The 43,207-nt window shown below is 71.3% G+C and carries 43 protein-coding genes and 6 pseudogenes; 22 read left to right on the top strand and 27 right to left on the bottom strand.

Annotation, left to right across the window (positions count from 1 at the left end; all coding sequences use genetic code 11):
• Positions 1–216: 216 nt before the first annotated feature.
• On the bottom strand, positions 217–525 hold the full coding sequence (locus RMT89_RS32815) for a hypothetical protein (RefSeq protein ID WP_315887385.1): 309 nt from the start codon (positions 523–525) through the stop codon (positions 217–219).
• Positions 526–532: 7 nt separating this feature from the next.
• Positions 533–1,150 (bottom strand): ATP-dependent Clp protease proteolytic subunit, encoded by a 618-nt coding sequence (locus tag RMT89_RS32820; RefSeq protein ID WP_315887386.1) that lies wholly within the window; start codon positions 1,148–1,150, stop codon positions 533–535.
• Between the two features lie 75 nt (positions 1,151–1,225).
• Here RMT89_RS32820 and RMT89_RS32825 point away from each other — a divergent pair, with 75 nt between their 5' ends.
• Positions 1,226–1,513, top strand: a complete 288-nt coding sequence (locus RMT89_RS32825) for a type II toxin-antitoxin system Phd/YefM family antitoxin (RefSeq protein ID WP_315887387.1) — start codon at positions 1,226–1,228, stop codon at positions 1,511–1,513.
• A gap of 164 nt (positions 1,514–1,677) precedes the next feature.
• Here RMT89_RS32825 and RMT89_RS32830 read toward each other — a convergent pair.
• A pseudogene (locus RMT89_RS32830) lies at positions 1,678–2,404 on the bottom strand (ABC transporter permease); the annotation flags it as partial.
• Between the two features lie 160 nt (positions 2,405–2,564).
• On the opposite strand from RMT89_RS32830, the gene RMT89_RS32835 reads away from it, so the two are divergent.
• From RMT89_RS32835 to RMT89_RS32860, 6 genes are all read left to right on the top strand, one after another.
• Positions 2,565–2,867 carry an urease subunit gamma gene (locus RMT89_RS32835; RefSeq protein ID WP_315887388.1) on the top strand — a complete coding sequence of 101 codons (303 nt, stop codon included), beginning with the start codon at positions 2,565–2,567 and terminating at the stop codon, positions 2,865–2,867.
• 11 nt (positions 2,868–2,878) lie between these two features.
• Complete coding sequence (locus RMT89_RS32840) at positions 2,879–3,190, top strand: urease subunit beta (protein WP_315887389.1); 312 nt, start codon at positions 2,879–2,881, stop codon at positions 3,188–3,190.
• Positions 3,183–4,904: an urease subunit alpha gene (locus RMT89_RS32845; RefSeq protein WP_315887390.1), complete on the top strand. Its 1,722-nt coding sequence runs from the start codon at positions 3,183–3,185 to the stop codon at positions 4,902–4,904. Before RMT89_RS32840 ends, RMT89_RS32845 begins: the two co-directional genes overlap by 8 nt.
• A complete protein-coding gene (locus RMT89_RS32850) occupies positions 4,904–5,578 on the top strand; it encodes an urease accessory UreF family protein (protein WP_315887391.1) in 675 nt (224 codons plus the stop codon). The genes RMT89_RS32845 and RMT89_RS32850 overlap by 1 nt, the downstream gene beginning before the upstream one ends.
• A gap of 124 nt (positions 5,579–5,702) precedes the next feature.
• Positions 5,703–6,383 carry an urease accessory protein UreG gene (gene ureG, locus RMT89_RS32855; RefSeq protein ID WP_315887392.1) on the top strand — a complete coding sequence of 227 codons (681 nt, stop codon included), beginning with the start codon at positions 5,703–5,705 and terminating at the stop codon, positions 6,381–6,383.
• Positions 6,347–7,138 (top strand): urease accessory protein UreD, encoded by a 792-nt coding sequence (locus tag RMT89_RS32860; protein WP_315887393.1) that lies wholly within the window; start codon positions 6,347–6,349, stop codon positions 7,136–7,138. The genes ureG and RMT89_RS32860 overlap by 37 nt, the downstream gene beginning before the upstream one ends.
• Positions 7,139–7,189: 51 nt before the next feature.
• Here the strand turns inward: RMT89_RS32860 and RMT89_RS32865 are convergent, their stop codons facing one another.
• The 6 genes from RMT89_RS32865 to RMT89_RS32890 all read right to left on the bottom strand — a co-directional run bounded on the left by RMT89_RS32865 (position 7,190) and on the right by RMT89_RS32890 (position 14,607).
• On the bottom strand, positions 7,190–7,912 hold the full coding sequence (locus RMT89_RS32865) for a lysophospholipid acyltransferase family protein (protein ID WP_315887394.1): 723 nt from the start codon (positions 7,910–7,912) through the stop codon (positions 7,190–7,192).
• A 167-nt stretch (positions 7,913–8,079) separates the two neighbouring features.
• Positions 8,080–9,309, bottom strand: coding sequence for a SpoIIE family protein phosphatase (locus tag RMT89_RS32870; protein ID WP_315887395.1), 1,230 nt, complete (start codon positions 9,307–9,309; stop codon positions 8,080–8,082).
• A 69-nt stretch (positions 9,310–9,378) separates the two neighbouring features.
• Positions 9,379–11,835: a SpoIIE family protein phosphatase gene (locus RMT89_RS32875; RefSeq protein ID WP_315887396.1), complete on the bottom strand. Its 2,457-nt coding sequence runs from the start codon at positions 11,833–11,835 to the stop codon at positions 9,379–9,381.
• Positions 11,836–11,945: 110 nt separating this feature from the next.
• Positions 11,946–13,163 (bottom strand): ornithine--oxo-acid transaminase, encoded by a 1,218-nt coding sequence (gene rocD, locus RMT89_RS32880; RefSeq protein ID WP_315887397.1) that lies wholly within the window; start codon positions 13,161–13,163, stop codon positions 11,946–11,948.
• Complete coding sequence (gene ddaH / locus RMT89_RS32885) at positions 13,160–13,981, bottom strand: dimethylargininase (protein WP_315887398.1); 822 nt, start codon at positions 13,979–13,981, stop codon at positions 13,160–13,162. Before ddaH ends, rocD begins: the two co-directional genes overlap by 4 nt.
• Before the next feature lie 122 nt (positions 13,982–14,103).
• On the bottom strand, positions 14,104–14,607 hold the full coding sequence (locus RMT89_RS32890; RefSeq protein ID WP_315887399.1) for an Lrp/AsnC family transcriptional regulator: 504 nt from the start codon (positions 14,605–14,607) through the stop codon (positions 14,104–14,106).
• 78 nt (positions 14,608–14,685) lie between these two features.
• Between RMT89_RS32890 and RMT89_RS32895 the strand changes: the two genes are divergently transcribed.
• Genes RMT89_RS32895 through RMT89_RS32910 form a run of 4 tightly spaced genes read left to right on the top strand, consistent with a single transcriptional unit; the run spans position 14,686 to position 18,725 of the window.
• Entirely contained in the window at positions 14,686–15,435 is a 750-nt protein-coding gene (locus RMT89_RS32895; protein ID WP_315887400.1) for a LytTR family DNA-binding domain-containing protein, read from the top strand.
• Between the two features lie 2 nt (positions 15,436–15,437).
• A complete protein-coding gene (locus tag RMT89_RS32900) occupies positions 15,438–15,806 on the top strand; it encodes a hypothetical protein (RefSeq protein WP_315887401.1) in 369 nt (122 codons plus the stop codon).
• A 7-nt stretch (positions 15,807–15,813) separates the two neighbouring features.
• Complete coding sequence (locus RMT89_RS32905) at positions 15,814–17,523, top strand: cation acetate symporter (protein WP_315887402.1); 1,710 nt, start codon at positions 15,814–15,816, stop codon at positions 17,521–17,523.
• Positions 17,520–18,725, top strand: coding sequence for a histidine kinase (locus RMT89_RS32910; protein ID WP_315887403.1), 1,206 nt, complete (start codon positions 17,520–17,522; stop codon positions 18,723–18,725). The genes RMT89_RS32905 and RMT89_RS32910 overlap by 4 nt, the downstream gene beginning before the upstream one ends.
• Positions 18,726–18,728: 3 nt before the next feature.
• Here the strand turns inward: RMT89_RS32910 and RMT89_RS32915 are convergent, their stop codons facing one another.
• The 6 genes and pseudogenes from RMT89_RS32915 to RMT89_RS32940 form a co-directional block, all read right to left on the bottom strand.
• A complete protein-coding gene (locus RMT89_RS32915; RefSeq protein ID WP_315887404.1) occupies positions 18,729–18,899 on the bottom strand; it encodes a hypothetical protein in 171 nt (56 codons plus the stop codon).
• A 13-nt stretch (positions 18,900–18,912) separates the two neighbouring features.
• A pseudogene (locus RMT89_RS32920) lies at positions 18,913–19,368 on the bottom strand (septum formation family protein); the annotation flags it as partial.
• Between the two features lie 114 nt (positions 19,369–19,482).
• Positions 19,483–20,433 carry a cytochrome c oxidase assembly protein gene (locus RMT89_RS32925; RefSeq protein WP_315887405.1) on the bottom strand — a complete coding sequence of 317 codons (951 nt, stop codon included), beginning with the start codon at positions 20,431–20,433 and terminating at the stop codon, positions 19,483–19,485.
• A gap of 116 nt (positions 20,434–20,549) precedes the next feature.
• Positions 20,550–21,575 carry a 6-phosphofructokinase gene (locus RMT89_RS32930; RefSeq protein ID WP_315887406.1) on the bottom strand — a complete coding sequence of 342 codons (1,026 nt, stop codon included), beginning with the start codon at positions 21,573–21,575 and terminating at the stop codon, positions 20,550–20,552.
• Positions 21,576–21,789: 214 nt separating this feature from the next.
• The gene (locus RMT89_RS32935) at positions 21,790–22,518 is read right to left on the bottom strand and encodes a glutamine amidotransferase (protein WP_315887407.1); all 729 of its coding nucleotides are present in this window, start codon (positions 22,516–22,518) and stop codon (positions 21,790–21,792) included.
• 23 nt (positions 22,519–22,541) lie between these two features.
• Positions 22,542–23,780: a MurT ligase domain-containing protein gene (locus tag RMT89_RS32940; RefSeq protein ID WP_315887408.1), complete on the bottom strand. Its 1,239-nt coding sequence runs from the start codon at positions 23,778–23,780 to the stop codon at positions 22,542–22,544.
• A gap of 83 nt (positions 23,781–23,863) precedes the next feature.
• Here RMT89_RS32940 and def point away from each other — a divergent pair, with 83 nt between their 5' ends.
• Positions 23,864–24,403 carry a peptide deformylase gene (gene def, locus RMT89_RS32945; protein WP_315887409.1) on the top strand — a complete coding sequence of 180 codons (540 nt, stop codon included), beginning with the start codon at positions 23,864–23,866 and terminating at the stop codon, positions 24,401–24,403.
• A gap of 1 nt (position 24,404) precedes the next feature.
• Here the strand turns inward: def and RMT89_RS32950 are convergent, their stop codons facing one another.
• On the bottom strand, positions 24,405–25,049 hold the full coding sequence (locus RMT89_RS32950; RefSeq protein WP_315887410.1) for a TetR family transcriptional regulator: 645 nt from the start codon (positions 25,047–25,049) through the stop codon (positions 24,405–24,407).
• Between the two features lie 172 nt (positions 25,050–25,221).
• Here RMT89_RS32950 and RMT89_RS32955 point away from each other — a divergent pair, with 172 nt between their 5' ends.
• Positions 25,222–26,448 (top strand): acyl-CoA dehydrogenase family protein, encoded by a 1,227-nt coding sequence (locus tag RMT89_RS32955; RefSeq protein ID WP_315887411.1) that lies wholly within the window; start codon positions 25,222–25,224, stop codon positions 26,446–26,448.
• Between the two features lie 126 nt (positions 26,449–26,574).
• On the opposite strand, the gene RMT89_RS32960 is transcribed toward RMT89_RS32955, so the two are convergent.
• From RMT89_RS32960 to RMT89_RS32995, 8 genes are all read right to left on the bottom strand, one after another.
• Entirely contained in the window at positions 26,575–27,096 is a 522-nt protein-coding gene (locus RMT89_RS32960) for a cupin domain-containing protein (RefSeq protein ID WP_315887412.1), read from the bottom strand.
• A 7-nt stretch (positions 27,097–27,103) separates the two neighbouring features.
• On the bottom strand, positions 27,104–28,318 hold the full coding sequence (locus tag RMT89_RS32965) for a cytochrome P450 (protein ID WP_315887413.1): 1,215 nt from the start codon (positions 28,316–28,318) through the stop codon (positions 27,104–27,106).
• Positions 28,315–29,403 carry a type III polyketide synthase gene (locus RMT89_RS32970; RefSeq protein WP_315887426.1) on the bottom strand — a complete coding sequence of 363 codons (1,089 nt, stop codon included), beginning with the start codon at positions 29,401–29,403 and terminating at the stop codon, positions 28,315–28,317. Before RMT89_RS32970 ends, RMT89_RS32965 begins: the two co-directional genes overlap by 4 nt.
• Positions 29,404–29,553: 150 nt before the next feature.
• Positions 29,554–29,787 carry a DUF6213 family protein gene (locus tag RMT89_RS32975; RefSeq protein ID WP_250074178.1) on the bottom strand — a complete coding sequence of 78 codons (234 nt, stop codon included), beginning with the start codon at positions 29,785–29,787 and terminating at the stop codon, positions 29,554–29,556.
• Between the two features lie 25 nt (positions 29,788–29,812).
• Entirely contained in the window at positions 29,813–31,207 is a 1,395-nt protein-coding gene (locus RMT89_RS32980) for an NADP-dependent succinic semialdehyde dehydrogenase (RefSeq protein ID WP_315887414.1), read from the bottom strand.
• 69 nt (positions 31,208–31,276) lie between these two features.
• Positions 31,277–31,738: an NUDIX domain-containing protein gene (locus RMT89_RS32985; protein WP_315887415.1), complete on the bottom strand. Its 462-nt coding sequence runs from the start codon at positions 31,736–31,738 to the stop codon at positions 31,277–31,279.
• Positions 31,735–33,273 (bottom strand): ATP-dependent DNA ligase, encoded by a 1,539-nt coding sequence (locus tag RMT89_RS32990; protein WP_315887416.1) that lies wholly within the window; start codon positions 33,271–33,273, stop codon positions 31,735–31,737. Before RMT89_RS32990 ends, RMT89_RS32985 begins: the two co-directional genes overlap by 4 nt.
• A gap of 127 nt (positions 33,274–33,400) precedes the next feature.
• The gene (locus RMT89_RS32995; protein ID WP_315887417.1) at positions 33,401–34,318 is read right to left on the bottom strand and encodes an NAD(P)/FAD-dependent oxidoreductase; all 918 of its coding nucleotides are present in this window, start codon (positions 34,316–34,318) and stop codon (positions 33,401–33,403) included.
• Positions 34,319–34,382: 64 nt separating this feature from the next.
• Here RMT89_RS32995 and RMT89_RS33000 point away from each other — a divergent pair, with 64 nt between their 5' ends.
• From RMT89_RS33000 to RMT89_RS33025, 6 genes are all read left to right on the top strand, one after another.
• Positions 34,383–34,958: an XRE family transcriptional regulator gene (locus RMT89_RS33000; protein WP_315887418.1), complete on the top strand. Its 576-nt coding sequence runs from the start codon at positions 34,383–34,385 to the stop codon at positions 34,956–34,958.
• Between the two features lie 98 nt (positions 34,959–35,056).
• Positions 35,057–36,022, top strand: coding sequence for an NADPH:quinone oxidoreductase family protein (locus tag RMT89_RS33005; RefSeq protein WP_315887419.1), 966 nt, complete (start codon positions 35,057–35,059; stop codon positions 36,020–36,022).
• Entirely contained in the window at positions 36,019–37,200 is a 1,182-nt protein-coding gene (locus RMT89_RS33010) for an acyl-CoA dehydrogenase family protein (protein WP_315887420.1), read from the top strand. Before RMT89_RS33005 ends, RMT89_RS33010 begins: the two co-directional genes overlap by 4 nt.
• On the top strand, positions 37,197–38,270 hold the full coding sequence (locus tag RMT89_RS33015) for an acyl-CoA dehydrogenase family protein (RefSeq protein WP_315887421.1): 1,074 nt from the start codon (positions 37,197–37,199) through the stop codon (positions 38,268–38,270). Before RMT89_RS33010 ends, RMT89_RS33015 begins: the two co-directional genes overlap by 4 nt.
• Before the next feature lie 180 nt (positions 38,271–38,450).
• Positions 38,451–39,314: a phosphatidylinositol-specific phospholipase C/glycerophosphodiester phosphodiesterase family protein gene (locus tag RMT89_RS33020; protein ID WP_315887422.1), complete on the top strand. Its 864-nt coding sequence runs from the start codon at positions 38,451–38,453 to the stop codon at positions 39,312–39,314.
• A gap of 110 nt (positions 39,315–39,424) precedes the next feature.
• Entirely contained in the window at positions 39,425–39,619 is a 195-nt protein-coding gene (locus RMT89_RS33025; RefSeq protein ID WP_315887423.1) for a hypothetical protein, read from the top strand.
• Between the two features lie 18 nt (positions 39,620–39,637).
• Here RMT89_RS33025 and RMT89_RS33030 read toward each other — a convergent pair whose 3' ends face one another.
• From RMT89_RS33030 to RMT89_RS33040, 3 genes and pseudogenes are all read right to left on the bottom strand, one after another.
• Positions 39,638–40,873 (bottom strand): phosphodiester glycosidase family protein, encoded by a 1,236-nt coding sequence (locus RMT89_RS33030; RefSeq protein ID WP_315887424.1) that lies wholly within the window; start codon positions 40,871–40,873, stop codon positions 39,638–39,640.
• A gap of 75 nt (positions 40,874–40,948) precedes the next feature.
• Entirely contained in the window at positions 40,949–41,308 is a 360-nt protein-coding gene (locus RMT89_RS33035; RefSeq protein WP_315887425.1) for a DUF779 domain-containing protein, read from the bottom strand.
• Between the two features lie 42 nt (positions 41,309–41,350).
• A pseudogene (locus tag RMT89_RS33040) lies at positions 41,351–41,857 on the bottom strand (NUDIX hydrolase); the annotation flags it as partial.
• On the opposite strand from RMT89_RS33040, the pseudogene RMT89_RS33045 reads away from it, so the two are divergent.
• The 3 pseudogenes from RMT89_RS33045 to RMT89_RS33055 form a co-directional block, all read left to right on the top strand.
• A pseudogene (locus RMT89_RS33045) lies at positions 41,856–42,065 on the top strand (MarR family transcriptional regulator); the annotation flags it as partial. The pseudogenes RMT89_RS33040 and RMT89_RS33045 sit on opposite strands and share 2 nt — an antisense overlap.
• 4 nt (positions 42,066–42,069) lie before the next feature.
• Positions 42,070–42,705: pseudogene (locus RMT89_RS33050) on the top strand (MFS transporter); the annotation flags it as partial.
• A gap of 132 nt (positions 42,706–42,837) precedes the next feature.
• A pseudogene (locus RMT89_RS33055) lies at positions 42,838–43,104 on the top strand (VOC family protein); the annotation flags it as partial.
• Positions 43,105–43,207: the final 103 nt, after the last annotated feature.

Below are 43,207 nucleotides of genomic sequence, written 5' to 3' on the forward strand. Positions count from 1 at the left end.
ATCATCGCAGGTCACAAGGCTCTTCTTCATTCCCGGAGAAGTTGTCCACAGACGTCAGCCGGTGGATCCGGGCTGAGGCTACGCGCGTCGCGCAACCCTGACGGGCCGGCAAAAGGGGATACGGCTACGCCGAAAGGGGGTACCTCGTTTGGTCCGTTTCGACGCCGGTCCGGACGTCACGTGGTCGGCGCGAGAGGTCCGGACCGGGCCCCTGCGTCAACTGTCCGAGCGCGGGGGCACCGTGACACGGGCCGTGCGGCGTTCGCCGTCCAGCACACGCAGCGCACGCGCCAGCGTGGGGGCGTGCACCTCGGTCTCGCCCCGCTGGTGCATGAGCGTCAGCGCGTCCCGCAGTTCGGCCGCCTTGGTGACCAACGCCTGGGCGGCGCGCAGCCCGCGGTAGGTGTCGCCGTGGTGGGCGGGGTTGATCCGCCCGAGCAGATCGACCACGTCGAGGTAACGGTCGATCAACTCGCCCTCGGCACGCGTCAGGGCCGGCAGGGGCGGCAGCTCCGGTGGCAGCATCCGTGGCTCACCTGGCGCCCTTGCGGCTCGGGACGAGGGCGTCCACCAGGCCGTACTCCAGTGCCCCCGGGGCGTCGAGCACCTTGTCCCGCTCGATGTCCGCGCGGACCTGCTCCGGGGAGCGCCCGGTGTGCCGTACGAGCATCTCCTCCAGGCGGGCCCGAACGCGCGTCAACTCGTCGGCCTGGATGGCCAGATCGCCGGCCTGGCCCTCGACAGGCTCGGGCAGCGCCGGCTGGCTGAGCACCACCCGCGCGCCCGGCAGGGCGAACCGCTTGCCCGGCGTGCCCGCGGCCACCAGCACCGCGGCGGTCGGACCGGCCTGGCCCAGCAGGATCGTCTCCACGTCGCAGCTGACGTACCGCAGGGTGTCGTAGATCGCGGACATGGCGCTGAACGGACCGCCGGGGGAGTTGACGTACAGGGAGATGTCCCGGTCCGGGTCCTTGTGCTCCAGGTACATGAACTGCGCCATCACGTCATTGGCCGCGGTGTCGTCCACCTGTGTGCCGAGAAAGACGATCCGCTCCTCCAGGAGCTTGGAGTAGGGATCCAGCGTCCTCGTCCCGGAGCTGGTGCGTTCGGTGAACTCGGGCAGGACATGGCGGGCGAACGGTCGGGTCATGGCGAACCCCCTCCTCGGCGGCACGGCTGTCTCTGTAAAAAATGTACAGGACGTACATGACGTTATGATGAGGGTATGGCCTACGAGATTCCGGTGACGCAAGCCAGGGCTGAGCTCGCCGACCTGATCAACCGGGTGGTCTACGGCGGTGAGCGCGTCGTCGTGACACGGCACGGCAAGCCCCTCGTCGCGCTGGTGTCCGCCGCCGACCTCGAACGGCTCGAACAGCTCGCGGACCCCGCCGATCTCCCGGAGGAGCAGGTGATCAGCGCGGTCTCCAACGTCCGCGAGGTCGCCTCCGCCCCCGGCGAACACCGGCGCTTCGGTATCGCCGCCGAGCACAGGGGGCCGGGCGCCTCCTAGGGCACCGGGGCGAGCTCCCGCTCGGGTGCCGGCTCGCCCTGTGTCCGCTGCTTCAGCAGGGCGCCGAGCAGGACGGCGCCCAGGCCCAGCGCCGCCCACCAGGTCAGCGTCAGGACGGGGCCGGCCGCCCCGGCGCCGTCGAAGAAGGCCGTCGACCGCAGTGCGCCGAGCAGGACGGCGCCCAGGCCCAGCGCCGCCCACCAGGTCAGCGTCAGGACGGGGCCGGTCGCTCCGGCGCCCTCGAAGAAGGCCGTCGACCGCAGCGCGCCGGCGCCCGCGCCCGGCGGCAGCCACTGCCCGATGACGCCGACCGGCTCGGGCAGCATCTCCGGCGCCGAGCCCGCCCCGGAGAAGGGGTTGCCGAACAGCATCACCAGGCCCGCGGTGATCCCGATCCCGGCGGGGCCGATCAGGGCGGCCAGGCCGGCGACGGCGGCGCTCACCGCAAGCGTCGACAGGCCGAGCACCGCCGCGTCCGCCCACCAGTTGCCGTCGATGACCTCCAGCCAGCTGTTCGCCACGGCGGTGGCGGCGACGCCCACCAGCACGGCGGAACCGGCCAGAGCGGCCACGCCCCGAGCGCCGCGCAGCCCGAGCAGGGTCACCACGGCACCGGCCGCGATGCCGGCCAGGGCGAGCGGCAGCACGCTCGCGGTCAGGGCCGCGCCCCGCGGGTCGTTCTCGGGCGCGGGCACCACGTCGACGGTCGCGTCGGCCTGCCGCCCCATCTGTTCCTGGAGCAACTGGGCCACGACCGGGCTCGCCGCGGAGGCGGTGAGCAACTTGGTTCCCTCAGGGGTGACGACGAGCGCGCCGTACGGACCGGTCCTCGACGGCGTCGCGGGCGGCGGCCTCGTCGGCGTAGCGGTGGATCTCGAACGCGCCCTGATGAGCATGGCGGAGCCGCGGCCGGGCGCCTGACTGGATCACAGCTCGGTTAACTTGCTTGAAACTCGGTCCAACTAGCCTCCCTCCACGCCACCAGGGACTTTGCCCGTGGCTGCGGCAACCGGGCCCTGCACGGTCCGGAGCGAGGACTGTGAGGTGGGCTGTGCAACTGACCCCGCACGAGCAAGAGAGGCTGCTGATCCATGTGGCGGCCGACGTCGCCGAGAAGCGCCGGGCCCGCGGGCTCAAGCTCAACCACCCCGAGACCATCGCCCTCATCACCTCGCACATCCTCGAAGGTGCGCGGGACGGCCGTACGGTCGCCGAGCTCATGGCCTCCGGGCGCAAGCTGCTCACCCGGGACGACGTGATGGACGGCATACCGGAGATGATCCACGACGTCCAGGTCGAGGCGACCTTCCCGGACGGCACCAAGCTCGTCACCGTCCACGAGCCGATCGTCTGAGGGGCGTTGCGATGATTCCCGGAGAGATCCTGTTCGCGGACGAGCCCGTCGCGTACAACGAAGGCCGCGAGGTCACGCGGCTGACCGTCCTCAATGCCGCCGACCGGCCCGTCCAGGTCGGCTCCCACTACCACTTCGCCGAGGCCAACCCCGGTCTGGACTTCGACCGCGGCGCCGCCCGCGGCAAGCGGCTCAACATCGCCGCCGGTACCGCCGTGCGCTTCGAGCCCGGGATCCCCGTCGACGTCGAACTCGTCCCGCTCGCCGGCGCCCGTATCGTGCCCGGCCTGCGCGGGGAGACCGGAGGTGCCCTCGATGCCTGAGATCTCGCGTGCCGCGTACGCCGATCTGTTCGGCCCGACGACCGGTGACCGGATCCGGCTCGCCGACACAGATCTGCTGGTCGAGATCGAGGAGGACCGCTCCGGCGGCCCCGGACTCGCCGGTGACGAGGCCGTGTTCGGCGGCGGCAAGGTCATCCGTGAGTCCATGGGACAGTCGCGCGCCACGCGCGCAGAAGGCACCCCGGACACGGTCATCACCGGCGCGGTCGTGATCGACCACTGGGGGATCGTCAAGGCCGACGTCGGTATCCGCGACGGGCGGATCACCGGCATCGGCAAGGCGGGCAACCCCGACACGATGGACGGGGTCCACCCCGACCTCGTCATCGGCCCCGAGACCGAGATCATCGCGGGCAACGGGCGGATCCTCACGGCCGGTGCCATCGACGCGCACGTCCACTTCATCTGCCCGCAGATCGCCGACGAGGCGCTGGCGGCGGGGATCACCACGCTGATCGGCGGCGGCACCGGACCGGCGGAGGGCTCCAAGGCGACCACCGTGACGCCGGGGCCGTGGCATCTGGCGCGGATGCTGGAGGCGATGGAGGCCTATCCCCTCAACATCGGCTTCCTCGGCAAGGGCAACACCGTCTCGCACGAGGCGATGCTGTCGCAGATCCGTGGGGGAGCGATGGGGCTGAAGCTGCACGAGGACTGGGGGTCCACGCCCGCCGTCATCGACGCCTCGCTGACCGTCGCCGGCCGTACCGGCATCCAGGTCGCCATCCACACCGACACCTTGAACGAGGCCGGGTTCGTCGGTGACACCCTGGCGGCCATCGGTGGCCGGGGCATTCACGCGTACCACACCGAAGGTGCGGGCGGCGGGCACGCACCGGACATCATGACCGTGGTCTCCGAGCCGCATGTGCTGCCCAGCTCCACCAACCCGACACGGCCGTTCACCGTCAACACCGCCGAGGAACACCTCGACATGCTGATGGTGTGCCACCACCTCAACCCGGCCGTGCCCGAGGACCTCGCCTTCGCCGAGTCCCGGATCCGGCCCTCGACGATCGGCGCCGAGGACATCCTGCACGACCTCGGCGCCATCTCGATCATCTCCTCCGACGCGCAGGCCATGGGACGGGTCGGCGAGGTCGTCATGCGGACCTGGCAGACCGCGCATGTGATGAAGGGACGGCGGGGGGCGCTGCCTGGGGACGGGCGCGCGGACAATCGTCGGGTACGGCGGTACATCGCCAAGTACACGATCAACCCCGCGCTCGCCCAGGGGATCGCGGGGCAGGTCGGGTCCGTGGAGACCGGGAAGCTCGCCGATCTGGCGCTGTGGGAGCCGGCGTTCTTCGGCGTCAAGCCGCAACTCGTCCTCAAGGGCGGGCAGATCGCGTACGCGCAGATGGGCGACGCCAATGCGTCGATTCCCACGCCGCAGCCGATTCTTCCCCGGCCGATGTTCGGGGCGATCGGGCGGGGCCCCGCCTCGAACTCCCTGAACTTCGTCGCTCCGTTGGCGATCGAGGACGGGTTGCCCGAGCGGCTTCAGCTCGGTAAGCGGTTTGTGGGGATCGAGTCGACTCGGGGTGTCACCAAGGCCGATATGCGGGAGAACTCCGCCCGGCCGGAGGTGCGTGTGGATCCCGACAGTTTTGCCGTGCACATCGACGGGGAGCTGGTCGAGGCCACTCCTGCCGCCGAACTGCCCATGGCCCAGCGGTACTTCCTCTTCTGATGTCCAGGGCAGCGCTTCTTGTACTGGCCGACGGGCGGTTTCCCGCCGGAGGGCACGCGCACTCCGGCGGGGCGGAGGCGGCCGTCAAGGCGGGGCGGGTGACCGGGGCCGCGAGTCTGGAGGACTTCTGCCGGGGGCGATTGCATACGGCGGGTCGGGTAGCCGCGGCACTCGCTGCGGCTGCCGTGCTCGGGGTGGATCCTCGGGCGTTGGACGAGGCCGCGGAAGCGCGTACGCCTTCGCCTGCCCTGCGCGGTGCCGCGCGGAAGCTGGGGCGGCAGTTGATGCGGGCCGCTCGGGCTGCCTGGCCGTCGGGTGAGCTCGATGCTCTGGCTCGGGAGTTCCCCAAGGGGGCCCACCAGCCCGTGGTGTTGGGGATTGTGGCTCGGGAGGCTGGGCTCGGGCCCGTGGATGCGGCGTACTGCGCGGTGTACGAGAGTGTCAGTGGGCCCGCGTCTGCGACCGTGCGGTTGCTGAGTCTTGATCCGTTCGAGGCTACGGCGGTGTTGGCTCGGCTGGCTCCTGAGATGGACCTTGTGGTGGATGGGGCGGTGGAGGCGGCGCGGCGGGCTGCCGACGAGGGGGTTGATGCGCTGCCTGCGGGGTCTTCGCCCTTGCTGGAGATCGGGGCGGAGGTGCATGCGTCCTGGGCCGTGCGGTTGTTCGCGTCCTGAGCTCTTCGCCCCCGCCGCCCCTTCCCGTTCCCGACCCCTGGGGGCTCCGCCCCCAGACCCCCGTCCGGCCCTTGAGGGGCCTCGTCCTCGAACGCCGGACGGGCTGAACAAACGGAGCCGTTTCATGCATCTTGACCACTCTCACTCCCACGACACCCCCGCCCCCAGCGCCGACGCCCGTCGCCCCGACGGCTCCCGTCGTGCTCTTCGGATCGGGCTCGGTGGGCCCGTGGGGTCCGGGAAGACCGCTACGGTTGCCGCGCTGTGTCGGGCCCTGCGGGACGAGTTGTCGTTGGCCGTCGTCACCAATGACATCTATACGCGGGAGGATGCCGAGTTCCTGTTGCGTGAGGCCGTGCTGCCTCCCGAGCGGATCACCGCCGTCGAGACAGGTGCCTGTCCGCATACCGCGATTCGGGACGACATCTCCGCCAACCTCGAAGCCGTCGAGGATCTCGAAGACGAGGTCGGGCCGTTGCAGCTCATCCTTGTGGAGTCCGGTGGGGACAATCTCACCGCCACCTTCTCCAAGGGGCTCGTCGACGCGCAGATCTTTGTGATCGATGTCGCCGGGGGTGATGACATTCCGCGCAAGGGCGGGCCCGGGGTCACTACCGCCGATCTGCTCGTCGTCAACAAGACCGACCTCGCCCCTCACGTCGGCTCCGATCTCGCCCGCATGGCGGCCGACGCCAAGGCGCAGCGGGCCGAACTGCCGGTCGTCTTCCAGTCGTTGCGTTCCGAGGACGGGGTGCGGGACGTCGCCGCATGGGTGCGTGCGCAGCTCGCCGCGTGGTCGGCGTGATCGCGACCGGAGTCGTCGCCACGGCACGGATCGGTGCTCGCGGCGACGGCAGGGGCGGCACGGCGTTGCCGGTGCTGGAAGGGGATGGGCCCCTCGCCCTGCGGCGCACCCGGGGGAGCGGGAGCGAGGCGCGGGTCATGCTCGTCGGCGCGATGAGCGGGCCGCTCGGCGGTGACCGGTTCGCCGTCGAGGCCGATGTGGCGGAGGGCGCCCGGCTGAACGTCGGGTCCGCCGCCGCGACCATCGCCCTCCCGGGCCAGGCCAAGGGCGACGCCCGCTACGACGTACGGCTCACCGTCGCCGACGGCGGCGAACTGCGCTGGCTGCCCGAGCAGTTGATCTCCGCCGGTGGCAGCGATCTGTATGTCACCACACAGGTCGACCTCGGTGCGACCGCCCGGCTCGTGCTGCGCGAGGAGCAGGTGCTCGGACGGGTGGGGGAGGAGCCGGGGCGGCTCACCAGTCGGCTCACCATCCGGATCGCCGGGCGGACCGTCCTCGACCAGGAACTGGCCTGCGGGCCCGGGGCACCGGGCGGCTGGGACGGGCCCGCCGGACTGGCGGGACATCGCGCGGTCGGGCAACTCGTCATCGTACGCCCTGAGTTCGCGGACGAACCCGTGACCTCCCGGCGCCTCGCCGAGAACGCCGTGCTGGTTCCGCTGGCCGGACCCGCCGCTCTCGTGACCGCCGTCGCGCCGGACGCGCGCGTGCTGCGCCAAGTGCTGGACCAGGCGCTGGGGGCTGTCGCCTGAGTTCCGGTGCCAACCGCCGTTGATCCAGGGGTCTTGCCCGCGGCGGGAGGCTCAGCCGAGCGGCATCTTCGGGAACCTGCGCGCCTTGTGCTCGCCCTCGGCCTGCTTCGCCTTGGCGACGGCCGCGTACTCGTCGACGTACTCCTGCTCGGAGAGGGACAGGATGGCATACATGATCTCGTCGGTGATGGCGCGCAGGATCGCCTTCTCGTTCTCCATTCCGGCGTAGCGGGAGAAGTCCAGGGGCTTGCCGAAGCGGATGACCACGGGGTGGATGTTGGGGATGACCTTGCCGGGCGGCTGGGCCTCGAAGGTGCCGATCATCGCGCAGGGAATCACCGGCACCCCGGCCTTGAGCGCCATCACCGCGACCCCGACCTTGCCCTTGTACAGACGGCCGTCGTGGGAGCGGGTGCCCTCCGGGTAGATGCCCAGCAACTCGTCCTTGCCCAGTACTCCGAGGCCTTCGCGGATCGCGGCCTGGCCGGCTTCCTTGCCGGAGCGGTCGACCGGGATCTGGCCGGCGCTGCGGAAGAAGAACGCCGTCAGACGGCCCCTGAGGCCGGGCCCGGTGAAGTACTCGGCCTTGGCGAGGAAGGTGATGCGCCGCTTGAGGATCGCGGGCATCAGGAAGTGGTCCGAGAAGGAGAGGTGGTTGCCCGCGACGATGGCCGCTCCGGACGAAGGAACGTTTTCCAGGCCTTCTGTGCGGGGGCGGAAGACAAGTCTCAAAAGAGGGCCCAGCAACACGTACTTGAGCAGGTAGTAGAACAAGGAGTCGCTCCTCTACTCCGGCGGATCGGCTCAACTGCCATGTTCCGGCAGGTCAACCGGCGTGTTGTGGGGGTGCCAGTGTAGGGGGAGGCGGTCGTGGCCGTAACCGTGCCCGGGGTGAGTGGCGCAGACCTTTCCGGCGACCTTGACAGGGCCCTCACTTCACCTCACAGCCGTACCACCACCAGTGCCGTGTCGTCGGTGGCGCCGCCCGGTGGCAGCAGGTCCAACAGGACCGCGTCCGCCAGGGCCTCGGGATCGTCGTGGCAGTGGGCGACGAGGGAGTCGGCGAGCCGGGTGAGACCGGCGTCGATGTCCTCCCGTCGGCGTTCGACGAGTCCGTCGGTGTACAGCACGAGCGTGGCGCCGTCGGCGAAACCGGTCTCCGCCTGCGGCCTTGGGACCGGGTCGGGGCGGGCGTCGAGCGGCGGGTCGGTGGCCCGGTCGAGGAACTCCACGCGGCCGTCGGCGTGCAGCAGCACGGGCGGCGGATGGCCCGCGCTGCTGTAGGCGATGGTGTGGCGGTCGAAGTCGACGAACGTGGTGACCGCGGTGGCCGATTCCGCGCCGTCCACGACATGGGCGTACCGGCCGAGGACGTCGAGCGCCTGGGCGGGCCCGGCGGCGACACGGGAGGCGGCGCTGAGCGCACTGCGCAGCTGGCCCATGACACCGGCGGCGGCGAGGCCGTGGCCGACCACGTCGCCGACGGACACCCCGATGCGGTTGCCGCCCACCAGGTCGACCAGGTCGTACCAGTCCCCGCACACGTTGAGCGCGCCCACCGCGGGCCTGTAGCGCACGGCGGCGGCCTGGTGGCGGACCTGGCGGCGGGCGGGGAGCATCGCCTCCTGGAGGGCCAGCGCCACCTCCCGTTCCCGGGCGTGGGCCTGGCGGAGCCGGTCGTTGAGCTCCTGGAGCTCCCGCGCGCGGGTGTACAGCTCGGCCTCCAGTACCCGGGTGCGGCTGCCGGTCGGGCCGCCATGGGTCCGGATCAGCTCGGTGACCTCCTCGACCCGGTGCACCAGCAGCACGACCTGTCCGTCGGGGCCGAGGACCGGGGCGTTGACCGGGCTCCAGTAGCGCTCCTCCCACTGCCCCGGCCGGTCGGGGTACTCGACGTCGTAGCGCTGCAGGGCCATGGTGTCGCGCTCGCCGGTGGCCAGGACCCGGCGCATCGAGGCCTCGACGTTGCGCATGCCCTCTGCCGTCGGGTTGTCGGGATTCTCCGGGAAGACGTCGAAGATGTGGTGGCCGACCACCTGCTCGCGCTTGCGCCCGGCCCCGCGCAGGAAGTCCTCGTTGACGTCCGCGTAGACCAGCTCGGGCGTCAGCAGCGCCACCATGCCGGGCAGGCCCTTGAAGACCGCCGCGTAGTCGATCTCCGTGTCGTTCATGGCTCCCGCCTCACCACCGGGATCACACCAGTTTCGCATGTCATAGGGCAGGCGCGCCGAGCGCGCCGATCACTCCCCCGGCTCCGTGAGCGACTGCTCCGCCCAGATGATCTTGCCCTCGGGGGCGAACCGGGTGCCCCACCGCTGGGCGAACTGGGACACCAGCAGCAGCCCGCGGCCGCCCTCGTCGGTGACGCGGGGATGGCGCAGATGCGGTGCGGAGGCACCGCCGTCGAAGACCTCGCAGATCAGTGAGCGCTCCCTGATCAGCCGCAGCCGGATGGGGCCGGTGGCGTGCCGGATGGCGTTGGTGACCAGTTCGCTGACGACCAGCTCGGTGGTGAAGGCCAGCGGCTCAAGGCCCCACTCGGTCAGCTGGCGGGTGGCGCCCTTGCGGGCGTCGGCGACCACGGCGGGGTCGCTCGGCAGGTCCCAGTCCGCGACCTGGTCGTCGCCGAGCAGCCGGGTGCGGGCCATCAGCAGCACCACGTCGTCGTGCGGCCGCACCGGGACCAGCGCGTCGACCACGGCCCGGGAGTGCAGCGCGAGCGAGGCCGCCGGGCGTTCCAGGGCCGGCCGCAGCCGGTCCGGGTCCGCGTCGATGGCCCCGGAGTCCCCGCGGGCCAGCAGACCGTCCGTGTACAGGGCGAGGGTGCTGCCCTCGGCCAGCACCATCTCGACCGACTCGAAGGGCGGACCGCCGACACCGAGCGCCGGGCCCTGCGGCAGATCGACGAAGGTGACCTCGCCCCCGGGCAGCACCACGGCCGGGGAGGGGTGGCCCGCGGCGGCCAGGGTGCACTGCCCGTCGACCGGGTCGTACACCGCGTACACACACCCGGACCCCACCGCCCGCATGCTGTCGGCGCCCTCGGTGCTCGCGACGTACGGCGCCACCCCGTCGTCCCGGGCCGACCGCCCGACCAGGTCGTCGAGATGGGCCAGCACCTCCTCCGGCCGCAGATCCAGCGCGGCGAGCGTCCGTACGGCCGTACGCAGCCGTCCCATGGCCGCCGCCGCGCCGATGCCGTGTCCGGGCACCTCGCCCACCACCAGGGCGACCCGCGCCCCGGACAACGGCACCACGTCGTACCAGTCGCCGCCGAGGCCGGTCAGCTCGTCGGCGGGCCGGTAGCAGGCGGCGACCTCCACGGCGTCCTGGTCGCTCAGCCGGTGCGGGAGCAGACTGCGCTGCAGGACCAGGGCCGCGTCGCGTTCACGGGTGTAGCGGCGGGCGTTGTCCACGCAGACCGCGGCCCGCGACACCAGGTCCTCGGCGAGCCGCAGATCGTCCTCGTCGAAGGGCTCCTTGCGGCCCCGCCGCACGAACGCGGTGATGCCCAGGGTGACGCCGCGCGCGCGGACCGGCACGATCATCACGCTGTGCAGCCCCAGCTCCCGCAAGGTGGCCTCCCGCCCGAGCAGGTCCGTCGCCCACCCCCGGGCGAGCGGGTCGAGCTGTTCCGCGCGCCACGAGCTGCCGGTGGTCAGACAGCGGATCGGCGGTGATCCGGCCAGGTAGGTGGCGACCGATCCGATGCCGACGGCCTCGTCCTCGCTCACCGAGCGGTGGCCCGCCCGGCGCAGCTCCACGGGCTCGTGGTCGCTCAGCGGTCCGGACGCGGGCTCCCCGCCGCTCAGCACCGACTCCAGCAGGTCCACCCAGACCAGGTCGGCGAAGCCCGGGACGGCCACGTCGGCCAGCTCCTGGGCGGTGTGCACCACGTCCAGGGTGCGGCCGATGTGGCGGCCGGCCCGGTCCAGCAGGGCGAGCCGCCGGCGGGCCCGGTGCCGCTCGCTGACGTCGACGACCGTGTAGTACACGCCCATCGCCCGGCCCCGGTCGTCGTCGAGCCGGGTGAACGACATCATGTGCGCCGTCTCCCGGTGCGGGGCGGAGCGCACATGGCCCAGATGCTCGTACCCGACCACCGGCTCGCCGGTCTCCAGCACCCGCCGCATCTGGTTCTCGACGCCCGCTGCGTCCAGACCGGGCTGTATGTCCGCGAGCCGCCGCCCCAGCCGCTGATACGCCGGTCCGCCGCCGAACTGCTCCAGCGCCGCGTTGGACCAGACGAACCTGAGGTCGGTGTCCACGATCGCTATGCCGACGGGCGAGCGGGCCACCATCTGCTCCAGCACCGTCCGGCTCATGTCCCACCCGGGTGCCTGCTCCATCTCCGACAGCAGCGCCAGCCAGCGCGCCGGACCGTCCGGCTCGGGCGCCGCGACGACCCGCACCATGACCCGCACCTCACGGCCGTCCGCGCGCCGGGCGGTCAGCAGACCCGCCCAGCCGCCGTCCCGGCGACAGCGTTCGGCCAGTTCGGGCACGCGCGCCGCGTCCTCGGCCGACAGCAGGACGGAGACCGGCCGGCCCACCACGTCCGCCGCCCCGTACGCCAGCAGCCGCTGGGCGCCGCTGGTCCAGCAGGTCACCAGTCCCTGGGCGTCGAGCAGCACGGGCGCGGCATCGGCCACATCGAACCGATGCCGCTCCGCGGCGTGCTCCTCTTCTGTGCCCACGGCCGACCTCTCCGTCGCTGGGGTCGCTGAGAGCGGTCTACGTCAGTGGTCTACCACCTCTGATCCCAGTGTTCACCCTCGCAGCGCGGACGACGGATGGCCACCGCGGGTCAGGCCAGCACCTTCTCCAGTGAGGCCAGCGCCCCCGTCAGTTCCTCGGCGGTGATCGTCAGCGGCGGCGCCAGCCGGATGGTGGAACCGTGGGTGTCCTTGACCAGCACACCCTCCCGCATCAGCCGCTCACCGATCTCGCGTCCGGTGCCCACGGCCGGGTCGATGTCCACGCCCGCCCACAGGCCGCGCGCCCGGAAGCCGACGACGCCCTTGCCGACCAGCTCCGTCAGTCCGTCCCGCAGGCCGACACCCAGCTCGGCCGCCCGGCGCTGGAACTCGCCCGTCTCCAGCAGCTCCACCACCGCCGTGCCGACCGCCGCGGCCAGCGGATTGCCGCCGAAGGTCGAACCGTGCTCGCCGGGCCGCAGCACCCCGAGCACATCCCGCCGGGCCACCACCGCGGACACCGGGACGATGCCGCCGCCCAGCGCCTTGCCGAGGAGCAGCATGTCGGGGACGACCGACTCGTGCTCGACGGCGAGGGTACGGCCGGTGCGGCCGAGGCCCGACTGGATCTCGTCCGCGATGAACAGACAGCCCTTGCGGCGGGTCAGCTCCCGCACTCCGGCCAGATAGCCGTCGTCCGGGATCAGTACGCCCGCCTCGCCCTGGATGGGCTCGATGAGCACCGCCGCCGTGGTGTCGTCGACGGCCTCCTCCAGCGCCGCCAGGTCGTTGTACGGCACGACCCGGAAGCCCGGGGTGAAGGGGCCGAAGCCGCTGCGGGCGGTCTCGTCGGTGGAGAAGCTGACGATCGTCGTCGTACGGCCGTGGAAGTTGTCCGCCGCGACCACGATGGTCGCCTGGTCGGCCGGGACTCCCTTGATCTCGTACGCCCACTTGCGGGCCACCTTGACGGCGCTCTCGACCGCCTCGGCGCCGGTGTTCATGGGCAGCACCATGTCCAGCCCGGTCAGCGCGGCCAGGCGCTCGGCGAACTCGGCGAGCTTGTCGTTGTGGAAGGCGCGCGAGGTGAGGGTGAGCCGGTCCAGCTGACGGTGTGCCGCTTCGATCAGGCCGGGGTGGCGGTGGCCGAAGTTGAGCGCCGAGTAGCCGGCCAGCATGTCCAGGTAGCGGCGGCCCTCGACGTCCTCCACCCAGGTGCCCTCGGCGCGGGCGACGACCAGGGGCAGCGGGTGGTAGTTGTGCGCGAGGACGGGCTCCTCCGCACGGATCAGTTCGGCGGACGTACGGGTGCGGGCGGGTGCGGTCATGAGCGGATCTCCTGGGTGCAGCACTTGATGCCGCCGCCGGCCTTGCGCAGCTCGGACAGGTCGACGGGGACGGGGAGGTAGCCACGGCGGTCCAGCTGGTCGGCGAGGGCCGTCGCCTCCGGCGAGATGAAGACATGCCGTCCGTCGGAGACGGAGTTGAGGCCGAAGCTCATCGCGTCCTCACGCGTGGCCAGCACGGCGTCCGGGTACAGGCGCCGCAGGACCTCGCGGCTGCCCGGCGAGAAGGCCTCCGGGTAGTAGGCGATGTTTTCCGCGGGGCTCTCGTCCAGCACGAACAGCGCGGTGTCCAGGTGGTAGAAGTACGGGTCCACCAGCGTCAGGCTGATCACCGGGACGCCGAAGAACTCCTGCACCTCGCGATGGGCCTCACGGGTCGTGCGGAAGCCGGTGCCGGCCAGTACGTACCGGCCCGTGGGGACCAGGTCGCCCTCGCCCTCGCACACGGACTCCGGGCGGTAGACGTCGAATCCGGACGCCTTGAACCAGGTCTCGTAGTGGGTGGACTCGGGACGGCGCTCGGGCGCGTGGAAGAGGGAGCCGAAGACACGGCCGTCCACGACGACCGCGCAGTTGGCGGCGAAGACCATGTCGGGCAGGCCGGGGACCGGCTCCACCGTGTCGACGGTGTGGCCGTGGGAGCGGTAGGCGCGGATCAGCGACTGCCACTGCTCCCGGGCCAGATCGACGTCGACCCGGACGTCCGGGCGCATCCAGGGATTGATCGCGTACTGCACGCCGAAATGTCTGGGTTCACAGACGAGAAAGCGCCGTCGGCGCGGCACACGGCTTTCGGGCACAGAGGGGTTCCTCCGCTTCCTGCGGTGTGGACTGGGTTGACACCAAGGTAGGAAGTGACCCAGACGCCCGACAAGGAAGGAGGACTGCGTGTTCACGCAGGAATGCTGCGTGTTCTCCCGGCTCAGCGCAGGTCTGCTGCGCCGTCCGGCGCCGCGTGGCTGGCGCCCGCCTCCGGGCTTTCCGGGAGGAGATGGGACAGCACCATCACGCTGATCGTCTTCCGGATGAACGGCTCCACGCGGATCCGCTCCAGCACCTCCTCGAAGTGCTCCACATCCCGCGCCCGTACGTGCAGCAGCGCGTCCGCGCCGCCCGTCACCGTCATCGCCGCGGTGATCTCCGGATGGTTGCGGACCACCTCCGCGAGCCGCCGGGGCGGGGCCGCGCCCTCGCAGTACACCTCGACGTACGCCTCCGTGCGCCAGCCCAGCGCCGAAGGTTTCACCGTCGCCGTGAACCCGGTGATCACGCCGGACTCCCGCAGCCGGTCCACCCTCCGCTTGACCGCCGTGGAGGACAGCCCGACCTCCGCGCCGATCTCGGCGAAACTGGTCCTGGCGTTCGCCATCAGGGCGGTGATGATCTTCCGGTCGAGCTCGTCGAACGGCGTGGGCCTGCTGTTCATGGCGGCACCCTATCCAGCGCAGACGTCCACACCTCGGCCCGTGTGCAGGCGTACGAATTGCTCCTACACTCCACGTTCATGCTGCGCGCCCTGGCTGTCGACGACGAACGCCCCTCGCTGGAGGAACTGGTGTACCTCCTCAACGCCGATCCCCGCATCGGCAGCGCGGAGGGCGCCGGGGACGCCACCGAGGCGCTGCGCCGGATCAACCGCGCGCTGGAGTCGGGGCCCGCCGGGCCCGAGGCGATCGACGTCGTCTTCCTCGACATCAACATGCCGGGACTCGACGGCCTCGACCTGGCCCGGCTGCTCACCGGGTTCGCCAAGCCGCCGCTGGTCGTGTTCGTCACCGCCCACGAGGACTTCGCCGTCCAGGCCTTCGACCTCAAGGCCGTCGACTACGTCCTCAAGCCCGTTCGCAAGGAGCGCCTCGGCGAGGCCGTACGCCGGGCCGCCGAACTGATCGAGACCGGCCCGCGCATACCCGTGCACGAGCCCGACCCCGACCACATACCCGTCGAACTCGGCGGGGTGACCCGGTTCGTCTCCGTCGACGACATCACCCATGTCGAGGCCCAGGGCGACTACGCCCGGCTGCACACCGACAAGGGCAGCCATCTCGTCCGTATCCCGCTGTCCACCCTGGAGGAGCGCTGGCGCTCCCGCGGCTTCGTCCGTATCCACCGCCGTCATCTGGTCGCCCTGCGCCACATCGGCGAACTCCGCCTGGACGCGGGCACGGTGAGCGTCCTGGTCGGCACCGAGGAACTCCAGGTCAGCCGGCGCCACGCGCGCGAGCTGCGGGACCTGCTGATGAGGAGGCCCTGACGGTGCCGAACCAGGACCCCGCCGAGCGCCGTGTCGTCGTCACCGGACCGCCCCGGCGCACCCGTCCCACGTCCGGCTACTACCGCCCGCGCACCGAGATCGACGAGCAGACCACGCTCGGCCACACCTACGTCCGCTCCCTGATGCGCTCCCAACTGCGCGCCGCCCTGGCCGTGGTCGCCGTGCTCGGACTCCTCATCGGCCCCCTGCCGCTGCTGTTCGCCACCATCCCGGACTCCGACCGCCTGGAATGGACGATCCTCGGCTTCTGCCTGTACGCCCCGCTCGTCCTGCTCGCCCGCTGGTACGTGGGGCGCGCCGAACGCAACGAGCGGGACTTCGTCCGTCTCGTCGAGGACCAGGACCGCTGAGGGGCAAGTGAACGAGAACTACGCCGTCCCCGCCGTCGCGCTGGTCGTCCTGGCGACCGTCTTCGTCGGCGCCTTCGGCCTGCGCATCTCCCGCACCACCTCCGACTTCTACGTCGCCTCCCGCACCGTCGGCCCCCGCCTCAACGCCGCCGCCATCAGCGGCGAGTACCTCTCCGCCGCCTCCTTCCTCGGCATCGCGGGCCTCGTCCTCGTCCAGGGCCCCGACATGCTCTGGTACCCGGTCGGCTACACCGCCGGATATCTCGTCCTGCTCCTCTTCGTCGCCGCCCCGCTGCGCCGCTCCGGCGCCTACACGCTCCCCGACTTCGCCGAGGCCAGGCTCGCCTCCTCGGCGGTACGACGGCTGGCCGGAGCCTTCGTGGTCGGGGTCGGCTGGCTCTATCTGCTGCCCCAGCTCCAGGGCGCCGGACTGACGCTGACCGTGCTCACCGACGCGCCCGACTGGCTGGGCGGGGTGATCGTGGCGGTCGTGGTGGTGGCCATCGTCGCCGCGGGCGGTATGCGCAGCATCACCTTCGTGCAGGCCTTCCAGTACTGGCTGAAACTCACGGCCCTGCTGGTGCCCGCCCTGTTCCTGGTGCTCGCCTGGCAGAGCGACGGCGCCCCGGACCACGCCTTCGACGAACCCGCCGCCTTCCGCGAGCAGCGCTCGGTCCGCGTCGACGACAGCCTCGACCTGCGCCTGGAGCGCCCGCTGACCGTCACGGTGAGCGGCACCGTCGACGGCCGCCCCCACGAGGACCAGCGGCTCGAACTCCCCGTCGGCACCCATCGCATCGAGGCCGGCACCCGGTTGACGTTCGCCGAGGGCGCCGCCGTCCCCGAGGCCGAACGCAACGGCGACGGCGGCCTGTCGCCCTCCCAGGCCGAGAGCCGCGGCGAACGTCCGCTGTACGCCACGTACGGACTGATTCTCGCCACCTTCCTCGGCACCATGGGCCTGCCGCATGTCGTCGTCCGCTTCTACACCAGCCCGCACGGCGTCGCCGCCCGCCGCACCACCGTCGCCGTCCTCGGACTGATCGGCGCCTTCTACCTGCTGCCCCCGGTCTACGGCGCCCTCGGCCGCCTGTACGCACCCGAACTCACCCTCACCGGCGACGCCGACGCCGCCGTGCTGCTGCTGCCCGAGCGGATGATCGGCGGGCTGGGCGGCGATCTGCTGGGCGCGCTGGTGGCCGGGGGCGCCTTCGCCGCGTTCCTGTCGACCGCCTCCGGGCTGACCATGGCGGTCGCGGGCGTCCTCACCCAGGACGTCCTCCCCTCGCGCGGCGTACGGCACTTCAGGCTCGGCACGCTCCTCGCGATGGCCGTACCGCTCGCGGCCAGCGCCCTGGTCGGCGGGCTGCCGGTGGCCGATGCCGTGGGGCTCGCCTTCGCCGTGTCCGCGTCCTCCTTCTGCCCGCTGCTCGTGCTCGGCATCTGGTGGCGCAGGCTCACCCCGCAGGGCGCGGCGGCCGGAATGCTGGTGGGCGGCGGCTCCGCGCTGCTCGCCGTCGCCGCGACGATGGCCGGTTTCCCCGGCACCGGCGCTCTGCACGCCCTGCTGGCCTGGCCGGCGCTCTGGTCGGTGCCGCTGGGCTTCCTCACGATGATCCTGGTGTCCCTGGCCACCCCGAGCAGGGTCCCGGCCGGGACGGCGGCGATCCTGGCCCGGTTCCATCTGCCGGAGGAACTGGCGGAGGTGAAGGCATGAGTGGGTTCATCGCCGGACTGTGCGTGGCCATCCTTCCCCTGCTGGCCGCGGGCTTCTGGCTGGGCCGGCGTACCGCACGTCCCGAGAGCCAGGGCGGCCTCGGTACCCCTGTCGAGCACGCCACCTTCGAGACCCTGCACACCGCCTCCCTCGCCGCGCCCCCGCTGCGGGCGGGACTGACGGAGGAGACGGCCCGGAAGTCGGCCCGCCGACTGCGCTTGCTGCTCGGCACGGACGCCCTGTGTCTGACCGACCAGAAACAGGTGCTGGCCTGGGACGGCGTCGGTGGTCACCATCGGGCCGAGATCATGCAGCGGCTGGCGGGACCGCTGGAGTCGGGCCGCGGCGAGGCCTTCCCGCTGACCTGCGACACCCCCGACTGCCCCTTGCGCTGGGCGGTCGTCGCCCCCCTCACCGTCGACGACCGCGTCCACGGCACCCTCGTCGCCTGCGCGCCCCGCGAGTCCGCGGTCCTGGTCCGCGCGGCCGGAGAGGTCGCCCGCTGGGTCTCCGTCCAGTTGGAGCTCGCGGACCTGGACCAGTCCCGGACCCGGCTGATCGAGGCCGAGATCAAGGCACTCCGGGCCCAGATATCCCCGCACTTCATCTTCAACTCACTCGCGGTGATCGCCAGTTTCGTCCGCACCGACCCCGAGCGCGCCCGCGAACTGCTCCTGGAGTTCGCCGACTTCACCCGCTACTCGTTCCGCAGGCACGGCGACTTCACCACCCTCGCCGACGAACTCCACGCCATCGACCACTACTTGGCGCTGGTGCGGGCACGCTTCGGCGACCGCCTCTCCGTCACCCTCCAGATCGCCCCCGAGGTACTGCCGGTCGCCCTGCCCTTCCTCTGCCTCCAGCCGCTCGTCGAGAACGCCGTCAAACACGGCCTGGAGGGCAGGACCGACAAGTGCCGGATCAGCATCACCGCGCAGGACGCGGGGGCGGAGGCGCTCGTCGTCATCGAGGACGACGGTGTGGGCATGGACCCCGTCCTGCTGCGCCGCATCCTCGCCGGGGAGGTCAGCCCGTCCGGAGGGATCGGCCTTTCCAACGTCGACGACCGGCTCCGTCAGGTCTACGGAGACGACTACGGCCTCGTCATCGAGACCGCCATGGGTGCGGGGATGAAGGTCACCGCCCGGCTGCCGAAGTACCAGCCGGGCGTGCACTCCGCGGGCCGGCTGACCGGCGCCTGAGCGTCACGTCGGGCGGGTGACCACCATGCCCAGGGTGATCAGCCCGAGCACGACCCAGCCGAACCACAGCCAGCCGTTGCTGCCGAGCGCCACCGTGTAGGCCGTCACCACGACGAGTCCGCCGACGGTGAGCACCCCCATCGTCCGCGTAGAACCGTCCGTAGAACCGGGCATCGCAACACCCTCCTCATGGTCCGTCCCCCTCCATGGTGCCCCCGTTCTGCTTCCGGACGGTGCACACGACGAAATGTGTGCCCGATTTCCAGCGCCCCTGGCGGGTCCACGACCCGGCCGTATGGACGGAGGGGTCGAATCCGTAGTCGCGCGGCGGCACCTCACCGGCACAGGCCGGATCGGACTCGGCACGCGCCTCGGTGAGCGTGACATCTTCGTCCAGACGGGTGAACCCGAGCACCTGCTCGTCGTGCGGGCCCGCGCAGGACACCAGGCGCGCCTCCCGATTCGAACGTACGTCCAGGCAGTCCCGACGCTGCATGGTCGCCGTGTCCGCGAAGGCGGAACCGGCCTTGCGGTGCCCGCCGAGCGGCCCGTACACCGGCCCGTGCGCGCCCAGCACCAGACAGGCGGGCCGCCGCCCGGCCGCCGCGAATCCCGCGTCGGTCGGGACCACGGCGAAGGCCCGCGCCGGCGATGACCCGGCCCACTCCCGACGCCGATGATCCCGTCATCACCGCTCCCCCCGGGCGGTTCCCCCGACGCGATGCATGCTACTGAACGGAAAAGCCGCTCAGGCCGCTCAGTTGCCCCGTGCGTCCAGTGAGGCCAAATAGGCGTTGTAGGCCTCCAGTTCCTTGTCGCCGTCGCGGTCGGCGGCCCGGTCCTGACGCTTCGCCTGCCGTTGCTCCGAGCCGTACCACTGGAACAGCAGCGCGATCAGTACCAGCACGGACGGGATTTCGCTGAACGCCCAGGCGATACCGCCGGCGGCGTTCTGGTCGGAGAGCGCGTCGATGCCGAGCGAGGCGGGCGGGTTCTGGAAGGTCTTGACCATCGGGGACGACGCCATCATCAGCGCGATCCCGAAGAACGCGTGGAACGGCATGCCCGCGAACAGCTCCAGCATCCGCATCAGATAGCCGGGCCGGTTCGGCCCCGGGTCCACGCCGATGATCGGCCAGAAGAAGACCACGCCCACGGCGAGGAAGTGCACCATCATGCCGGTGTGCCCCACCTTGGAGCCCATCAGGAAGTCGAAGAGCGGAGTGAAGTACAGCGCGTAAAGGCTCGCGATGAACAGCGGAATGGTGAAGGCCGGGTGCGTGACGATCCGCATGTAGCGGCTGTGCAGCAGCGCCAGCAGCAGTTCGCGCGGCCCCTTGCGGCCCTTGCCCGCGACCGGCAGCGCGCGCAGCGCCAGGGTGACCGGGGCGCCGAGCAGGATGAGGATCGGCGACAGCATGCTGATCACCATGTGCTGCACCATGTGCACACTGAACATGACCATGCCGTAGTCGTTCAGCCGGGTGCACATCACCAGCGCGATGGTCAGCACTCCGACGACGTACGACACCGTACGGGCCACCGGCCAGGAGTCCCCGCGCCGCCGCAGCCGCACCACACCCCAGCCGTACAGGCCGAGCCCGAGCAGACAGGCGACGAGGAAGAACGGATCCGGTGACCATTGGAGCCCCCGCCCCAGCGTGAACGGCGGCAGATCCATCATCATGCCGTGCCCGCTGTGATCCATCAGGCGGCTCCTGTTTCGTGGGGGTTGTGCAAGTCTGTCCGGCCCTCACATTAGAACGGCCCCCGGTCACGCTCGTGACCGGGGGCGGATTGTTCTCGGCTGGACTACCGGCTGGGCTAGAGGACGCACTCCGCCTCGGCGTACCGGTCCTCCGGCACCGTCTTCAGCGTCTCCACGGCCTCGGCCAGCGACACCATCACGATGTCGGTGCCGCGCAGCGCGGTCATCATCCCGAACTCGCCGCGGTGCACGGCCTCCACGGCGTGCCATCCGAACCGGGTCGCGAGGACACGGTCGTACGCGGTGGGCGTACCGCCGCGCTGCACATGCCCGAGGATCACCGGCCGGGCCTCCTTGCCGAGCCGGTGCTCCAGCTCGATGGAGAGCTGCCGGGCGATACCGGCGAAGCGCTCGTGCCCGTAGATGTCCTTGCCGCCCTCGTCGAACTCCATGGAGCCCGGCGCGGGCTTGGCGCCCTCCGCCGCGACGACGATCGCGAACCGCTTGCCCGCCTCGAACCGCTCGCCGACCTTGCGGGCCAACTCCTCGATGTCGAAGGGCCGTTCCGGAACGACGACGGCGTGCGCGCCGGCCGCCATGCCGGAGTGCAGGGCGATCCAGCCGGTGTGGCGGCCCATGACCTCCACGACCAGCACCCGCTGATGCGACTCGGCGGTCGTCTTCAGCCGGTCCAGCGCCTCGGTCGCGACACCGACCGCGGTGTCGAAACCGAAGGTGACGTCGGTGACGGCGATGTCGTTGTCGATGGTCTTCGGCACGCCCACGATGGGCAGACCGCTGTCCGACAGCAGCCGGGCCGCCTTCAGCGTCCCCTCACCGCCGATCGGGATGATCGCGTCGAGCCCGAGCTCCTCCACATGGCCCTTGGCCCGCTCCACGCCGTCCCGCAGATGCGAGGGCTGGACCCGGGAGGAACCGAGGATGGTGCCGCCGCGGGCGAGGATGCCGCCCACCGCGTCCAGGTCGAGCTTGAGGTAGTCGCACTCCAGAAGGCCTTTCCAGCCGTCCCGGAAACCGATGACCTCGTCGCCGTGGTCGACGACGGCACGGTGCACGACGGACCGGATGACGGCGTTCAGGCCGGGGCAGTCGCCGCCGGACGTGAGGACACCAATGCGCATAGCCCGAAATACCTTCTCAACGTGGGCCGGGGACCGGACCACGCTGTCCGGCTTGATCCCGGCCACCCTACCGGCGTGAGGGGGTGGCACCGTACCGGGCGTCCGCCTGCTGGACGCGCCCGCACATGTGAGCGGACGAGCCGTCAGGCGGGCCCGATGAGCACGGTGGCAGCACGCGCTGGAAGGCGGCTTCAGTACCTCTGGAGCGCGCGCGTCACGCGGGCTGCTGCGCCGCCGCGATCCGCTCGTTGCGCAGCGCCTCGTACCAGCGGTCGTCGGTCGGCGGCAGCGCGTTGACGTCCAGCGCCAGCTTCAGCAGCAGGTCGGCGATGAGCGGGTTGCGGGCGAGCACGGGGCCGTGCATGTACGTACCGAAGACCGTGTCGTTGTACGCGCCCTCCGTGCCGTCGCCCGTGCCGTTGCCGTTGCCGAGGCGGACCTGGGCGAGGGGGCGGGCGGTGGGGCCGAGGTGGGTGACGCCCTGGTGGTTCTCGAAGCCGGTCAGCGGGGGCAGACCGAGCCGCGGGTCGATGTCGCCGAGCACGTCACCGACGCACCGCTCGCCCTCGCCGCGCACGGACACCACGTCCAGCAGACCGAGCCCTGGCTCGCGCTGGCCGAGGTCGTTGATGAACTCGTGGCCGAGGATCTGGTAGCCGGCGCACACCGAGAAGACGATCGCGCCGTTGCCCACGGCCCGGTGCAGACCGCCGTCCCGGCGCAGCCGCTCGGCCGCGAGCCGCTGCGGACGGTCCTCGCCGCCGCCGATCAGGTAGATGTCTCCGGAGGTCGGGATCGGCTGGTCGCTGCGCACGTCGAGCCGGGCCACGTCCAGGCCGCGCTGCCGGGCCCGCCGCTCCACGACGAGGACGTTGCCCTGGTCGCCGTAGGTGCTGAGCAGGTCCGGGTAGATCCAGACGACCCGCAGTTGGTTGTCGCTCACTTAAGTCCCCTGAAGTCTCGTGCTCAGTTGCCGACCCGGCGGCGCAGGTCCTGGAACGCGGTGTAGTTGGCGATGACCTCGATCCGCCCCGGCGGGCACAGCTGCACGGCCTGGTCGAGGTTCTCGCAGACCTGGAAGTGCTGGTTCGCCACTTCCAGACGCACCGCGAGGTCCAGCTTGCGGTCACCGATGACACAGATCGGGTGCCCGGTCAGACGCGTGTAGTCGACGTCCCACAGCCAGGAGGTGTCGGTGCCGTCGGCGCCGCGCGCGTTGACCGAGAGGATCACCGGGGTGGGCGGCGGGTCGATCAGGGAGAACGTTTCGAGCCAGCCGGCCGGGTTCTTCGCGAGCAGCAGGCGCAGATCGCGTCCCTGGAACTGGACGACGTCGTACCGTCCGGCGACGGCCTGCACCTGGTACATGCGCTCCAGGGCCACCTGCGGCGGCACCCCGAACACGGCGGCGACGGCGGCCGAGGAGGCGGCGTTGGCCTTGTTGGCGCGGCCCGGCAGCTGAAGGTGAATGGGCCAGGCGGAGCCGTGCGGATCGAGGACGTGGTCCCCCGAGAGCGCCCAGCTCGGCGTCGGCCGCCGGAACCCGCACTCACCGCAGAACCAGTCGTCGCCCGGCCGCTGCATCACGCCGCCGCAGGACGGGCAGGACCAGGCGTCGTCCTTCCACATCTGCCCGGCGGCGACCCAGATCACATTGGGGGAGGAGGACGCGGCCCACACCACCAGCGGGTCGTCGGCGTTGGCGACGATCACGGCCTTCGACCCCGCGAGACCCTCACGCCAGTTCTCGGCGAGCATCCGGGTCTCGGCGGCGCGGTCGAGCTGGTCGCGGGAGAGGTTCAGCAGGGCGATGCACTTGGGGTCGGTGTCCCGGGCGACGCCGGCGAGGTACTTCTCGTCGACCTCGATGACGCCGTAGCGGGCCTCCGAGCCACCGGCCAGCGCGGAGGTGATGCCGGCGGGCATGTTGGCGCCGAGCGCGTTGGAGACGACCGGGCCCGCGGCGCGCAGCGCCTCCGCGATGAGCCGGGTGGTCGTGGTCTTGCCATTGGTCGCCGACACCAGGACCACGTCCAGGTTCTGCGCGAGCCGTGCGAGGAGGTCGGGGTCGAGCTTGAGCGCCACCCGGCCACCGATCACCGAACCGCTGCCGCGCCCAGCGGCGCGCGAAGCCGCCGCGACCGCCTTGCCCGCGGTAACGGCGATCTTGGCCCGCGGAGTGAGCGGGTCCGAGTTGCCTGCCATCAGTCCTCGATCCTCCCAACGTCGTAGGTGGTCAGCCTATCGAGATCCATTCGCACTCCCGAATCGGCCGTACTCTTGCGCCCATGCGACACGGCTCGATTCCGGGCGCCCATGGGCGTGTCCGGCCCCTCACCCTGCTCGGCGACCCGGCCCTGCACACCCCCGCCAAGGAGGTCACCGACTTCGGTCCCGAACTGGCGAGGCTCGTCGACGACATGTTCGCGACGATGTACGCGGCGCAGGGCGTGGGCCTCGCGGCGAGCCAAGTCGGCGAGCCCTTGCGGGTGTTCGTCTACGACTGCCCTGATGACGAGGACGTACGGCATCTGGGCCATGTGGTGAACCCGCGGCTGGTGGAGGCCGACGGGGTGGTGATCCGGGGTCCCGAGGGCTGTCTGTCCCTGCCGGGTCTTGAGGCGGGGACGGAGCGTTACGACCACGCCGTGGTCGAGGGGTTCACGGTGACGGGCGAACCGGTGACGGTGCACGGTACGGGTTTCTTCGCGAGGTGTTTGCAGCATGAGTGCGACCACGTGGAGGGGAAGGTGTACGCGGACCGTGTGACGGGGTGGCGGCACAGGAGGCTGATGCGCCAGGTGTCGCGAGCCTCCTGGAGCGGCTGACTCAGAAACCAGGGCCGCCCATCTTGTCGCCGGCCGCCGCAAGGCGGCCCCACAACAGATCCGCCAGGCTCCGCACCAACTCGGGCCGGGAACAAGGCCGTTCGCCGAGCCACCAGTCCCCGGCCGCGTGCATCATCCCGACGATCCCGTGGCCCCACACGCGGGCCAACTGCTGACTCCCCGGCCCGAGATCCAGCCGCTCCTCGATGACCTGCGCCAACTCCTCGCCCATCCGCCGCAGCAGCGGAGCCGAGTGCTTGCCGACGTCGAAGCCCTGGTCCGCGGTCTGCCCGCCCTCGGCCGGATGCATCAGGAACCGGTAGACCTGAGGCCGTGCCTCGATCGCGGCCAAGTAGGTGTCCAGCGTGGCCTCCACCCGCTCCCGCCTCTCCGCCGGCGCGTCCAGCGCGGCCCGCAGGGAGTCCAGCAACGCGTCGGTGTGCCGCTTGGCCAAAGCCGCGTAAAGTCCTCCCTTGTCACCGAAGTGCCGGTAGAGGATCGGCTTGGTGATGCCGGCCTCCGCCGCGATGGCGTTCATCGAGGCCTGCGGGCCGTCGCGCAGCACCACCCGGTCGGCGGCCTCCAGCAGCTCGCGCCGACGGCGGTCCGCGGACCGCTGCTGCTCGGTCCGCTGTGTGGTGTCCATGTGCTCTCCCCACCCGTGCTGTTTCGGTGACGCCTGCGCAAACTAACACTCAACACGCTGCTGACATCGAACGGGCTGCCGACCGGTCATCAGGAGTTGACTTTTCCTACCCGCGGGTAACAGACTGCGGTTACCGCAAGTAACATGCACGTGCGCTGCCGCTGGAGGGGACATGGCCGAGTTCACCATGGAGCTCAACGACGAACAGAAGGAGGTCCGGGACTGGCTGCACGGTTTCGCCGCCGATGTGATCCGCCCCGCGGCTGCCGAATGGGACGAGCGTGAGGAGACTCCCTGGCCGGTCATCCAGGAGGCCGCGAAGGTCGGCATCTACTCCCTCGACTTCTACGCCCAGCAGTACTTCGACCCCACCGGCCTCGGTATCCCGATGGCCATGGAGGAGCTGTTCTGGGGCGACGCGGGCATCGCCCTGTCCATCGTCGGCACCGGCCTCGCCGCCGTCGGCGTCCTCGCCAACGGCACCGAGGAGCAGATCGGCACCTGGATCCCCCAGATGTACGGCGACGCCAACGATGTCAAGGTCGCCGCGTTCTGCTCCTCCGAGCCCGACGCCGGTTCCGACGTCGCCTCCATGCGCACGCGTGCCGTGTACGACGAGGCCAGGGACGAGTGGGTGATCAACGGCACGAAGACCTGGGCGACCAACGGCGGCATCGCCAACGTCCATGTCGTCGTCGCGGTCGTCGACCCCGAGCTCGGCTCCAAGGGCCACGCGTCCTTCATCGTCCCGCCGAACACGCCGGGTCTGTCCCAGGGCCAGAAGTTCAAGAAGCACGGCATTCGCGCCTCGCACACCGCCGAGGTCGTCCTGGAGAACGTCCGCGTCCCCGGCTCCTGCCTGCTCGGCGGCAAGGAGAAGCTCGACGAGCGCCTTGCCCGGGCCCGGGAGCGGGCCAAGAGCGGCGGCGAGCGGTTGAAGAACGCGGCGATGGCCACGTTCGAGGCGTCGCGCCCGGCCGTCGGTGCGATGGCGGTGGGCACCGCCCGGGCCGCGTACGAGGTGGCCCTGGACTACGCGATCACCCGTGAGCAGTTCGGCCGTCCGATCATCGACAACCAGGGCGTCGCCTTCCAGCTCGCCGACATGCGTACCTCCATCGACGCGGCGCGGCTGCTGGTGTGGCGGGCGTCCTGGATGGCCGTCAACGGCAAGCCGTTCACCGCGGCCGAAGGCTCGATGTCGAAGCTGTTCGCGAGCGAGACGGCCAAGAAGGTCACGGGCCAGGCGATCCAGATCCTGGGCGGCAACGGCTACACCCGGGAGTACCCGGTGGAGCGGATGCACCGGGACGCGGCGATTTACACGATCTTCGAGGGCACCAGCGAGATCCAGCGCTTGGTGATTGCTCGGACGCTCTCGGGGACGGCCATCCGCTAGGTTTCGCTGCTGCTGCTGCTGCTGCTGCTGCTGCTGCTGCTGCTGCTGCTGCTGCTGGTGCGTGGGGGCTGGTCGCGTCCACGCGGCGGAGCCGCACATCGAAACAGCCCCGCGCCCCTGGGTGGGTCACCGATGCCGGAGTGGCGTGAGCTGTTGGATGTCGTACCGGCTCCGCAGTTCCTCGATCGCCGCGTGATCCGGCGGGCCCCCGTTGCCCAGGATCTCCAGCAGCTCCTCGAAATAGCGCTCGTGGTCCGGCGGCGGGCTCGCCTGGAAGAACATCTTCGCGGGCTCGTCCGTCGGGTTCGCGAAGGCGTGCGGGCAGCCGGGCGGTACGACGATCACCGTGCCCGGTGTCGCGCGTACCACCCGGTTTCCCGAACCGGACTCCCAGCGCTGCCAGTTGTCGGGGGTCCGGATTCTCGGCTCGAAGGCGAGCACGTCCAGCTCGCCTTCGAGTACGTAGAACAACTCCTCGCTGCGGGTGTGCACATGGGCGCCCACGTCGAAGCCGGGGGGCACGATCACCTCGAACGTGGACGCCATGCGGGAGTGCGAGCCGGTGACCTTGAAGGTCACATGCTGGGCCGGGGTCTGGACGACCCGGCCGTGACCCGGCGGCACCAGCAGCCCTTCCGTCGCCGTCATCGGCCGCTCACCACGTCACGGGCAGGGCCTCGGGCCCGCGGATCAACGCGCCCTTCTTGAACGGCACCTTCTCCGGCGGCACGGCCAGCTTCAGCCCCGGCAGCCGGTCCAGCAGCGCGTCGACCAGGAGCTGCGACTCCATGCGCGCCAGCATGCCGCCGGGGCAGTAGTGCGGACCGAAGCCGAAGGACACATGCGGGTTCGGCGAGCGCGAGAAGTCGATCGTCTCGGGGAACGGGAAGACGTCCGGGTCACGGTTTGCGGCCAGGTAGGACACATAGATCGCGTCTCCGGCGCGGATCCGTACGCCCTGGATGCCCACGTCCTCCGTGGCGATCCTCGACAGGCCCACCGCGTTGCGGTGCGGGATGTAGCGCAGCAGCTCGTCGATGGCCTGGGGCCGGATCTCCGGCTCGGTGCGCAGACGTTCGGCGAGGTCGGGGCGGGTCAGCAGGATGTAGAACATCTGCCCGCTGTTGTTGGTGACCGCCTCGCCGCCGATCTGCAGGAGCACCGCGAGCCCCACGGCCTCCTCCAGCGTCACCTCGCCCTTGCCCACGGCGGCGCCGAGCAGGGAGGTGACGTCCTCGGCGGAGCTGTCTTCCCTGAGCCCGATGAGATCGGCGAAGTAGGCACCCATCTCGTTCTTCGCCTTCTCGCTGACGTCCGCGCCGTGCGCGGAGGAAAGGATCAGCTGGGTCCAGGTGTGCATGATGTGGCGGTCCGCGGCCGGCACGCCCATCAGCTCGCAGATCACCGCGATGGGGAAGGGGGAGAGGACCGTCGCGGTGAGGTCGGCGGGGGGCTCGTCATGGAGCAGTTCGTCGACCAGGTCGTCCAGCATCCGTCGGGACATGTCGCGGATGCGCTCCACGCCCTTGGCCGTGAACGCGGCGGCCACCGAGCGGCGCAGCCGGGTGTGGTCGGGCGGGTCGAGGAAGCCGACCGCGCCGCGGGCCGGGATGAAGTGCGGGGCGAGCCGGGTGACCGGCCGGTCCATGACGGCCTCGCGGCTGAACCGGGGGTCGTTGGTCACCATGCGCACGTCGTCGTACCGGGTGACCAGCCAGGCCCAGCCCTCGCCGTTGGGCAGCTGGATCCGGGTGATGGGTCCCTCCCGCATCAGCTCGGTCAGTACCGGGTCGAAGTCGACCCCGGTCAGGTCGAGCGCCGGCCAGTGCCGGATCGGGGGGAGGATCTCGGTGAGCGTTTCTTCGGTCATGCCGCCTCTTCGTTCCTGCGCTGCCAGCGGCCGAGAGCCATCTCGGCGGTGATGCCGGGCCCGAACCCGGCGAGCAGCCCGCGCGCCCGGTCTTGGGCACCGCCCTCGTCGAACAGCCGGCGCAGCGCGTCCAGGACGACGGCGCTGGCGATGTTGCCGTACTCGGTGAGCGTGGCCCGGCTGAACCGGAAGGCGTGCGGGTCGACCTGGAGGAACTTGCTGAGGTCGTCGAGGATCCGGGGGCCTCCGGCGTGGACGATGTAGAAGTCCAGGTCAGCGGCGTCCCAGCCGTGCAGCCCCGCGAGGTCCTGGAGCGCCGGGGCGAGCGGTTCCATGGTGGCCGGCACCCGCTTGTCCAGCAGGAAGTGGAAGCCGGTGGCCCGGACGTCGTACATGATCCACTCTTCGGTCTTGGGGATCAGATACGAGCCGTTGCGCTCCAGCACGATGCCCTCGCCGCCCCGGCCGCGCACCACGGCCGCGGCGATCCCGTCGCCGAACAGGCCGTTGGAGAGCAGGGAGCCGACGCCGATGTCGGTGGGCTGGTAGCACAGCGAGCAGAACTCGCAGGCCACGATGAGCGCGTTGGCCTCGGGATAGGCCGTACAGAAGTCGTGCGCCCGGTTGATCGCCGCGCCGCCTGCCGCACAGCCCAGCTGGGCTATGGGTATCTGGCGGGTGGTGGCGTCGAAGTCCATCTCGTTGATCATCCAGGCCGTGAGCGACGGCATCATGAAGCCCGTGCACGAGACATAGATGATCACGTCGATGTCGCTGGTGAGCAGCTCCGCGTCGTCGAGCGCCCGCTGGACGACGGCGGGGACCCGGGCCTTCGCCTCGGACACATAGATCTTGTTGCGTTCCTCGAAGCCGGGGTGCTTCAGCGTCTCCTCGATGGGCTGCACGATGTGCCGGGTCTTCACACCCGTGTTCTCGATCAGCCGGAGCGCCAGCGGCAGTTGGGGGTGGTCGGCGTGGCGGGAGCGCGCCAGTTCCAGCGTCTCCTCCATCGTGATCACGTGCTCTGGAACGGACACCGAGGGTCTGCACAAAGTCGCCATGAACCGTGCCTGCTTTCGCCTCAGAGGGTGGTCCAGTCCACCTTCACCCGAGGGCGCGGCGATCTCGCGTCGGGCTACTCCAAACGCGCGATGACGGTGAGCGCCCCGACAGGGGCGCGGGGAACTGTGCGAACAGCCACGACGATCCGGCACCCGGCGACGAAGGAGCGACCCCTACGGAGCGCTGCCACTGCTGTGCGCGATACAGGCCACATCGATACGGTCCGCCAGCTTCGCCAGCTCGATGGTCAACGCAGCAACGGTGTCCTCATCGAGATCCTCCCCGGCCTCGACAAGATGCAGCCACCGCCCACCCACGGTTCGCAACAACTTGCTCACATCGGCGGCAGCCACCTGCAAGGTCCCGCGGTCGTCGACGATCAGAGGCAGGGTCACTTCGCGGTTCACAAACGGGATGGTAGCCGCGCAGCGGTCACGCCCCGTGCCAAACCGTCGTGATGTTGCAGAACTCGCGGATTCCGTGCCCGGACAGCTCACGCCCGTACCCGGACCGCTTGGCCCCGCCGAACGGGAACGCCGGATGGGAGGCGGTCATCCCGTTCACATACACGCTGCCGGCCTCCAGGTCCCGTACGAACCGGTCGACCTCGGCCTCGTCGCGCGTCCACACGTTCGAACTCAGCCCGAAGGGTGTGTCGTTGGCGATCAGAACGGCCTCGTCGAGGTCGCCCGCGCGGTACAGCGTGGCGACCGGGCCGAAGGCCTCCTCGCGGTGGATGCGCATCTCGCGGGTGATGTCGGCGAGGACGGTCGGCGGGTAGTACCAGCCGGGCAGTTCGGGCCGGCGCAGCCGGTGGCCGCCGCACAGCACCGTCGCGCCGCTGCGCGTGGCGTCGTCGACCAGTTCTTCCAGATCGGACCGCCCCTGCTCGGTGGAGAGCGGCCCGACCTCGGTGTCCTCCTCCATCGGGTCGCCGACCTTCAGCGCCTTCATGCCGGCCGTGAACCGCTCGGCGAAGGCGTCGTAGACATCGGTGTGCACGATGAACCGCTTGGCGGCGATGCACGACTGCCCGGTGTTCTGCACCCGCGCGGTGACCGCGACCTCGGCGGCCCGGTCGAGGTCGGCGGAGGGCATGACGACGTACGGGTCACTGCCGCCCAGCTCCAGCACCGTCTTCTTCACCATGTCCCCGCAGACCGAGGCGACCGCCCGGCCCGCGGGCTCGCTCCCGGTGAGCGTGGCCGCCTTGACGCGCTCGTCGCGCAGGATCTCCTCGACCGCGCCGGAGCCGATCAGCAGGGTCTGGAACGTGCCCTCCGGGAAGCCCGCCCGGTGGAACAGGTCCTCCAGGTACAGCGCGGTCTGCGGGACGTTGGAGGCGTGCTTGAGCAGACCGACGTTGCCCGCCATCAGCGCGGGCGCGGCGAAGCGGACCACCTGCCACAGCGGGAAGTTCCACGGCATCACCGCGAGCACCGGGCCGAGCGGCCGGTAGCGGACCCGGACCCGGGAGGCGCCGGAGTCCTGAACGTCGGAGTCGTCGGGTTCCTCGTCGGTGAGGAGTGCCTCGGCGTGTCCGGCGTACCAGCGCATCGCCTTGGCGCACTTGGCGGCCTCGGCGCGGGCCTGCTTGATCGGCTTGCCCATCTCGGTGGTCATCACCCGGGCGATGTCCCGCTGGTCCTCGTCCAGGAGGTCCGCGGCCCGGTTCAGCAGCCGCGCCCGCTCGGCGAACGTCGTCGTCCGGTATGTGCGGAACGTGGCCTCGGCGAGCTGGAGGCGGCGCTCGGTCTCCTCGGCGCCCATGGCCTCGTACGTCTTGAGTGTCTCGCCGTTCGCCGGGTTCACCGTTGCGATGGGCATGACTGACCTCCCGGGGAGCTGATGTGCTTCGACCTTCCCGCGCGTCGCCGGTGGCCGCAACGCGGCGGTTCAGCCCGAGTGCTCCGCCAGCCGGTCCAGAAACGCGCCCTGCGCCTTGACGATCACCTCCCGCGCCCGGTCCAGCGGGAACCACGCCACCCGGTCGAGCTCGGGGAACGCCTCGGTCAGGCCCGACTTCGGGGGCCACTCCATCAGGAAGGTGCCGGGGGTGACGGTGTCCGGATCGAGGTCGGCCTCGATCGCCCACACGGTGACCAGCTTGCCGTTCGACTGGCGGGCCTCGCCGAGCGGTACGGCGTCACCGTCGGGCGGTGGCAGTCCGAGCTCCTCCTGGAACTCGCGCCGGGCCGCCTCCCAGGCGGTCTCCGACTCCGGTTCGTACTCGCCCTTCGGCACACCCCAGGCCCCCGCGTCGCGCCGCGCGAAGAAGGGGCCGCCCATGTGGCCGAGGAGCACCTCGACGCCCTGTCCTGTCCGGCGGAACAGCAGCAGGCCGGCGCTGTACTTCACGGCCTCACCTCGGGGTGCGCCGCGAGCAGGGTCTCCACGGTGTCCGCCTCCTCGGGGCGCTTGTCCTCCCGGTAGCGGACCACGCGGGCGAACCGCAGGGTGACGCCGGCCGGGTAGCGGGTGGACTTCTGCAGGCCGTCGTAGGCGATCTCGACGACGAGTTCGGGGCGTACGGTGACCACGTAGTCGCTCTCCTCGACCGCCAGCTCCTTCAGGCGCTTCGTCTGCCAGGTGAGCATCGCGTCGGTCATGCCCTTGAAGGTCTTGCCGAGCATGGCGAAGGAGCCGTCGGCGGTGCGGGCGCCGAGGTGGAGGTTGGAGAGCTTGCCGGTGCGCCGGCCGTGGCCCCATTCGGCGGCCAGGACGACCAGGTCGAGGGTGTGCACCGGCTTGACCTTCAGCCAGGACGCGCCGCGCCGGCCCGCGCTGTAGGCGGCGCCGAGGGCCTTCACCACCACGCCCTCATGGCCGCGCTCCAGGGTCTCGGTCAGGAAGTCCTCGGCCTGCCGGACGTCCTCGGGCCCGGCCACCAGGGTGCGCCGGACCCGCATCGGCTCCGGGACGAGCCGGGACAGTTCCGCGTGGCGGTCGGCGAAGGGGAGGTCCAGGAGGTCGCGGTCGTCGACGCAGAGCGCGTCGAAGAAGACGGGGGAGACGGGGACCGCGCGTGCCGCCGTCGCCACGTCCACCCGTGAGCCGACGCGGCCTGCGGTCTCCTGGAAGGAGCGGGGCCGCCCCGCCTCGTCGAAGGCGATGACCTCGCCGTCGAGGACGAACCGGTCGCCCCGCAACTCAAGCGCCGCGGAGGTCAGTTCGGGCAGGCGGTCGGTGATGTCGTCGAGGGTGCGGGTGTAGACCCGCACGGCATCACCGTCCCGGTGGAGCTGGACGCGGATGCCGTCCAGCTTCTCCTCCACCGCGCAGGCGCCGAGCTTCTCGACCGCCTCGGACACCGAGGAGGCGCTGTGCGCCAGCATCGGCAGGACCGGTCGGCCGACGGTGAGCCGGAAGCGGTCGAGCGCGGCGGGACCGTCGGTAAGGAGGGCCTCGGCGACCGTCTGCAGCGAGCCGGCCAGCATCACCGCCCGCCGGACGTCCGCCGCCGGAGCGCCGGTCGCCCCGGCCAGGCCCTCCACGGCCACCGCGTCCAGAGCGCCCTGCCGTACCTCACCGGTGATCAGCCCGAGCAGGAACCGCTGCTCGTCCGCGGTTGCCGCGCCCATCAACTCGCCCACCAGCCGGGCCCGTTCGGCCTGGGCACCGGCCCCCGACACCTTGCCGAGCTCGGTGAGCAGGGCGTCGACCCCGGCCACCGTCAGGGTCGGTTCGACGGCCGGCGGGACCGGCCGGCTCAGCACCTTCCAGCCGACACCGAGCCGGCCCTGCGGCAGCCGACCCGCCAGATACGGGATGACGATCGGCACGTCGTCCGCCTCCGCGTCCCGGAACAGCTCCGCGAGCAGCGCGACCTTCCGGGACCGCGCCGAGGTGGCGGCGACCTCCCGGGACACCTGGGCCAGCCGGGTCAACAGCATGCAGCCCATGGTGCAACGCGCTCCGCTGATATACACGCGGAGGAACGGGACGTCTTCCGTCCGCGGGCCCGGTGTGGCTGGTCGCGCCCGCGCGGCGGAGCCGCATACCGAGGCGGCCCCGCGCCCCTCAGGGGGTCGCATCCAGGTCGGACATCAGCAACTCTCCGTTGATCGTGGCCCCGGCCCGGTACCCGCCCGCCGCCGCGTTGATCACCTGCTCGGCGAAGCCCATCGCGTTCCCGGCCGTCCACACGCCGGGCACCGTCGTCAGCCCCGTCGGATCGACCACCGGATACGCGCCGAACGGGGTCTCGTTCAGCTCCGCGCCCAGCCGCTCAAGCAGCTCCGTCTGCGGAACGGCCCGGGGGGCCACGAACAGCACCTCACGCGCGTGCGAGGAGCCGTCCGCGAGGCGTACGCCCGTCAGCCGGTCGTCCTCGACCAGCACCTCGGCGACCGCGCCGGGCACCACCTCCACCCCGGCCGCGGCCAGCCTGCGCAGGTCGTCGTCCGACAACTCGCTCTCGTCGACCTCGTGCAGGAAGAGCGTCACGTCCTTGGACCACTGGGAGACCATCAGCGCCTGGTGGACACTCATCGGGCTCGTCGCGAGCACCCCGAAGGCCCGGTCGCGCACCTCCCAGCCATGGCAGTACGGGCAGTGCAGCGCGTCCCGTCCGAAACGCCCGGCGAGCCCCGGCACGTCCGGCAGCTCGTCCCTGAGGCCGGTGGCGATGACCAGGCGTCGCGCCCGCACGGTGCGGCCGCTCTCCAGAGTCACCGTGAAGCCCTCGGTGACATCCACCGCCCGGTCCCGGACGAGCTCCACGCCGTAGCGGGTGATCTCCTCGCGCCCGATCGCCAGGAACTCGGCCGGGGACATGCCGTCCCGGGACAGATAGCCCTGCATATGGGCGGAGGGCGCGTTGCGCGGCTCGCCGGCGTCGACGACCAGGGTGCGGCGCCGGGCACGGCCCAGGACCAGAGCCGCGGACAGGCCCGCCGCGCCGCCGCCGATCACGATCACTTCGTATGTCTCGGTCATACCGACACGGTTGCTCCGCAGGCGCGGGTTTGACAAATGTCTTTGCCGAATCTGCAATACGAGCATGAGTACCGAGGAAGTCCTGGCAGGTGTCGGACCGAGGCTGAAGCAGATGCGCAAGGAGCGGGAGGTGACGCTTGCAGCGCTGTCCGAGGCCACCGGGATCTCGGTGAGCACGCTCTCCCGGCTGGAGTCCGGGCTGCGCAAGCCGAGCCTGGAGCTGCTGCTGCCGATCGCGCAGGCCCACCAGGTGGCGCTGGACGAACTGGTCGGCGCCCCCGCGGTCGGCGATCCCCGGGTGCGGGGCGTCAAGCCGATCGAGCGCTACGGCCGTACGCACTGGCCGCTCACCCGCCAGCCCGGCGGTCTGCAGGCTTTCAAGGTGCTGGAACCGCAGCGCAGGCTGGACCCGGAACCGCGCACGCACGAGGGCTACGAGTGGCTGTACGTGCTCTCCGGGAAGCTGCGGCTGGTGCTCGGAGAGCACGACGTGGTGCTGACGGCGGGGGAGGCCGCCGAGTTCGACACCCGGGTGCCGCACTGGTTCGGGTCGGCGGGGGAGGGGCCGGTGGAGTTCCTGAGTCTGTTCGGGCCGCAGGGGGAGCGGATGCACGTGCGGGCGCGGCCGAAGCAGGCCTGACGCCGGCCGCACCTCCGCCGGACCTTCCCTGATCGGCAAGCGACCGCTTAGTATGCGAACAGACCCCGGTCAGACGACGCAGTCCCTGGAGGCTTCGCATGCAGGCATGGCAAGTGCACGAGAACGGCGAGCCGAGCGAGGTGATGCGGCTGGCGGACGTCGAGCGGCCCACGCCCGGTGCCGGCCAGGTCCTGCTGAAGGTGCGTGCCGCCAACATCAACTTCCCGGACGTGCTGATGTGCCGGGGCCACTACCAGGTCAGGCCGCCGCTGCCGTTCACCCCTGGCGTGGAGATCTGCGGCGAGACCGAGGACGGCCGCCGCGTGCTCGCCAACCCCGCGCTGCCGTACGGCGGTTTCGCCGAGTACGCCGTCGCGGACGCCGCCGCCCTCCTGCCCGCCCCCGACTCGCTGGACGACGCAGAGGCCGCCGCCCTGCACATCGGCTACCAGACCGGGTGGTTCGGTCTTCACCGGCGGGCCGGGCTCGAAGCCGGAGAGACGCTGCTCGTGCATGCCGCCGCGGGCGGGGTCGGCAGCGCGGCCGTACAACTCGGCAAGGCGGCCGGGGCCACCGTCATCGGTGTCGTCGGCGGCGCCGACAAGGCCGCGGTCGCCCGGGAGCTGGGCTGTGACGTGGTGATCGACCGGCGCAGCGAGGATGTGGTGGCCGCGGTCAAGGAGGCCACCGGCGGCCGGGGCGCCGATGTGATCTACGACCCCGTCGGCGGCGAGGCGTACACCCAGTCCACCAAGGTCGTCGCCTTCGAGGGCCGGATCGTGGTCGTCGGCTTCGCCAGCGGCACGATTCCCAGCCCGGGGCTCAACCACGCGCTGGTGAAGAACTACTCGATCCTCGGTCTGCACTGGGGCCTGTACAACACCAAGAACCCCAAGCTGGTCCAGCACTGCCACGAGCAGCTCACCGAACTGGCCGCCCGGGGCGCGATCAAGCCGCTGGTGAGCGAGCGCGTGCCGCTGAGCGGGGCCGCGGCCGCCGTGCAGCGCGTCGGCGACGGAGTCACCACCGGCCGGATCGCCGTCGTCACGGAGGGAGCAGCATGACCGACGCCGCCGAACTGCGCAGCCTCACCCAGGAGTTCCTGGCCGCGCACCCGCCCGCCGGCACCGAACGGCTGGACTTCCTCCGGGCCCGCTTCGACGCGGGACTCGCCTGGGTGCACTACCCCGAAGGCCTAGGTGGTCTCGGTGCCCCGCGCTCCCTCCAAGCCGTCGTGGACGCCGAGTTGGAGGCGGCCGGCGCCCCCGACAACGACCCCCGCCGGATCGGCATCGGCCTCGGCATGGCCGCACCGACGATCCTCAAGTACGGCACCGAGGAGCAGACGCGGCGCTACCTCCGGCCGCTGTGGACGGGCGAGGAGGTCTGGTGCCAGCTCTTCAGCGAGCCCGGCGCCGGCTCCGACCTGGCCGCGCTCGGTACGCGCGCCGTGCGGGAGGGCGACGACTGGGTGGTCAACGGGCAGAAGGTGTGGACGTCCAGCGCCCACATCGCCCGCTGGGCCATCCTCATCGCCCGTACCGACGCGGACGTGCCCAAGCACGCGGGCATCACCTACTTCCTCTGCGACATGACCGACCCGGGCGTCGAGGTGCGGCCGCTGCGCCAGATCACCGGCGAGGCCGAGTTCAACGAGGTGTTCCTCACCGACGTCCGCATCCCCGACTCCCGCCGTCTCGGCGCGGTCGGCGACGGCTGGAAGGTCGCACAGACCACGCTGAACAACGAGCGCGTCGCCATCGGCGGTATGCGGCTGCCCCGCGAGGGCGGCATGATCGGCCCGGTCTCGAAGACCTGGCGCGAGCGCCCCGAACTGCGCACCCATGAACTCCACCAGCGCCTGCTGAAGCTCTGGGTCGACGCCGAGGTCGCCCGGCTCACCGGCGAGCGGCTGCGCCAGCAGCTCGTCCAGGGCCAGCCCGGACCCGAGGGCGCCGGCATGAAGCTCGGCTTCGCCCGCCTCAACCAGGAGATCAGCGGCCTGGAGGTGGAACTCCTCGGCGAGGAGGGCCTGTTGTACGAGGACTGGACCATGCGCCGCCCCGAGCTGGTGGACTTCACCGGCCGTGACGCCGGCTACCGCTATCTGCGCTCCAAGGGCAACAGCATCGAGGGCGGGACCAGCGAGGTCCTGCTGAACATCGTCGCCGAGCGCGTCCTGGGACTGCCCAGCGAGCCGCGCACCGACAAGGACGTCGCCTGGAAGGACCTGGCCCGATGACCGATCTTCTCTACTCGGAGGAGGAAGAGGCGCTCCGCGCCGCCGTCCGGGACCTGCTCGCCGACCACTGCGACGCGCCCGGCGTCATCGCGCGCACCGAGTCCGACACGCCCCACGACCTGGCGGCCTGGAAGGCGCTCGCCGACGGCATGGGCCTCGCGGGTCTCCTGGTCCCCGAGGAGCACGGCGGCCAGGGCGCCACGCACCGCGAAGCCGCCGTCGTCCTGGAGGAGTTGGGCCGTGCGGTCGCCCCCGTGCCCTACCTCACCAGCGCGGTGGTCGCCACCGAGGCGCTGCTCGCCTGTGACGCCTTCGACCTCCTGGCCGAGCTCGCCTCCGGCCGCCGCGTCGGAGCCCTCGCCGTCGCCCTGAACCTCGCTCCGGGCGCCGCCTGCAAGGTCGTACGACATGAAGACGGCGCCCTGCACGGGGAGTTGACCGGCATCGCGGACGCGGTCGTCGCCGATGTGCTGCTCGTGCCCGCGGACGACGGCGGGCTGTACGCCGTGGACGCCGACGCCGTGACCGTCACCCCGCAGGTGTCCCTGGACCTGACCCGGCCCGTGGCGACCGTGACCCTGAACGGCGCCGCCGGCCGGCGCCTCGGCGACGCCGAACCCGCCGTACGCCGGGCCCTGCGCGTCGGTGCCGGGCTGCTGGCCTCCGAGCAACTCGGGCTCGCCGACTGGACGTTGACCGAGACCGTCCGCTACCTGAAGGAGCGCAAGCAGTTCAACCGGCCCGTCGGCGGCTTCCAGGCGCTCAAGCACCGGCTCGCCCAGCTGTGGCTGGAGGTCGTCAACCTGCGTGCCGCCGCCCGTAACGCCGCCGACGCGCTGGCGACTGGAGCGGACGCCGAGGTGGCGGTCGCCGTCGCCCAGGCGTTCGCGGCGCCCGTCGCCGTGCACGCCGCCGAGGAGGCGCTGCAATTGCACAGCGGTATCGGGATGACCTGGGAGCACCCGGTCCATCTGTATCTGAAGCGGGCCAAGGCGGACTCGATCGCGTACGGCACCGCGGGCGCCCACCGGGCGGCGCTGGCCGAACTGGTCGACCTCCAGGCGCCCTGACGTACCCCGAAGTTCACCGGGGAAAGCCCGCCCTGCCTGGGGCGGGCTTTTCCGTGCGCCTGCGCGGAAGGAGTGAACGGGCGGCGGCAGTCCGGCCAACTCCTGGCATGTACAGGTTCCTTGAGGCCCGGACCGCCTCATACTCCCTGTGGTTCAGATCGGCTCACAGGGAGGCAGAACATGGCGCTCATCACTCGTCGCAGAGCCCTCACCACGGTCGGCGCCGCACTCGCCGGCGTCCTCGCCCCGCCCGTCGGCAGTGCGTTCGCCACCGAACAGAAGCACCGCCCGCGCCCGTTGTGGCGCGCCCACGCCCACAACGACTACGAGCACCCGCGCCCCCTCTTCGACGCCCTCGACCACCGCTTCGGCAGCCTTGAGGCCGACATCTTCCTCGTCGGTGACCAGCTCCTGGTCGCCCACGACCCCGAGGACCTCGACCCCGCGCGCACCCTGGAGTCCCTCTACCTCGACCCGCTCGCCGCCCGCGTCAAGGCCAACCACGGCTCCGTGTACCGCGGTTACCGCAGGCCGCTCCAGCTCCTCATCGACATCAAGACCGAGGGCTCCTCCACGTACCTCGAACTCGACCGGCATCTCAAGCGGTACAAGCACCTGTTCACCACCTATGCCCACGGCCGTGTGTTCCCCGGCCCGGTGACCGCCGTGATCTCCGGCGACCGGGCCGCCCGCGTGCCGATGGAGGCGCAGAGCGTGCGCCGCGCCTTCTACGACGGCCGGCTCGCCGACCTCGGCAGCGCCGCCCCCGCCTCGTTCATCCCGCTGATCAGCGACAACTGGACAAACCACTTCACCTGGCGGGGCATCGGCGCCTTCCCCGACGCCGAGCGGCAGAAGCTGACGACGATCATGCAGGCGGCGCACTCCCGGGGGCAGCGGGTGCGGTTCTGGGCCACCCCGGACCTTCCGGGCCCGGAGCGCGACGCGCTGTGGACCGAACTCGTCGCCGCCGACGTCGACCACCTCAACACCGACGACCTGGCGGGCCTGCAGGCCTTCCTGGAGGCGAACGACCGGCCGTGACACCACACGTTCGGCGGACAGGTCAGCCGCCCGGACGAACCCTCCGCTACGCCACACTTACGGCCGAACGCCGTGAACCGGACGTGACGGCGTGGCGGAGGAGGTTGACGATGGCGATTTCCATCTCTGTGGTGCTGCTGCTCCTGATCCTTGCGGTGATCTTCCTGCGCAACGGCGGGCTGAAGGTCTCCCACGCCCTGGTGTGCGCGCTGCTCGGCTTCTACATGGCCGGCACGAGCATCGCGCCCACCATCCAGAGCGGCCTCACCGCCACCGCCGACATCGTCAGCAGTCTGAGACCGTGAGGCCGCCCCGGTGCGACGTCAGGGGGTCGTGAAGACCCCGATGCCGTTCGGGACGGGGCGTTCCGCGCCGCCCGAGGGATGGTTGCGGACCGTGACCGCCGAGGCCCCCGGAGCGCGGGCGACCAGCGTCGAGGACCCGCCACCGTCCAGGCTGAAGGCGTCGACAGCGCCCAACTTCCGCATGGTGTCCGCGATTTCGGCGATGGTCAGACCGCGGTACGCCGAACCGCCGTCCAGCGAGAACAGCAGCACCTGCTTCCCACCGCCCCCGATGCCCATGGCGCTGCGCACCGCGGACGTGATGTTGTCCAGGCCGGCCGGCGGCTGCCCACCGGAGAGCACCGGATACCCGCCGACCGCGAACCGGTACGCCACCCGCGAGGCCGCCGCCACCAGCTTGTGCCGTACCTTCACCGGCTGACCCGTGACGAACTTCCGCAGCTCCTGCGCGCCCGCCTCCCGGCCCACGAGCACCGTGGTCCCGGGTTCGATGATCCCGCCGCCCGGGCTGTCGGCGGTCGACACCACCCGGCCGTCCCGGATCGTCACCTCATGGGTGTCGTCGCTGCACGGCGCCGCCCGGTCGGTGTCGGTGCCGCAGGTCGCGCGCACCCGGGAGGCGAAACCCCAGTCGGAGGTGAACGCCCCGATGGAGTTCTCCGGCAGCGCGTACTGATTGAGCCCGCCGAGCCTGAGCTGTCCGGTGGCCGTGCGGATCGAGCCGGTGAGCGCCATGTCGTCAAGACGGGCCCGGCGGTCCACGCCCATGCCGATGACGTCCTCGGTGGAGGTGCCGGGCGGCAGCGCGGGCCCGAAGCGCTGACCGTTCGGCACGGCCGCCTTGAGCGTACGGCCGCTCGCCACGGCCGGTCCCACGCTCGCGCCGGTCGCCTCGACACCCGGGTGCTGCGTCTCGGTGATGTTGAAGAAGTCGCCGTTCACCCCGGCGACGGCACCCTGGGCGTCGGCGAGGCGGGACGCGGGCGCCCGTGCGGCCACCTTCCCCGGGTACAGCAGGTCCAGCGTGACGTGCGGGTTGGTCAGGTCGACGCGCAGCAGATGGCCGTGCGCGGTCCCGCGGGCGCCTTGGATGTCGAACTGCTCGTAGACGACCCCCGGTGCGAGCCGGGTGCCGTCGGGAACGCCGCTGGCCGGTGCCGCCCCCACCAGGGCGGTACCGGCCAGCGCGCCGAGTGCGGTGAGAAAGGTCAGTGCCGTTCTGCCTGCCGTGAACCGTTTCTGACGTCGTGTCACAGTCCCCCCTGAGGGCTCGTCAACTGTCCCAGGACTCAGGGGAAGTGCATCAGATCGAGGCGGACGGCGGGGTGGCTAGGCGCCGACGACGCGAGAACGGGTGAGGAAACGCACCCCCTCGGGCGCCTCCAGCGAGAAACCGCTGCCCCGGCCCTCGACCACGTCGACGATCAGCCGGGTGTGACTCCAGGCCTCGTACTGGCTGCGGGACATCCAGAAGCCGACCGGCTCCTCGACGCCGTCCACGTACAGCTCCGCGAGCAGCACATCCGAGCCGCCGGTGCGGAACTCGCCCTCCGGGTAGCACATGGGCGCGCTGCCGTCGCAGCAGCCGCCGGACTGGTGGAACATCAGCGGGCCGTGCGCCGCGTGCAGCCGCCGCAGCAGATCGGCCGCCGCGGGCGTGAGTTCGACGCGCGGGATCTCCTCGTACATGCCAACCATCCCCAGGGGAGCCGGATCCGGGTCACGGACGGGTCAGGACACCACACCGGAGGTTGCGAGAGGGTTGCACCACGGCTTGGCGTACGGGGTGAAGTGGGCCGGTGTGTGGTCGACCGGCAGGCCGGGGCGCCAGGCGGTGAGGGCCTGGGCGCTGCACACGAACAGCTCCTGCGGCAGCCGGTCCAGCGGATACCAGCGCCAGTCGCCGACCTTCTCGTCGGGCTGGTCGGCCGGCTCGCCGTGCCAGGCGGTGACCTGGGCGGCGACGGTGACCCGTACGACCCCGCCGACCTGGTCGAGGAGGGTGCCGAGGAGGCGTACGTCCGCCGCTCGGGCCGTGAGGCCGGTCTCCTCGGCGAGTTCGCGGACCACCGTCTCCTGGAGCGACTCCCCGGGTTCCACCATGCCGCCTGGCAGCTCCCAGGTGCCGTGGCGGTGGCGGCCCAGGAGCAGGCCGCGCGGGCCGTGGAGGATCGCGCCGACGCCGAGGGCCGTCTGGGGGACGGGCGGGCGGGGCGTGCGGGGGCGGGAGGAGACGCGCCGGGTCGCGGCGGACTATCCGCACCCCAAGCCGCCCGAGGGGCAGCTCGCGCTGCTGCGGTTCGTCGCGCAGCGCGAGGGCGCCACCGTGCGCGAGGTGGCCGAGGCGCTGCTGATGAAGCCCAACAACGTCAGCACCCTCGTCTCGCAGATGACCGAGCGCGGACTGCTGGAGCGCCGCCAGGACGACTCCGACAAGCGGGTCGCGCTGCGGATTCACCCCCGTCGAGGCGGGCGTACGCACCCTGCCGCTGAGCCTCGCCTCCCTGGTCGCCTCCCCGCTGGGCGCGGCCCTCACCCAGCGGCTGGGCGCCCGGTTCACGATGCCGCTCGGCATGGTGCTCCAGGCCGTCGCCTGCTTCGGCATGCTCACCTGGCAGACGGACTCCTCCTACGCCACGATGTGGCCGCCCTTCGTCGCGCTCGGCCTCGGCGTCGGCATGGTGCTGTCCGCGTCCTCCGACGCCATCGTCGGCAACGCCCCCGTCCAGGACGGTGGAGTGGCGGGCGGTCTGCAGGCCACGACCCTCCAGATCGGCGGCGCCCTCGGCACCTCCGTGCTGGCGTCCCTGATCAGCGCCAAGGCCGGCGCCACGCTCACCGGCGAACTGACGGCGGCGGGCGTACCGTCCGCGCTCGCGGAGAGGCTCCAGGAGGCCAAGGACGCGGTGGCGATGGGCATTGCGCCGGTCTCCGCGGACATGCCGGCAGGCGTGCGGGCGGCGGTGGTGGAGGGCAGCGGGCAGGCGTTCCTGAACGGCGTCCATGCCGCCGTGGTTCTCACCGGTGTCCTGTGTCTGGTGGGGGCCGCCGTGGCGGCGGCGGGGCTGCGGCGCTCCGCGGAGTGAGGGGTGCGGACGGCGTAAAACCGCTGGCCCCGGCGGCGAGCGTCTGCTTAGGGTGATCGTCGCGGCATCGCGTGGCGGTGCCGGCAGGGTGAGGCATGGAGGTTCCGCGGAGTTGCCTGTGGAGGCATCACCTTGTCCGTCGAGTTCAACCACACCGTTGTCGCCTGCCGGGACCGCGAGGAGTCGGCCCGTTTCCTCGCCGGGATCCTCGGCCTCGAAGTCGGCGAACCGGCCGAGCCGTTCCTGCCCGTCGTCACCGCCAACGGCGTCAGCCTGGACTTCGCGACCGTCGGCCACGACGTCCCGACCCAGCACTACGCCTTCCTCGTCTCCGAGGAGGAGTTCGATCAGATCCTCGCCCGGCTCGTCGCGGCGCGGGTCCCCATCCAGGCCGATCCGCCACCCTGCGCCCAGCCCTTCACTCCGGCTGAACTCACCTGCGTCAGGCTCGCGTGACCGCCCGGGGGGCAGGACCCGGCCGGATGGGCCGTTGGGCGGGTGG

The organism is Streptomyces sp. P17 (genome assembly GCF_032436805.1).
Taxonomy (GTDB): Bacteria; Actinomycetota; Actinomycetes; order Streptomycetales; family Streptomycetaceae; genus Streptomyces.

What these genes read in the sequence shown, in the direction of transcription:
- RMT89_RS32815 (WP_315887385.1), bottom strand. Translation starts at nt 525, where the DNA reads ATGCTGCCACCGGAGCTGCCGCCCCTGCCGGCCCTGACGCGTGCCGAG.
- RMT89_RS32820 (WP_315887386.1), bottom strand. Translation starts at nt 1,150, where the DNA reads ATGACCCGACCGTTCGCCCGCCATGTCCTGCCCGAGTTCACCGAACGC.
- RMT89_RS32825 (WP_315887387.1), top strand. Translation starts at nt 1,226, where the DNA reads ATGGCCTACGAGATTCCGGTGACGCAAGCCAGGGCTGAGCTCGCCGAC.
- RMT89_RS32840 (WP_315887389.1), top strand. Translation starts at nt 2,879, where the DNA reads ATGATTCCCGGAGAGATCCTGTTCGCGGACGAGCCCGTCGCGTACAAC.
- RMT89_RS32845 (WP_315887390.1), top strand. Translation starts at nt 3,183, where the DNA reads ATGCCTGAGATCTCGCGTGCCGCGTACGCCGATCTGTTCGGCCCGACG.
- RMT89_RS32850 (WP_315887391.1), top strand. Translation starts at nt 4,904, where the DNA reads ATGTCCAGGGCAGCGCTTCTTGTACTGGCCGACGGGCGGTTTCCCGCC.
- ureG (WP_315887392.1), top strand. Translation starts at nt 5,703, where the DNA reads ATGCATCTTGACCACTCTCACTCCCACGACACCCCCGCCCCCAGCGCC.
- RMT89_RS32860 (WP_315887393.1), top strand. Translation starts at nt 6,347, where the DNA reads ATGGGTGCGTGCGCAGCTCGCCGCGTGGTCGGCGTGATCGCGACCGGA.
- RMT89_RS32870 (WP_315887395.1), bottom strand. Translation starts at nt 9,309, where the DNA reads ATGAACGACACGGAGATCGACTACGCGGCGGTCTTCAAGGGCCTGCCC.
- rocD (WP_315887397.1), bottom strand. Translation starts at nt 13,163, where the DNA reads ATGACCGCACCCGCCCGCACCCGTACGTCCGCCGAACTGATCCGTGCG.
- RMT89_RS32890 (WP_315887399.1), bottom strand. Translation starts at nt 14,607, where the DNA reads ATGAACAGCAGGCCCACGCCGTTCGACGAGCTCGACCGGAAGATCATC.
- RMT89_RS32895 (WP_315887400.1), top strand. Translation starts at nt 14,686, where the DNA reads ATGCTGCGCGCCCTGGCTGTCGACGACGAACGCCCCTCGCTGGAGGAA.
- RMT89_RS32910 (WP_315887403.1), top strand. Translation starts at nt 17,520, where the DNA reads ATGAGTGGGTTCATCGCCGGACTGTGCGTGGCCATCCTTCCCCTGCTG.
- RMT89_RS32915 (WP_315887404.1), bottom strand. Translation starts at nt 18,899, where the DNA reads ATGCCCGGTTCTACGGACGGTTCTACGCGGACGATGGGGGTGCTCACC.
- RMT89_RS32925 (WP_315887405.1), bottom strand. Translation starts at nt 20,433, where the DNA reads ATGGATCACAGCGGGCACGGCATGATGATGGATCTGCCGCCGTTCACG.
- RMT89_RS32930 (WP_315887406.1), bottom strand. Translation starts at nt 21,575, where the DNA reads ATGCGCATTGGTGTCCTCACGTCCGGCGGCGACTGCCCCGGCCTGAAC.
- RMT89_RS32940 (WP_315887408.1), bottom strand. Translation starts at nt 23,780, where the DNA reads ATGGCAGGCAACTCGGACCCGCTCACTCCGCGGGCCAAGATCGCCGTT.
- def (WP_315887409.1), top strand. Translation starts at nt 23,864, where the DNA reads ATGCGACACGGCTCGATTCCGGGCGCCCATGGGCGTGTCCGGCCCCTC.
- RMT89_RS32950 (WP_315887410.1), bottom strand. Translation starts at nt 25,049, where the DNA reads ATGGACACCACACAGCGGACCGAGCAGCAGCGGTCCGCGGACCGCCGT.
- RMT89_RS32955 (WP_315887411.1), top strand. Translation starts at nt 25,222, where the DNA reads ATGGCCGAGTTCACCATGGAGCTCAACGACGAACAGAAGGAGGTCCGG.
- RMT89_RS32960 (WP_315887412.1), bottom strand. Translation starts at nt 27,096, where the DNA reads ATGACGGCGACGGAAGGGCTGCTGGTGCCGCCGGGTCACGGCCGGGTC.
- RMT89_RS32965 (WP_315887413.1), bottom strand. Translation starts at nt 28,318, where the DNA reads ATGACCGAAGAAACGCTCACCGAGATCCTCCCCCCGATCCGGCACTGG.
- RMT89_RS32980 (WP_315887414.1), bottom strand. Translation starts at nt 31,207, where the DNA reads ATGCCCATCGCAACGGTGAACCCGGCGAACGGCGAGACACTCAAGACG.
- RMT89_RS32990 (WP_315887416.1), bottom strand. Translation starts at nt 33,273, where the DNA reads ATGCTGTTGACCCGGCTGGCCCAGGTGTCCCGGGAGGTCGCCGCCACC.
- RMT89_RS32995 (WP_315887417.1), bottom strand. Translation starts at nt 34,318, where the DNA reads ATGACCGAGACATACGAAGTGATCGTGATCGGCGGCGGCGCGGCGGGC.
- RMT89_RS33000 (WP_315887418.1), top strand. Translation starts at nt 34,383, where the DNA reads ATGAGTACCGAGGAAGTCCTGGCAGGTGTCGGACCGAGGCTGAAGCAG.
- RMT89_RS33005 (WP_315887419.1), top strand. Translation starts at nt 35,057, where the DNA reads ATGCAGGCATGGCAAGTGCACGAGAACGGCGAGCCGAGCGAGGTGATG.
- RMT89_RS33010 (WP_315887420.1), top strand. Translation starts at nt 36,019, where the DNA reads ATGACCGACGCCGCCGAACTGCGCAGCCTCACCCAGGAGTTCCTGGCC.
- RMT89_RS33015 (WP_315887421.1), top strand. Translation starts at nt 37,197, where the DNA reads ATGACCGATCTTCTCTACTCGGAGGAGGAAGAGGCGCTCCGCGCCGCC.
- RMT89_RS33020 (WP_315887422.1), top strand. Translation starts at nt 38,451, where the DNA reads ATGGCGCTCATCACTCGTCGCAGAGCCCTCACCACGGTCGGCGCCGCA.
- RMT89_RS33025 (WP_315887423.1), top strand. Translation starts at nt 39,425, where the DNA reads ATGGCGATTTCCATCTCTGTGGTGCTGCTGCTCCTGATCCTTGCGGTG.
- RMT89_RS33035 (WP_315887425.1), bottom strand. Translation starts at nt 41,308, where the DNA reads ATGTACGAGGAGATCCCGCGCGTCGAACTCACGCCCGCGGCGGCCGAT.